At 60.8% G+C, this 55,715-nt stretch carries 53 protein-coding genes and 3 pseudogenes (2 of these 56 running past the window's edge); 23 read left to right on the top strand and 33 right to left on the bottom strand.

Annotation, left to right across the window (positions count from 1 at the left end):
* A protein-coding gene (locus JTY93_RS16740; RefSeq protein WP_205476682.1) for an AI-2E family transporter crosses the window boundary here: on the top strand, window positions 1-1,019 show its 3' portion. It extends 49 nt beyond the left edge of the window; the window shows 1,019 of its 1,068 coding nt (coding positions 50-1,068); the start codon falls outside the window, past its left edge; it ends in the stop codon at window positions 1,017-1,019.
* Here JTY93_RS16740 and JTY93_RS16735 read toward each other — a convergent pair.
* From JTY93_RS16735 to JTY93_RS16725, 3 genes are all read right to left on the bottom strand, one after another.
* Window positions 1,016-1,195, bottom strand: a complete 180-nt coding sequence (locus JTY93_RS16735) for a hypothetical protein (RefSeq protein WP_169956212.1) — start codon at window positions 1,193-1,195, stop codon at window positions 1,016-1,018. The genes JTY93_RS16740 and JTY93_RS16735 overlap by 4 nt on opposite strands.
* Before the next feature lie 109 nt (window positions 1,196-1,304).
* Complete coding sequence (locus JTY93_RS16730; protein ID WP_029296627.1) at window positions 1,305-1,499, bottom strand: hypothetical protein; 195 nt, start codon at window positions 1,497-1,499, stop codon at window positions 1,305-1,307.
* Window positions 1,500-1,729: 230 nt separating this feature from the next.
* Entirely contained in the window at window positions 1,730-2,098 is a 369-nt protein-coding gene (locus JTY93_RS16725; protein WP_205476681.1) for a hypothetical protein, read from the bottom strand.
* A gap of 164 nt (window positions 2,099-2,262) precedes the next feature.
* Here JTY93_RS16725 and JTY93_RS16720 point away from each other — a divergent pair, with 164 nt between their 5' ends.
* Window positions 2,263-3,081 carry a shikimate 5-dehydrogenase gene (locus JTY93_RS16720; RefSeq protein WP_205476680.1) on the top strand — a complete coding sequence of 273 codons (819 nt, stop codon included), beginning with the start codon at window positions 2,263-2,265 and terminating at the stop codon, window positions 3,079-3,081.
* Window positions 3,082-3,122: 41 nt separating this feature from the next.
* Here JTY93_RS16720 and JTY93_RS16715 read toward each other — a convergent pair whose 3' ends face one another.
* Entirely contained in the window at window positions 3,123-3,773 is a 651-nt protein-coding gene (locus JTY93_RS16715; protein WP_205476679.1) for a YceH family protein, read from the bottom strand.
* A 115-nt stretch (window positions 3,774-3,888) separates the two neighbouring features.
* On the opposite strand from JTY93_RS16715, the gene JTY93_RS16710 reads away from it, so the two are divergent.
* Window positions 3,889-4,398, top strand: a complete 510-nt coding sequence (locus JTY93_RS16710; protein WP_032857425.1) for a DUF1993 domain-containing protein — start codon at window positions 3,889-3,891, stop codon at window positions 4,396-4,398.
* A 374-nt stretch (window positions 4,399-4,772) separates the two neighbouring features.
* On the opposite strand, the gene sstT is transcribed toward JTY93_RS16710, so the two are convergent.
* Window positions 4,773-5,996, bottom strand: a complete 1,224-nt coding sequence (gene sstT / locus JTY93_RS16705; protein ID WP_205476678.1) for a serine/threonine transporter SstT — start codon at window positions 5,994-5,996, stop codon at window positions 4,773-4,775.
* Between the two features lie 208 nt (window positions 5,997-6,204).
* Here sstT and JTY93_RS16700 point away from each other — a divergent pair, with 208 nt between their 5' ends.
* A complete protein-coding gene (locus JTY93_RS16700) occupies window positions 6,205-7,359 on the top strand; it encodes an MFS transporter (RefSeq protein WP_205476677.1) in 1,155 nt (384 codons plus the stop codon).
* Here JTY93_RS16700 and nhaR read toward each other — a convergent pair.
* The gene (gene nhaR / locus JTY93_RS16695) at window positions 7,356-8,261 is read right to left on the bottom strand and encodes a transcriptional activator NhaR (protein WP_169994839.1); all 906 of its coding nucleotides are present in this window, start codon (window positions 8,259-8,261) and stop codon (window positions 7,356-7,358) included. The genes JTY93_RS16700 and nhaR overlap by 4 nt on opposite strands.
* Before the next feature lie 134 nt (window positions 8,262-8,395).
* On the opposite strand from nhaR, the gene JTY93_RS16690 reads away from it, so the two are divergent.
* The 4 genes from JTY93_RS16690 to mnmH all read left to right on the top strand — a co-directional run bounded on the left by JTY93_RS16690 (window position 8,396) and on the right by mnmH (window position 11,658).
* Window positions 8,396-8,647, top strand: coding sequence for a hypothetical protein (locus tag JTY93_RS16690; protein WP_029296611.1), 252 nt, complete (start codon window positions 8,396-8,398; stop codon window positions 8,645-8,647).
* Window positions 8,648-8,675: 28 nt separating this feature from the next.
* Window positions 8,676-9,425 (top strand): TerC family protein, encoded by a 750-nt coding sequence (locus JTY93_RS16685; protein WP_169994837.1) that lies wholly within the window; start codon window positions 8,676-8,678, stop codon window positions 9,423-9,425.
* Window positions 9,426-9,520: 95 nt separating this feature from the next.
* Window positions 9,521-10,555 carry a selenide, water dikinase SelD gene (gene selD, locus JTY93_RS16680; protein ID WP_205476676.1) on the top strand — a complete coding sequence of 345 codons (1,035 nt, stop codon included), beginning with the start codon at window positions 9,521-9,523 and terminating at the stop codon, window positions 10,553-10,555.
* A complete protein-coding gene (mnmH, locus tag JTY93_RS16675) occupies window positions 10,555-11,658 on the top strand; it encodes a tRNA 2-selenouridine(34) synthase MnmH (protein ID WP_205476675.1) in 1,104 nt (367 codons plus the stop codon). Before selD ends, mnmH begins: the two co-directional genes overlap by 1 nt.
* A 200-nt stretch (window positions 11,659-11,858) precedes the next feature.
* Here the strand turns inward: mnmH and JTY93_RS16670 are convergent, their stop codons facing one another.
* Window positions 11,859-12,914 carry a permease gene (locus JTY93_RS16670; RefSeq protein WP_205478696.1) on the bottom strand — a complete coding sequence of 352 codons (1,056 nt, stop codon included), beginning with the start codon at window positions 12,912-12,914 and terminating at the stop codon, window positions 11,859-11,861.
* Between the two features lie 114 nt (window positions 12,915-13,028).
* A complete protein-coding gene (locus tag JTY93_RS16665; RefSeq protein WP_029296600.1) occupies window positions 13,029-13,730 on the bottom strand; it encodes a hypothetical protein in 702 nt (233 codons plus the stop codon).
* 251 nt (window positions 13,731-13,981) lie between these two features.
* Between JTY93_RS16665 and JTY93_RS16660 the strand changes: the two genes are divergently transcribed.
* From JTY93_RS16660 to JTY93_RS16645, 4 genes are all read left to right on the top strand, one after another.
* Window positions 13,982-14,680 (top strand): glutathione S-transferase N-terminal domain-containing protein, encoded by a 699-nt coding sequence (locus tag JTY93_RS16660; protein ID WP_205478698.1) that lies wholly within the window; start codon window positions 13,982-13,984, stop codon window positions 14,678-14,680.
* 3 nt (window positions 14,681-14,683) lie between these two features.
* Window positions 14,684-15,526, top strand: a complete 843-nt coding sequence (locus JTY93_RS16655) for a PhzF family protein (RefSeq protein ID WP_205478699.1) — start codon at window positions 14,684-14,686, stop codon at window positions 15,524-15,526.
* Window positions 15,527-15,704: 178 nt separating this feature from the next.
* Complete coding sequence (gene hemB, locus JTY93_RS16650) at window positions 15,705-16,679, top strand: porphobilinogen synthase (RefSeq protein WP_169994823.1); 975 nt, start codon at window positions 15,705-15,707, stop codon at window positions 16,677-16,679.
* 73 nt (window positions 16,680-16,752) lie between these two features.
* Window positions 16,753-17,838 (top strand): DUF1615 domain-containing protein, encoded by a 1,086-nt coding sequence (locus JTY93_RS16645; RefSeq protein ID WP_205478701.1) that lies wholly within the window; start codon window positions 16,753-16,755, stop codon window positions 17,836-17,838.
* A gap of 2 nt (window positions 17,839-17,840) precedes the next feature.
* On the opposite strand, the gene JTY93_RS16640 is transcribed toward JTY93_RS16645, so the two are convergent.
* Window positions 17,841-18,620, bottom strand: a complete 780-nt coding sequence (locus JTY93_RS16640; protein ID WP_205478702.1) for a DUF4349 domain-containing protein — start codon at window positions 18,618-18,620, stop codon at window positions 17,841-17,843.
* Window positions 18,621-18,788: 168 nt separating this feature from the next.
* Here JTY93_RS16640 and JTY93_RS16635 point away from each other — a divergent pair, with 168 nt between their 5' ends.
* Complete coding sequence (locus JTY93_RS16635; RefSeq protein WP_205478703.1) at window positions 18,789-19,202, top strand: PaaI family thioesterase; 414 nt, start codon at window positions 18,789-18,791, stop codon at window positions 19,200-19,202.
* Window positions 19,203-19,380: 178 nt separating this feature from the next.
* Here JTY93_RS16635 and JTY93_RS16630 read toward each other — a convergent pair.
* The 3 genes and pseudogenes from JTY93_RS16630 to JTY93_RS16620 form a co-directional block, all read right to left on the bottom strand.
* Window positions 19,381-20,563: pseudogene (locus JTY93_RS16630) on the bottom strand (acetyl-CoA C-acetyltransferase).
* Between the two features lie 11 nt (window positions 20,564-20,574).
* On the bottom strand, window positions 20,575-21,234 hold the full coding sequence (locus JTY93_RS16625) for a CoA transferase subunit B (protein WP_027603173.1): 660 nt from the start codon (window positions 21,232-21,234) through the stop codon (window positions 20,575-20,577).
* A gap of 34 nt (window positions 21,235-21,268) precedes the next feature.
* Window positions 21,269-21,967 carry a CoA transferase subunit A gene (locus JTY93_RS16620; RefSeq protein ID WP_010211319.1) on the bottom strand — a complete coding sequence of 233 codons (699 nt, stop codon included), beginning with the start codon at window positions 21,965-21,967 and terminating at the stop codon, window positions 21,269-21,271.
* A gap of 132 nt (window positions 21,968-22,099) precedes the next feature.
* Between JTY93_RS16620 and JTY93_RS16615 the strand changes: the two genes are divergently transcribed.
* The gene (locus JTY93_RS16615; protein WP_169994813.1) at window positions 22,100-23,002 is read left to right on the top strand and encodes a LysR family transcriptional regulator; all 903 of its coding nucleotides are present in this window, start codon (window positions 22,100-22,102) and stop codon (window positions 23,000-23,002) included.
* 58 nt (window positions 23,003-23,060) lie between these two features.
* On the opposite strand, the pseudogene JTY93_RS16610 reads toward JTY93_RS16615, so the two are convergent.
* The 5 genes and pseudogenes from JTY93_RS16610 to JTY93_RS16590 form a co-directional block, all read right to left on the bottom strand.
* Window positions 23,061-23,391 (bottom strand): annotated as a pseudogene (locus JTY93_RS16610) (hypothetical protein).
* Between the two features lie 586 nt (window positions 23,392-23,977).
* Entirely contained in the window at window positions 23,978-24,418 is a 441-nt protein-coding gene (locus tag JTY93_RS16605) for a CBS domain-containing protein (protein WP_169994811.1), read from the bottom strand.
* Between the two features lie 123 nt (window positions 24,419-24,541).
* A complete protein-coding gene (locus JTY93_RS16600; RefSeq protein ID WP_205478707.1) occupies window positions 24,542-26,491 on the bottom strand; it encodes a DNA topoisomerase III in 1,950 nt (649 codons plus the stop codon).
* 149 nt (window positions 26,492-26,640) lie between these two features.
* Window positions 26,641-28,266: an MFS transporter gene (locus JTY93_RS16595; RefSeq protein ID WP_169994806.1), complete on the bottom strand. Its 1,626-nt coding sequence runs from the start codon at window positions 28,264-28,266 to the stop codon at window positions 26,641-26,643.
* A 172-nt stretch (window positions 28,267-28,438) separates the two neighbouring features.
* On the bottom strand, window positions 28,439-30,085 hold the full coding sequence (locus JTY93_RS16590) for a GMC family oxidoreductase (protein WP_205478710.1): 1,647 nt from the start codon (window positions 30,083-30,085) through the stop codon (window positions 28,439-28,441).
* A gap of 130 nt (window positions 30,086-30,215) precedes the next feature.
* Here JTY93_RS16590 and JTY93_RS16585 point away from each other — a divergent pair, with 130 nt between their 5' ends.
* Window positions 30,216-31,103, top strand: a complete 888-nt coding sequence (locus JTY93_RS16585) for a LysR family transcriptional regulator (protein ID WP_205478712.1) — start codon at window positions 30,216-30,218, stop codon at window positions 31,101-31,103.
* Between the two features lie 140 nt (window positions 31,104-31,243).
* Here the strand turns inward: JTY93_RS16585 and JTY93_RS16580 are convergent, their stop codons facing one another.
* From JTY93_RS16580 to JTY93_RS16560, 5 genes are all read right to left on the bottom strand, one after another.
* Complete coding sequence (locus JTY93_RS16580) at window positions 31,244-33,103, bottom strand: DUF3857 domain-containing transglutaminase family protein (protein WP_205478714.1); 1,860 nt, start codon at window positions 33,101-33,103, stop codon at window positions 31,244-31,246.
* Window positions 33,104-33,253: 150 nt separating this feature from the next.
* Window positions 33,254-34,351: a DNA alkylation repair protein gene (locus JTY93_RS16575; RefSeq protein ID WP_205478717.1), complete on the bottom strand. Its 1,098-nt coding sequence runs from the start codon at window positions 34,349-34,351 to the stop codon at window positions 33,254-33,256.
* Between the two features lie 300 nt (window positions 34,352-34,651).
* Window positions 34,652-35,998: a glutamine synthetase family protein gene (locus tag JTY93_RS16570; RefSeq protein WP_205480748.1), complete on the bottom strand. Its 1,347-nt coding sequence runs from the start codon at window positions 35,996-35,998 to the stop codon at window positions 34,652-34,654.
* A 22-nt stretch (window positions 35,999-36,020) separates the two neighbouring features.
* Window positions 36,021-36,578 (bottom strand): helix-turn-helix domain-containing protein, encoded by a 558-nt coding sequence (locus tag JTY93_RS16565; RefSeq protein WP_205480750.1) that lies wholly within the window; start codon window positions 36,576-36,578, stop codon window positions 36,021-36,023.
* Window positions 36,579-36,698: 120 nt separating this feature from the next.
* Entirely contained in the window at window positions 36,699-38,858 is a 2,160-nt protein-coding gene (locus JTY93_RS16560) for a WG repeat-containing protein (RefSeq protein ID WP_205480753.1), read from the bottom strand.
* A 130-nt stretch (window positions 38,859-38,988) separates the two neighbouring features.
* Here JTY93_RS16560 and JTY93_RS16555 point away from each other — a divergent pair, with 130 nt between their 5' ends.
* Together JTY93_RS16555 and JTY93_RS16550 are read left to right on the top strand one after the other, a co-directional pair.
* On the top strand, window positions 38,989-39,294 hold the full coding sequence (locus JTY93_RS16555) for an RcnB family protein (RefSeq protein ID WP_169994790.1): 306 nt from the start codon (window positions 38,989-38,991) through the stop codon (window positions 39,292-39,294).
* Window positions 39,295-39,467: 173 nt separating this feature from the next.
* On the top strand, window positions 39,468-40,673 hold the full coding sequence (locus JTY93_RS16550) for an MFS transporter (RefSeq protein ID WP_205480755.1): 1,206 nt from the start codon (window positions 39,468-39,470) through the stop codon (window positions 40,671-40,673).
* Between the two features lie 369 nt (window positions 40,674-41,042).
* Here JTY93_RS16550 and JTY93_RS16545 read toward each other — a convergent pair whose 3' ends face one another.
* The 3 genes from JTY93_RS16545 to JTY93_RS16535 all read right to left on the bottom strand — a co-directional run bounded on the left by JTY93_RS16545 (window position 41,043) and on the right by JTY93_RS16535 (window position 43,184).
* Entirely contained in the window at window positions 41,043-41,291 is a 249-nt protein-coding gene (locus JTY93_RS16545) for a DUF1652 domain-containing protein (protein WP_169994786.1), read from the bottom strand.
* Between the two features lie 12 nt (window positions 41,292-41,303).
* Window positions 41,304-41,555 (bottom strand): CsbD family protein, encoded by a 252-nt coding sequence (locus JTY93_RS16540; RefSeq protein WP_205480440.1) that lies wholly within the window; start codon window positions 41,553-41,555, stop codon window positions 41,304-41,306.
* Window positions 41,556-41,690: 135 nt separating this feature from the next.
* Window positions 41,691-43,184: a PAS domain S-box protein gene (locus JTY93_RS16535; RefSeq protein WP_205480438.1), complete on the bottom strand. Its 1,494-nt coding sequence runs from the start codon at window positions 43,182-43,184 to the stop codon at window positions 41,691-41,693.
* A 280-nt stretch (window positions 43,185-43,464) separates the two neighbouring features.
* Between JTY93_RS16535 and JTY93_RS16530 the strand changes: the two genes are divergently transcribed.
* Window positions 43,465-44,433, top strand: coding sequence for a hypothetical protein (locus JTY93_RS16530; protein WP_205480436.1), 969 nt, complete (start codon window positions 43,465-43,467; stop codon window positions 44,431-44,433).
* 86 nt (window positions 44,434-44,519) lie between these two features.
* Complete coding sequence (locus tag JTY93_RS16525; protein ID WP_236300948.1) at window positions 44,520-45,140, top strand: transglycosylase SLT domain-containing protein; 621 nt, start codon at window positions 44,520-44,522, stop codon at window positions 45,138-45,140.
* Window positions 45,141-45,180: 40 nt separating this feature from the next.
* Here the strand turns inward: JTY93_RS16525 and JTY93_RS16520 are convergent, their stop codons facing one another.
* A complete protein-coding gene (locus JTY93_RS16520) occupies window positions 45,181-46,350 on the bottom strand; it encodes a hypothetical protein (RefSeq protein WP_205480434.1) in 1,170 nt (389 codons plus the stop codon).
* Between the two features lie 14 nt (window positions 46,351-46,364).
* Window positions 46,365-47,252, bottom strand: coding sequence for a nitrilase family protein (locus JTY93_RS16515; protein WP_205480432.1), 888 nt, complete (start codon window positions 47,250-47,252; stop codon window positions 46,365-46,367).
* Window positions 47,253-47,435: 183 nt separating this feature from the next.
* Between JTY93_RS16515 and JTY93_RS16510 the strand changes: the two genes are divergently transcribed.
* The 4 genes and pseudogenes from JTY93_RS16510 to JTY93_RS16495 all read left to right on the top strand — a co-directional run bounded on the left by JTY93_RS16510 (window position 47,436) and on the right by JTY93_RS16495 (window position 51,254).
* Window positions 47,436-47,780 carry an FKBP-type peptidyl-prolyl cis-trans isomerase gene (locus JTY93_RS16510; RefSeq protein WP_205480430.1) on the top strand — a complete coding sequence of 115 codons (345 nt, stop codon included), beginning with the start codon at window positions 47,436-47,438 and terminating at the stop codon, window positions 47,778-47,780.
* 173 nt (window positions 47,781-47,953) lie between these two features.
* A complete protein-coding gene (locus JTY93_RS16505) occupies window positions 47,954-49,174 on the top strand; it encodes a putative DNA modification/repair radical SAM protein (protein WP_205480422.1) in 1,221 nt (406 codons plus the stop codon).
* Window positions 49,171-50,004 (top strand): TIGR03915 family putative DNA repair protein, encoded by an 834-nt coding sequence (locus JTY93_RS16500; RefSeq protein ID WP_205480419.1) that lies wholly within the window; start codon window positions 49,171-49,173, stop codon window positions 50,002-50,004. The genes JTY93_RS16505 and JTY93_RS16500 overlap by 4 nt, the downstream gene beginning before the upstream one ends.
* A gap of 286 nt (window positions 50,005-50,290) precedes the next feature.
* Window positions 50,291-51,254 (top strand): annotated as a pseudogene (locus JTY93_RS16495) (IS110 family transposase).
* Window positions 51,255-51,295: 41 nt separating this feature from the next.
* Here the strand turns inward: JTY93_RS16495 and JTY93_RS16490 are convergent.
* The 6 genes from JTY93_RS16490 to ocd all read right to left on the bottom strand — a co-directional run.
* Entirely contained in the window at window positions 51,296-51,793 is a 498-nt protein-coding gene (locus JTY93_RS16490) for an Lrp/AsnC family transcriptional regulator (RefSeq protein ID WP_029296543.1), read from the bottom strand.
* A gap of 14 nt (window positions 51,794-51,807) precedes the next feature.
* On the bottom strand, window positions 51,808-52,650 hold the full coding sequence (locus JTY93_RS16485; protein ID WP_240344518.1) for an ABC transporter ATP-binding protein: 843 nt from the start codon (window positions 52,648-52,650) through the stop codon (window positions 51,808-51,810).
* A 3-nt stretch (window positions 52,651-52,653) separates the two neighbouring features.
* Window positions 52,654-53,367, bottom strand: a complete 714-nt coding sequence (locus JTY93_RS16480) for an ABC transporter permease (RefSeq protein WP_029296541.1) — start codon at window positions 53,365-53,367, stop codon at window positions 52,654-52,656.
* Window positions 53,364-54,065 carry an ABC transporter permease gene (locus tag JTY93_RS16475; protein ID WP_029296540.1) on the bottom strand — a complete coding sequence of 234 codons (702 nt, stop codon included), beginning with the start codon at window positions 54,063-54,065 and terminating at the stop codon, window positions 53,364-53,366. Before JTY93_RS16475 ends, JTY93_RS16480 begins: the two co-directional genes overlap by 4 nt.
* A 156-nt stretch (window positions 54,066-54,221) precedes the next feature.
* A complete protein-coding gene (locus tag JTY93_RS16470; RefSeq protein ID WP_057439422.1) occupies window positions 54,222-55,001 on the bottom strand; it encodes an ABC transporter substrate-binding protein in 780 nt (259 codons plus the stop codon).
* A 257-nt stretch (window positions 55,002-55,258) separates the two neighbouring features.
* Window positions 55,259-55,715, bottom strand: the 3' portion of a protein-coding gene (gene ocd / locus JTY93_RS16465) for an ornithine cyclodeaminase (RefSeq protein ID WP_205478357.1). 590 nt of this gene lie beyond the right edge of the window; 457 of the gene's 1,047 nt are visible here — the last part of the coding sequence; its start codon lies off the right edge, out of view — the gene reads right to left on this strand; it ends in the stop codon at window positions 55,259-55,261.

The raw sequence follows: 55,715 nt of genomic DNA, 5'->3' as shown, positions 1-55,715 counted from the left end.
TGGTGACCCTCGCATTCTTCTGGATCCTGTTGCCGTTCTATGGCGCGGTGTTCTGGGCGATCATCCTCGGGATCATTTTTGCGCCCATGCAGCGGCGCCTGCAGCTCAAGTTTGGCTGGAACCGCAACCTGACGTCGTTGTGTACCTTGATGGTGTGCCTGGTGATCGCGATTTTACCGGTGATCATCACCAGCGCCTTGCTGGTGCAGGAGGGGGCGACGCTGTACAAGAACGTCGAGAGCGGCAAGCTGGATGTGGCGGGCTACATCGAACAATTCAAGAACTTCCTGCCGCCGTACTTCCAGCACCTGCTGGACCGCTTCGGCATGGGCAACCTGGAGGGTCTGCGCGAGAAAATCGTCAAGGGAGCGATGCAAGGCAGCCAGTTCTTCGCCAGTCAGGCGTTCAGCTTCGGCCAGGGCACCTTTGATTTCCTGGTGAGCTTTTTCATCATGCTGTACTTGCTGTTCTTCCTGCTGCGCGACGGTCCCGAACTGGTGCGCAAAGTGCGCACGGCGGTGCCGCTGGCCGAGCCACAGAAGCGTCGCCTGCAATTGAAGTTCAACCGCGTGGTGCGCGCGACCGTCAAAGGCAATGTGTTGGTGGCGGTGACTCAGGGCGCCTTGGGCGGCTTGATCTTCTGGTTCCTGGACATTCCCAGCGCGTTGCTCTGGGCGGTATTGATGGCATTTTTGTCGTTGCTGCCGGCAGTGGGGGCGGGGATTGTGTGGGGGCCGGTGGCTGCGTACTTCCTGCTCAGCGGTGCAATCTGGCAAGGGGTGGTGCTGGCCTTGTTCGGGGTGTTTGTGATCGGCCTGGTGGACAATGTGCTGCGTCCGATCCTCGTCGGCAAGGACACCAAGATGCCGGATTACCTGATCCTGATCTCGACCCTGGGCGGGCTGTCGGTGTTCGGCCTCAATGGCTTTGTCATCGGGCCGTTGATTGCCGCACTGTTTATCTCCAGCTGGGCGCTGTTTGTCGAAACCAAACCCCGGGTGCGGCTACCATTGCCCTAGGCTGAGAAGCAGTGGGCCATCTTGCGGGACAGGGCCTGGGCGTCGGGCAGCGAAGTCAGGGGGCCGCTGATGGCTTCACCGTCGCGTACCAGGTACCAACAGGCGAGCAAGCCCAGTTCGCGCAGGGGGCCGGGGACGGCACTGCCAATGACGGACATGATCTGGATAGTGGGCATATCTACCTCCATTGCTGATGGAGGTCACCTTACGGCGGCGGGCCGGTGAGGGAAAATCACCCTGCTCGATAGTCAACATCACTGCCATCGAGGCTGCGCCGAAAGGGGCTCAGTCCACCACCTGGTCCAGCATGTGCAGCACTTCCTGCTCATTGAGCAGGCCCTTGTGGACCAGGTTTTCTGCCAGCAGCGAGAGAAACTTGGCGCTGCGGTGGCCCTCAAGGTGCTTGAGTTCGGTCAAGGCGCTATAGACCTTGCTTGAAGTGCAAAGGCCAGCGGTACGGTGCGGGTTTTGTGTGGGCATGCTGGGGCGTCCTTGTTGTTATGACCTGTTATGGGGGACCGTTTCGATAGTGAGAGTGTCGCGTGACGCAAACATGACAGCGCGTGCCCCGGTTGGGCAAGTACACTTTGGCCTTAATAGTGTCGGATTTAACTGCCGGCGATGTCCCCATAACGACCTTGGCGAGATTTATTCAGACCCTGCGCCCACAAAAAAGCCCCGCCTGGAATGCGGGGCTTTTTATGCCGGCCTTACCAGCCGCGCCCGTAATAACCTCGGGGCGGGCCGTAGTGGCCGCGTGGTGGCCCGTAATACACCGGTGCCGGGCGGTAATATACCGGTGCCGGGCGGTAATAGACCGGCTGCTGCACGTATACCGGCGCCGGCTGGTAATAGACCGGTGGCGGGGCGGCATACACTGGCTGGGGCTGGTAGTACACCGGTTGCTGCTGCACATACACCGGCCGATCATGGCTGGCGATCACTGAGCCCACTACGGCTGCGCCGACAACCGCACCCAATACGGCCGGGCCACCCCAACCGCCGCCATGAGCGGAGGCTTGGCCGGCTACAGCGAGTGCACCGATCAGCAAGGCGATCCTGGGGATTTTACGAATCATGGTCTTTCCTCGGTTGGCCCCTGCGCTTGTGGTCTGCAATCAATAGACTCAAGGATTGTCGCGGGGATACTTTTAAGACAACGTATTTCAGGAAAACAGCACTGCCATTTGGTAAAGGTTGTGTAAGGTCTGTACCGATTTGCTTACTTGAAGAGGCGTTACCGATGCTGATGAACCCCAACAAGGATACCCAGTTGTGCATGTCGTTGTCGGCTCGCCCAGGCAATTTCGGCCTGCGGTTTCATAACCATTTGTATGAGCAGTTGGGGCTTAACTTCTACTACAAGGCCTTCAGCAGCCAGGACTTGAACGGCGCCGTCGCCGGGATCCGTGCCTTGGGCATTCGTGGCTGCGGGGTGTCAATGCCGTTCAAGGAAGCCTGTATCGAACTGGTGGATGAGCTCGACGACTCGGCCCGTGCCATCGCTTCGATCAACACCATCGTCAATACCGCCGGCCATCTCAAGGCCTACAACACTGATTACATCGCCATCGAACAACTGCTGCAAAAGCACGCGGTGCCCAAGGACTCGACCTTTGCCCTGCACGGCAGTGGCGGCATGGCCAAGGCAGTGGCCAGCGCCCTGCGTGATGGTGGCTATGCCAATGGCCTGATCGTTGCCCGTAACGAAGTGGCTGGCCGCGCCCTGGCGCACAACCTGGGGTATGAGTGGCAGGCGACATTGGGTAACGCACGGCCGCAGATGCTGGTCAATGTAACGCCTATCGGCATGACCGGCGGTGCCCAGGCCGAGGACCTGGCATTCGAGGCCGACGCCATTGATGCAGCAGACACTGTGTTCGATGTGGTGGCGATCCCCGCCGAAACGCCGCTGATCGTGCGTGGCCGGGCCCAGGGCAAGCGGGTGATTACCGGCCTGGAAGTGATTGCGATCCAGGCCCTGGAGCAGTTCGTGCTGTACACCGGCATCCGCCCGACGGACGAACAGTTCCAGAAAGCCGTAGCGTTTGCCCGGCAGTAACAAATCTCACAAACACGGGTGGCCCATGTGGGAGGGGCAGGTTATTCGAGACGCGACAGGCGCTCTTCCAGCGCCGCAATCCGCGCCTCCAGCTCCTCGACGCGCTCCAGAGAAACCCCGCTGCCAGCGCCGCTGCGCTCCACCGGGCTGCCACGGGCGGCCAGGATCGCCTCGATATCCGCCGGGTCACCCAGGGAGTGGGTGTAGCGGTCTTCGCGCTGGCCCGCCTGCTTGGGCACTAACACCGCCAGGTCGCGGGCGATCAAGCGTTCCAACTGATGCACCACCTGCTCGGCATCTTCAAAATCATGCATGCGCCCGCTGCGGGTCAGCAATTCATTGACCGTCTGCGGGCCACGCAGGAACAGTAGGCCGGTGAGAATCACTTGCGCCGGGACCAGCTCCAGGGCCTTGTCCACCCGGTGTTCCCAGCGGTCGGCGCGGCTACCCATCACCAGTTTGGTAAACCCCCGGCCTTCCAGGGCACGCAGGCTCTGGCCCACCTGGCCCTGGCTGAGGTTCATCACCGGTTCCCGGCTGGTTTTCTGGTTGCAGGCCAGGACCAGGGCATTGAGGGTCAGCGGGTAGGTTTCCGGGTTGGTGGCCTGCTTCTCGATCAGGCAGCCCAGAACACGGATTTCCGTGCTGTTGAGGCGCGGCTCGGAGGTGGTGGTGTCGTGCTCGGCGGTCATCGCGCTTTCCCTATGCAGTGAGCCCACTAGCCTAATCCCGAAAAAATAAAAGACAAGCAGCGCTCATGTCTATAATCGCGGCTGTTCAAACCCTGTCACCACTGTCGAGACTGTCATGACTATTTCCCTGTACGCCGCTTCCCTCCCAGTCTTCAAGCAAATGCTCAACGCTTTGAGCGATGTGCTGAACAAGGCCGAGGCCCACGCCACCGCCAAGAACATCGACCCCAATGCCTTGCTGCAAGCGCGCCTGTTCCCGGACATGTTCCCGCTGGTGCGCCAGGTGCAGATCGCCGTGGATTTTGCCAAGGGCGTTTCCGCGCGCCTCGCTGAGATCGAAGTGCCGAAATACGAAGACAGCGAAGTCACCTTCGCTGACCTGCAAGCGCTGATCGCCAAGGTCCTGGCTTTCATCGACACCATTACCCCGGCGCAGATCGATGGCAAAGAAGGCATCGAGATCGTCACCCGTCCGGGCACCCCTAAAGAGAAGCGCTTCAGCGGCCAGTCCTACCTGCTGACCTACGGTCTGCCGCAGTTCTTCTTCCACGTCACCACCGCCTACGCCTTGCTGCGTCACAACGGTGTGGAAGTGGGCAAGCGTGACTACATGGGCGCGTTCTAAGTACTGAGTAACACCGCAAAACAAATGTGGGGGCTGGCTTGCCTGCGATAGCCATCGGTATCTACACGACTTTTAGACACTGATAACCTCCCCTGTGGCGAGCGGGCTCGCCCCGCGCTGGGCTGCGAAGCAGCCCCAAAACCAGCCGCTACGGTTTAACTGATACACCGCATTCGGCTTACTGGGGCTGCTTCGCAGCCCAGCGCGGGGCAAGCCCGCTCGCCACAACAGCCCTCTCTGCCAGGATTTATGCGCGGCGGCAAAATTGTGTAGATACCTATGCTGCGATTGCATCACCTGGGTGTCACTGATGGAACGAGGCGATGCAATCGCAGGCAAGCCAGCTCCCACACAAGCCAGCTCACACTGTTGTGTCAGGCCGGGTTCTTGTCTTCTTGGCCCAGGCACGCTGCGGCGGTGAACAACACGTCGGTAGACGAGTTGAGCGCGGTTTCCGCCGAATCCTGCAACACCCCGATGATGAAGCCCACGGCCACCACTTGCATGGCGATTTCACTCGGAATACCGAACAGGCTGCACGCCAGCGGAATCAGCAACAACGAACCCCCGGCCACACCCGATGCGCCACAGGCACAGACTGCGGCAACCACGCTCAACAACACGGCCGTCGGCAGATCGACGGCGATGCCCAGGGTATGCACGGCGGCCAGGGTCAGCACGGTGATGGTGATGGCGGCGCCGGCCATGTTGATGGTCGCCCCCAGCGGGATCGAGACCGAATAGGTGTCTTCGTGCAGGCCCAGGCGCTCGCTCAACGCCAGGTTGACCGGGATATTGGCGGCCGAGCTGCGGGTAAAAAAGGCGGTGATCCCGCTCTCACGCAGGCACAGCAGCACCAGCGGGTAGGGGTTGCGGCGCAGTTTCCAGAACACGATCGCCGGGTTGATCACCAGCGCTACGAACAACATGCAGCCGATCAGCACCAGCAACAGGTGCGCATAGCCCAACAGCGCATCGAAACCCGAGGCGGCGAGGGTCGAGGCCACCAGGCCGAAAATACCCAGCGGCGCGAAACGAATCACCACGCGCACAATCAGCGTGACGCCGTTGGACAGGTCGCCCAGGACGGTGCGGGTGGTTTCGCCAGCATGGCGAATCGCGATGCCCATACCGATGGCCCAGGCGAGGATGCCGATAAAGTTGGCATTCATCAGGGCGCTGACGGGGTTGTCTACCACACTGAGCAGCAGGCTCTGCAGCACTTCGCCGATCCCGCCTGGGGCGCTGATGGCGACATCATGGGTGGCGAGGACCAGGTTTGAAGGGAACAGGGTGCTGGCAATCACCGCCACAACCGCCGCAGAAAAGGTCCCCAGCAGATACAGGAACAGGATCGGCCGGATATGGGTTTCCTGGCCATGCTTGTGGTTGGCAATCGAGGCCATCACCAGCACAAACACCAGGATCGGCGCCACGGCCTTGAGCGCCGAGACAAATACCTTGCCGATAAACGCGGTGGACAGGGCGGCACTGGGCCAAAGCAGGGCCAGCAGGATGCCAGCGACCAGGCCGATGACAATTTGGGTCACCAGGCTTAAGCGCAGCAGGCGTTGAAACAGCGAAGGGGCAGCAGTCATAAGAGTGTCTCTAGTTTTTTTAATGTGTACAGCGCTATACAGGGCGCGAAGTCTAACATGCTGTAGGAGGCATCCTGTTTGCTGCGGCATTCAGTCGCCAAGTCTGTGTGTGGCTCGGTCACATTCTGTTAAGATTCGCCATCCTTTTTTATCTCTCTGTCAGCGGGCCCTTGGGCCAACGCTGGCGTCGCCGTTTCTGGAGTTGTGCATGTTGTTGCCCATCCTGCTGCTGTCCGCAGCCGGTTTTACGGTGTTGACCACCGAATTTGTGATCGTCGGCCTGTTGCCCTCCATCGCCCGTGATCTGGAGGTGAGCGTGTCCCAGGCCGGTCTGCTGGTGACGCTGTTTGCCTTCACCGTGGCGGCGTTCGGGCCGTTCCTTACCGCGTATTTCGCGCGTTTTGAGCGCAAACGCCTGTTTATCAGCATTCTGTTGATGTTTGGCGCGGCCAATACCTTGGCGGCCCTGGCGCCGAATATCTGGGTGATGGCCTTGGCTCGGCTGATTCCGGCCCTCGGGTTGCCGGTGTTCTGGGCCCTGGCCAGTGAAACGGCAGTGGATATCGTCGGGCCGGACTACGCTGGCCGGGCGATTGCCAAGATCGGCTTTGGCATCGTCTGCGCTACGGTCTTCGGGATTCCGGTGGGCACCTTGATCTCTGACATGTTCGGCTGGCGCACGGCCTTTGGCATTCTCGCCGGGGTAGCGGTACTCAAGGCATTGCTGCTGTTGATTTACCTGCCGACGACCACCGTGAAGAAAGAAACCGTGACGTTGCGCTCGCAGTTCAAGATCCTGCGCAACCCCTTGATGCAGGGCCACGTGTTGCTGTCGATCCTGGTATTTAGCGGCATGTTCACTGCTTATACCTACCTGGCAGACATTCTTGAGCGTCTGGCCGGCTTCGATGGCACCTTGGTGGGCTGGTGCCTGATGGGCTTTGGCGCCGTCGGCCTGATCGGCAATTCGTTGGGCGGGCGCATGGTCGACAAGCACCCACTGATCGCCTCGATGGTGTTCTGCGGCTTTATGATCGCGGGCATGGTGGCGCTGGTGCCGGCGATCCACTCCACACTCGGCCTGGCAGCAGCCATGGGCATCTGGGGCGTGACCCAGGCGGCGCTGTTTTTGGTCAGCCATGTGCGGCTGATGAAGGCCGCGCCCCATGCGCCGGCATTCGCCGCGTCGCTGAATATTGCCGGGGCCAACCTGGGCATTGGCCTGGGGGCGATGGTCGGCGGGCATGTGATTGACACCCTCGGCCTGGGCAGCCTGGGGTTTGCGGCGTCCGGCTTTATCCTGTTGTCGATTCTCCTGGCCCTGTGGCTGATGACCGCCAAGACCCGGGCCGCCTGCGCCTAGGTTGGCAACGCGGTAAACAGTTCACGGCGGGCGCCTTCGGTAATCGCAACGATGCCGGGGTGCTTGACCTTGCGCTCCACCGAGATTGCATAGAACGACTCGGTGACGGCGTCCGTCTGACCAATCAGTGCCACGCCGTACTGGCGTAGCACTTCCTCGGCGATCACGCTGGGGGCGATGAAAATCCCGCTGCCGGATTGGCCAAAGGCCTGCATCAAGGCACTGTCGTCGAATTCGCCGATGATCTTCGGCCGGATCTGCTGCTCGGCGAACCAGCGTTGCAAACGGCTGCGCACTACGGTTTCCGCGCCGGGAATCAACAGCGGCGCACCGTGCAGGCACTGAGGGAAATCGCCGCCGTGCAGGTCCGCCAACGCCTGGGTGGCGAAGAAACTGATGCCACATTCCCCCAGTTTCTGGCTGTAGCCCTTGATGTCCAGGTGGCTGGGCATGGGGCTGTCGGAAATCACCAGGTCCAGGCGCTGGATCGCCAGGTCGGCCAACAGCCGCTCCAGTTTGTCTTCGCGGCAGGTAATGCGCAGCGGCTCGCTCAACTCCATGGTCGGCGCGATCAGCCGGTAGACGATGGACTTGGGCACCACATCCGCGACACCCACGCGAAACACAATCTGCTGTTCATTGGGCTGGGCGCGCAACATCGCTTCCAGTTCATTGCCGGTCTGGAACATCTGCTCGGCATAGGGCAGGGCCTGGCGCCCGGCCTCGGTCAGCTCCAACTGGCGCCCCACCCGTTGAAACAGGGCGATACCGAATGTCTGTTCGAGCAGGCTGATTTGCCCACTGATGGTTTGCGGGGTGAGGTTCAGTTGCTCACAGGCGCGCACGATGCTGCCTGTCTTGGCCACCACCCAGAAGTAATGCAGTTGTCGGTAATTGAGCATGGCGGCCGTTAGTTCGTGAAAATCGAAGTATACGCGAGAAAAATACGAATTTTACTGAAGTGTTCACCTGCATAGAATGCGTCGCTATCGCGGGGCCACTACTTGGACCCAATGGTTCTAACGAGGAATACATCATGAAACTCAATTCTCTCGGCGCGGCTTCGTTGCTTGCGCTTTCATTGGTAATGATCAGCGGCTGCGATCAGGTCGAGAAAAGTGCGCAACAGGTCCTGGGCAAAGCCACCGAATCGGCCAAGCAAGCGATCGACGACACCCACAAGGCCGCCGAGCAGGCATTGAGTGAGGCGACGCAAGGCCTGATCAGTCCAGAAAAAAAGGACGATCAGCCCGAGCAAGAGTCTGAATCGAACACCAAAGAAACCTAATTTCCCCGCACAACGTCAGGACTGACCTATGGAATACCTTTTACAACTGGCCGCCAGCCCCACCGCCTGGGTGGCCCTGGCGACCCTGATCGTCATGGAAATCGTGCTGGGCATCGACAACCTGATCTTCATCTCGATCCTCACCAACAAACTGCCGGAACAGCACCGGGCCAAGGCACGGCGCATCGGCATCAGCATGGCGCTGGTGCTGCGTCTGGGCCTGTTGAGCACCATCGCGTTTATCGTGCAACTGACGGCACCGGTGTTCGAAGTGTTCGGCCAGGCGTTTTCGTGGAAGGACATGATCCTGATCGCCGGTGGCCTGTTCCTGGTGTGGAAGGCGACGACCGAGATCCACCACAGCATGGACCCGGAGCCCGAAGAGAAGGCCAGCGTCGGCAACACCGTGGCTATCGGCTTCGCCGCGGCCATCGGGCAGATCCTGTTGCTCGACCTGGTGTTCTCCATCGACAGCATCATCACCGCCGTCGGCATGACCGAGCACTTGCCGATCATGATCATTGCCGTGGTGACCTCGGTGATCGTGATGTTGGTAGCGGCTGAACCCCTGGCCAAGTTCATCAACGACAACCCGACCGTGGTGATGCTGGCCCTGGGCTTCCTGATCATGATCGGCATGACCTTGATCGCCGAAGGCTTCGGTGCCCATGTGCCTAAAGGCTACGTGTACGCGGCCATGGCGTTCTCGGCTGCCATCGAGTGCTTGAACATCGCGCGACGCAACCGTCACAAGCGTTTGCTCGCTGCCCGCCAGTAACCGCTGAACCCCAAAAAGCCGGCTGTGCTCACAAGAGCCCAGTCGGCTTTTTGCTGTCTGTTAGACTCCGCGCACTTGATAGTGTGAGGTCCACCATGAACGAGCCGATTCGCCTGACCCAGTACAGCCACGGTGCCGGTTGCGGCTGCAAGATTTCGCCGCAGGTGCTGGAAGTGATCCTCGCCGGCAGCGGTGCGCAGAACCTCGACCCCAAGCTTTGGGTGGGCAATGCCTCGCGTGACGACGCGGCGGTGTACGCGATCGATGACGAGCGTGGCGTGGTTTCCACCACTGACTTTTTCATGCCTATCGTCGACGACCCCTTCGATTTCGGACGCATTGCCGCCACCAACGCCATCAGCGATATCTACGCCATGGGGGGCGACCCCTTGATGGCCATTGCCATTCTCGGCTGGCCGGTCAATGTACTGGCCCCGGAAATCGCCCGGGAAGTGATCCGCGGTGGCCGCTCGGTGTGCGACGCGGCCGGCATTCCCCTGGCAGGTGGCCACTCCATTGACGCACCGGAGCCCATTTTCGGCCTGGCCGTCACCGGGCTAGTGCACAAGCGCCATATGAAGCGCAACGACACCGCTACCGCAGGCTGCCGCTTGTACCTGACCAAGCCCCTGGGTATCGGCATCCTTACCACCGCCGAGAAGAAGGGCAAGCTGCGTGAAGCCGATATCGGTCTGGCGCGGGACTGGATGTGCACCCTCAACAAGCCCGGCAGCCGCTTTGGCAAACTGGCCGGGGTCAGCGCCATGACTGACGTGACTGGTTTCGGCCTGCTCGGGCATCTGGTGGAAATGGCCGACGGCAGCGGATTGACCGCCCTGATCGACTACGAAAAAGTCCCACGCCTGCCGGGGGTCGAGTACTACCTGGACCAAGGCTGTGTGCCCGGCGGTACGTTGCGCAACTTCGACAGCTATGCCAGCCAGTTGGGGCGCATCAATGAGTTGCACAAACGCGTGTTGTGCGACCCGCAGACCAGTGGCGGGCTGCTGGTGGCCGTCACGCCGGAGGGCGAAGCCGAGTTTCTTGCGACAGCGGCCGAACTGGGCTTGAACCTGGCGCCAATTGGTCAGTTGGTTGAGCGACAGAGCAACGCGGTAGAGGTGTCTTGATGCCCATCGATATCACCGATTACCGCGATATTTTTCTCAACGACCGACCGATGATGGATACCCGCGCGCCGGTCGAATTCGTCAAAGGCGCGTTCCCCGGCGTAGTCAATCTGCCATTGATGAACGATGACGAACGCCAGCGGGTGGGCACTTGCTATAAGCAGCAGGGGCAGCAGGCGGCGATTGTGCTGGGGCATCAGTTGGTGTCCGGGGCGACAAAGGCTGAACGAGTCGAGCAGTGGGCACAGTTCGCACGCGCCCACCCTGAGGGCTACCTGTATTGCTTTCGCGGCGGCCTGCGCTCGCAGATTGTCCAGCAGTGGCTACGCGAGGCGGGTGTCGACTATCCGCGGGTCGGCGGTGGCTACAAGGCCATGCGCACCTTTTTGCTCGAAACGCTCGAAGGCGCTACCCGCGAGTGCGACTTCGTCCTGCTGGGCGGCATGACCGGCACCGGAAAAACCGAAGTCCTCGGCCAGTTGCGCAATGCCCTGGATCTGGAAGGGCACGCCAATCACCGCGGTTCCAGCTTCGGCAAGCGCGCTACCGCACAGCCCTCCAACATCGATTTCGAGAATCGCCTGGGGGTTGATCTGCTGAAAAAGCGCGAACGGGGTATCGAGCAATTCGTGGTCGAGGATGAAAGCCGCATGATTGGCAGCTGTGCGCTGCCCCTGGCCTTGCACAAAGGCATGCAGGCATTCCCGATGGTGTGGTTGGAAGATAGCCTGGCGGGGCGGGTCGAGCGAATCCTGGGCGATTATGTGGTGGACCTGTGCGCCGAGTTTGTCAGGGTGTTTGGTGAGTCGGGCCAGGAGGTGTTTGCGCAGCGCTTGACCGAGAGCCTGGGCAATATCCACAAGCGCCTGGGGGGCGAGCGGTTCCAGCGGTTGCAGGGCATCCTGCAGCTGGCCCTGGAAGAACAGGCCCGCAGCGGTTCGGTGGATCTGCATCGTGAGTGGATCGAAGGGTTACTGCGCGAATATTACGACCCGATGTATGCCTTCCAGCGTGAGAAGAAGGGCGCCCGCATCGAGTTCGCAGGGGAGCAGGGGGCGGTGCTGGAGTATTTGCGCGAGCGCGATGCCCGGCGCGGGTGCTGACGACTGTCCCTGTGGCGAGCGGGCTTGTCGGAACGCCGCATCGCCCGCGTTGGGCTGCAACGCAGCCCCAGTCAGTCGAATGCGGTGTATCAGATACTCCGCAGCGGTTGGTTTTGGGGCTGCTTCGCAGCCCAACGCGGGCGATGCGGCGTTCCGACAAGCCCGCTCGCCACAGCATACTTATGCTGCGATGCCCAACCCTACAGCACGACCACCGCCACCAACCCACACACCACACCCATCAACATGGTCAGCCCGGCCACTGTCACCAGCACCCGTGTATCGAAATCCTTGCGCAGCATCAGCAGCGACGGCAGGCTCACGCTCGGCAGGGTCATCAACAGAGCCACCGCTGGCCCGGTCCCCAGCCCCAGGGCCATCATGGTCTGCACAATCGGGATTTCCGCTGCGGTCGGAATCACAAACAGGGTGCCGACAATGGCCAGTGGCACCAGCCATAGCAGGCTGTCGGCCATCGCCCCGTCCACATGGGGGAACAACCACACCCGCGCTGCGCCCAGCAGCAACACCGCCAGGATGTACACCGGGATGGTGCTCCAGAACAACTGCCACAAGGTGCGCAGCCAGCGCGTGAGGAAGGGCTGGCTGTCGGCGCCGCTGACGTTGGCCACGGCCTCCAGCGCCACTTCCGGCACCTGCTCCGGGCGTGCGATACGTTGGGCGATCAACGCCACACCGATCACCAACACGATCCCGGCCACCAGCCGCAGTGCGGCAAAGTCCCAGCCTAGGACAAAGCCCATGAACACCAGGGTCGCCGGGTTGAGTACCGGGTTGCCCATCCAGAACGCCAGGGCGGCGCCCACCGACACTTGCTGACGACGCATTCCCGCCGCCACGGGGGCGGCGCAGCAACTGCACATCATGCCCGGGAGGGCGAACAACCCGCCGCGTACCGTGGAACCAAGCCCGGCGCGCCCGAACAGGCGTAACAGCCAGTCCCGTGGAATCAACACTTGCAGCAATGAGCCGAGAATCACCGCCAGCACGGCGGCTTTCCAGATTGCCAGGAAATACACCTGGGCATAGGCCAGGGCCGCCGCCAATGGCGAGCCTTGTTGATCGTTGAGGATCGAGTTTCCGATGCTGTGGCTGTCTGCCGCAACGAACGCCTTGAAGTAGTAGGGCGACCATTTCACGTAATACAGGCCGACGCAGGCCACCAACAGGAACAGCGCCGGTTTCCACCAGAAGGACCAGCCGCGTACAGGGCTGGCAGAGGTGAGGTTAGACATGGTCAGGATCCGCAGATAAGTCGATAGCGACGCATCATACGCGGTCCCGCCCCCAGTAGGAGCCGGCTTGCCGGCGATAGTGGTGTGTCACGCGGGACGCAGTCGCCGGTAAGGTCAGCTGTCAGCGTTTACGTGCGTCGCATCCGGGCAGGTCTGCAAGCCGTTATCCAGCCCTTGCTTGTAGTTGCGGCTGAGCAGGCTGGCCTTGCCGTTCTGCCAGGTCAGGGTCAACACGTACAGGGTGTCGAAGTCGCCGCCGGACCAGTCTTCGGTGATGGTGTACTTCTCGCCGACCGCTTCGCTCGCCACCTTGTTGATCAGCTCCGGCAGGTAACCGTGGGACCAGGCGGTGTAGATGGTGGAGTTGTGGTACTTGTCCTCCATCAACTCGTCAGCGAGGTCGCTGGTGTCGTTGGCCGAAAACTCGATGTTCACTGGCAGCCCAAGTTTGATCGCGCTGGGGCTGATGGTCATCAATGGTCGGATGTAGCTGTAGGAGTTGTCGAATTCGCCTTCTTCGACATTGCGTGTTGGGTTGGCCGCGAACACAAAGTCGGCAGCGCCGAATTTTTCCGGCAATACCGTAGCCAGGTTCATCGCGCGGTTGAGGCCCTGGCAATTGAGTTGTCCCAGGCCGCCAGCGGGTTTTTCGCCGTGGCGCAGGAAGACCAGGGTCTGCACGCCGTTCTTCGGCTCGGCACTGCTTTCGCGGGCTTCGAAGGCCAGCATCAAGGCGCCGCCTACGAAGAACATCGGTAATACGTAATAAGCATATTGTTTAAAACGTTTGCCAAGGCACAAAGGCTTGATTTTCATTGGTTTTCGAGTCTTCAGTGCTTCGGATCAAGACCGCAAGGCCCAGCCACCGCGACGCTCCGAGCATCGTGCGGGTTTCCGTGAGTATGTCGGCATGCCTCCATTCAACCGTTCAAGCGTTTCTAAGAGTGCGCTATAGCGTTTTGGTTCGCAGGGACAAGAGATTAGCGAGCCGATGTTGCGGATTTAAGACCAATGCGGCCTGGCCGCTAGATGGCTATCATGGGTTTTTCTCAGCTTGGGGTATATCGATGATTTCACTCGCGGCGTTTCCGATTATTACCAAATGGCCAGCCCAGCATCCCGAACGCCTGCAGTTGTACTCGCTGCCCACCCCCAATGGCGTCAAGGTCTCGATCATGCTCGAAGAGGTGGGCCTGGCCTATGAGGCGCATAAAGTCAGCTTCGACACCCAGGACCAGTTCTCGCCCGAATTCCTGTCGTTGAACCCCAACAACAAAATCCCGGCGATCATCGACCCCAACGGCCCGGACGGTGAACCGCTGGCGTTGTTCGAGTCGGGGGCGATCCTGATCTACCTGGCAGAGAAAACCGCGCAACTGCTGCCCCAGGCGCCCGCCGCACGCTACGAAACCCTGCAATGGCTGATGTTTCAGATGGCCGGGATCGGGCCGATGTTCGGCCAGGTGGGCTTCTTCAATAAATTTGCCGGCAAGGCCTACGAAGACAAGCGCCCCCGCGACCGCTATGCGGCTGAAGCCCGGCGCCTGCTGGAGGTCCTGGAAAAGCGCCTGCTGGGCCGCAGCTGGATCATGGGCGATGAGTACACCATCGCCGATATCGCGACCTTCCCCTGGATCCGCAACCTGATCGGTTTTTATGAGTCGGGTGATCTGGTGGGCATCAGCGATTTCCCCAATGTACTGCGCGCGCTGGACGGCTTTGTTGCCCGACCGGCGGTGATTCGTGGCCTGAATATTCCGAGCTGACCCATGCCGACCTTTGACTTCAAGCAACTTGATGTATTCAGCAGCGTGGCCCTCAAGGGCAACCCACTGGCCGTGGTGCTGGGCGCCGATTGCCTGAGCGACCAGCAGATGGCGGACTTCGCCCAGTGGACCAACCTCAGCGAGACCACGTTCCTGCTGCAACCGCGCGACCCACGCGCTGACTACCGGGTGCGTATTTTCACGACCACCCAGGAGTTGCCCTTCGCCGGCCATCCGACCCTGGGCAGCTGCCATGCGTGGCTGCAAGCCGGCGGCGTGCCCCAGGGCAGCGAGATCATCCAGGAGTGCGAGATCGGCCTGGTGCGTATTCGCCGCCAGGGCCAGGAACTGGCGTTCATCGCACCACCCTTGTTGCGCTCAGGTCCGCTGGATGCGCAGTTGTTGGAGCGTGTGCGCGTGGCGCTCAACCTCGAACCCGAGGCGATTGTCCGCAGCCAATGGGTCGACAACGGTGCCGGCTGGCTGGCGCTGATGTTGACAGATCGGCAGACGGTGCTGGACTTGCAGCCGGACTATTCGAAGCTGCTCGGGTTGGCAGTGGGCGTGGTTGCCCCATGCGATCCGAGCCGCGACGATGTGGATGCGCAGTTTGAAGTGCGCGGGTTTATTGCCGGCGACGGGGCGCCTGAGGACCCGGCCACTGGCAGCCTGAATGCCGGCGTAGCCCAATGGCTGTTGGGTGAAGGCCTGGCCCCCAGCCAGTACGTGGTCAGCCAGGGCACGGCCATGGGCCGAGCCGGGCGTATTCGGGTGCAGCAACAAGGGGATGAGATCTGGATCGGCGGCGCCGTCTCGGTGTGTATCGAAGGCAGCCTGAGTCTTTAACGGTTATTGGCTGCCAACTTGATCCCAAAGCCGAAAACATATTGTTACGGGAGTGGCAAAACACCGTTATGGCCACGGTATTTGTGCTCTCGGTCAATCCAGGCATAAGCTTTCGCCCTTAAGCTAGCGGCCTTGCCACGTGCCATGGCCCTTTTTGTAGGAAATTGTAGGAAAACCCATGTCCAGCCAGTTCCCCGAAGCCCGTTCCCGTCGCCTGCGCCGTTCTCCCGAGTTGCGCAGCCTGTTCCAGGAAACCGAATTCACCCTCAACGACCTGGTATTGCCGATCTTCGTCGAAGAAGAAATCGACGACTTCGTGCCAATCACCAGCATGCCTGGCGTGATGCGTATCCCCGAATCGAAACTGGCCAGTGAAATCGAGCGCTTTGCCCGCGCCGGGATCAAGTCGGTGATGACGTTTGGCGTGTCCCATCACCTGGATGCCGACGGCAGCGACACCTGGAACGAGCGCGGTCTGGTGTCGCGCATGTCGGCGATCTGCAAGGATGCGGTGCCGGAGATGATCGTGATGTCCGACACCTGCTTTTGCGAATACACCGATCACGGCCATTGCGGCGTGATGCACGGCCATGAAGTGGACAACGACCGCACCTTGGCCAACCTGGGCAAGCAAGCGGTGGCGGCAGCCCGCGCTGGTGCCGATGTGATCGCGCCTTCGGCAGCGATGGACGGCCAGGTCCAGGCCATTCGCCGGGCTCTGGATGCGGCCGGCTTCACCCATATCCCGATCATGGCGTACTCCACCAAATTCGCTTCGGCCCTGTATGGCCCGTTCCGCGAGGCAGGCGGCAGCGCGCTGAAGGGCGACCGCAAAAGCTACCAGATGAACCCGATGAACCGCCGCGAAGCCGTGCGCGAATCCCTGCTCGATGAGCAGGAAGGCGCCGACTCGCTGATGGTCAAGCCGGCCGGTGCGTACCTGGACATCATCCGCGACATCCGCGAAGCATCGCGCTTGCCAGTGGCGGCGTACCAGGTCAGTGGCGAATACGCGATGATCAAGTTCGGCGCCCAGGCCGGTGCCATCGACGAAGCCCGCGTAGTGCGCGAAACCCTGGGTTCGATCAAGCGCGCCGGTGCGGACCTGATCTTCACCTACTTTGCGATGGACCTGGCGCTCGCGGGCATCTGATCCCGGGTCCTACATGGGGTGGGGAGGGGTGTGAGATAGTGGGCGCTTTCAGCGACTCACAGGACACCCCCGCATGCTTTCATCCCGGCTGACTCTCTGCCTGAGCGCCTTACTGGTGCTGGCTGGCTGTTCGACGCAACGCAGCCAGCAGCTTCCAGAGCGCAGTGAATCCGAGGTCAAGGCGCAGATCGTACGTTTGATGCCGGTCAAGGTGGCGGATCGCGCCGGCTGGGCCCAGGATATCTACACGGCGTTCGACAGCCAGAAGATCTACCCCAGCACCGAGAATATCTGTGCGGTACTGGCGGTGACTGAGCAAGAGTCCACCTATCAGGTCGACCCGCCAGTGCCGAACATGGGCAAGATCGCCCAGGATGAAATCCTCAAGCGTGCGGCCAAGGTGCATGTGCCGGCCGTGCTGGTGCGCACCGCGCTGCAACTGCGCTCGCCCACGGGCAAGTCCTACGCCGACCGCCTGAGTGCTGCGCGTACTGAGAAGGATCTGAGTGGGATCTTTGACGACTTTATCGGCACCGTGCCGTTGGGTCGCACCTTGTTTGGCAGTTTCAACCCGGTGCACACCGCAGGCCCGATGCAGGTGAGTATTGCCTTCGCCGAGAAGCAGGCTCGGGATTATCCCTACACCGTAGACGCAAGCATTCGCCGCGAAGTGTTCACCCGGCGTGGCGGCATGTATTTCGGTATCGCTCATTTGCTCGGTTATCCTGTGAGCTACCAGCAGCCGCTGTACCGCTTTGCCGACTTCAATGCCGGTTGGTACGCCAGCCGCAATGCCGCGTTCCAGGCGGCAGTCAGCCGCGCTTCCGGCACCCGCCTGGCGCTGGATGGCGATTTGATCCGCTACGGCTCGATCATGCCCGGCACTACGGAACTGGCGGTGCGCTCACTGGGCAAGAAACTGGACATGCGCAACCCGAGCATCCGCAGCCAGTTGGAGCAGGGCGATCGCCTGGACTTTGAAGAGACCACCCTGTACCAGCGGGTCTTTGCCCTGGCCGAGAAAGCCGAAGGCAAGCCGTTGCCGCGGGCGATCCTGCCGGGAATTGTGCTCAAGAGCCCGAAGATCACCCGCAACCTCACCACGGCCTGGTTCGCCCAGCGCGTGGATGAGCGTTACCAGCGTTGCATGAAGCGCTGAGGTCAGGGGCGGCGCTTGACCAGCTTGCGCCACAGCCAGACCCACAGCCACAGCACCGGGAACGCGAGGATCACAAACGGCAGCACATAGCTGGAACGTTCCAGGGCGTCGGCGGTGCCGTCGACCAGGTTGTCGCCCAGGTTGCCGAACATGCGCGCGAAACGTGATTGCTGATGCTCGCCGTCGGATGGGCGGAAGTTCAGGGTCACGCGGTTGGTGTCCAGGCGCCGCTGCTGGCCGGCGGCGATCTGCGCCAGTTCTTGCAGCTCGTTTTCGATGGCGGCTTGTTCCTTGGTGAGGGTGATCAGGTCGCCCACGGTGATGTCCTTGCGCGCGGCCAGCTCATCCAGGCGCTTTTGCTGGGCCTGCAAACGTTCCTGGCGGTGACGTACATCGGCCACCGCGTCGGCCAGGTCTTCAGCGCTGGTGATGCGCTGGCCCAGTTGCCCGCCCTCTGCCGCCATGCTCACCAACGGCTCGACTCCGCTGGGGGCGATGCGCAATACAATCATGCCGCCGTCGCTGTTTTCTTCGATACGCAGGATGTTGCAGGCACCGAACTGCGCCGACTCACAGGCTTGGCGCGTGGCCTGCATGCGCGGTGCCAGCAGGGCAACCGGCATCGCCAGACTCAACTCGTGCTCATAGGCCAACTGCGCGCCAGCCCGGCCCTGTTCGCCATTGATCTGTGTGGCTTCGGAATATTCCTTGGGCGAACAGCCGCCGAGCAGCAGGGCGGCCAAAAACATCAACGCAGTAGATCTGCCTTCCAGATGGCGCATTACGTCTCCTTCAGTGTGCGGGATAAAGTGCGCGGCGATTAAAGCCGGTTTGCCCGGCGAACGCAAAGTGGGTGTGGGCTTATCGGCACAGATTTACCCGGTTGATCATGCTGGTTGCATGGACCGATGCGGGTTAAACCTCATGCCTGCTCACAAGGAAGATCCATCATGACGGATACCCCTGAAGGTTTTGCCCCCTTATCTCGCAGCAGCCCGCTCCTGGACTTGCTCGGCCCGGTGTATTGCCGCGGCGAGGGCCTGCAGTTGCAACTGGGCCTGCGCGCCGACAACCGCCATGCCAACGGGCGCGGTACGGTGCATGGTGGCGTATTGGCGACCCTGGCGGATGTGGGCATGGGTTATGCCATGGCGTTTTCCAGCGACCCGCCGTTGCCATTGATTACCGCGAGCATGACCCTCGATTATCTGGGGGCGGTGCAGGTGGGTGATTGGATCGAAGTGCGGCTGGAGCATCACAAGCGCGGGCGGCAGATGGCGTTTGCCACGGTCAGCCTGCAGGTGGGGGAGAAGGTCGTAGTGCGAGCCAATGCGGTATTCGCCGTGCCCCAGGCCGCTGCGTAGCTACCCGCAAAGCTGTTACAGCGCTGTTTTATGTACATTGTCGAGTCGTGCGCGTCCCCCTTGTGGCAAGCCCGCTCGCCACAAGTGGGCCAGGTGGCTGCGCGACAGTACCAATCAGATAGGCAAAAAAAGGCCCGGCTTTTCGTGGAGCCGGGCCTTTTCCATGTTGCTCGTTGAATCAGTCGCGCTCAAGGGCCAGTGCCACGCCCTGGCCGCCGCCGATGCACAAGGTGGCCAGGCCTTTCTTGGCATCGCGCTTGATCATTTCATGCAGCAAGGTCACCAGTACGCGGCAGCCTGATGCGCCAATCGGGTGGCCGATGGCAATCGCGCCACCGTTGACGTTGACCTTGGCCGCGTCCCACTCCAGTTCCTTGCCCACTGCCAGCGCCTGTGCGGCGAAGGCTTCGTTGGCTTCGATCAGGTCCAGTTCGGCCAACTGCCAGCCGGCCTTGTCCAGGCAGCGCCGGGTCGCGGACACCGGGCCAATGCCCATGATCGCCGGATCGACGCCCGCGTTGGCGTAGCTGGCGATCCGTGCCAGGACTGGCAGGCCCAGTTCCTTGGCTTTATCGGCGCTCATCAGCAGTACCGCGGCGGCGCCGTCGTTGAGGCTCGACGCGTTGCCGGCGGTGACGCTGCCGTCCTTCTTGAAGGCTGGCTTGAGCTTGCCCAGGGATTGGGCGGTGGTGCCGGCGCGAGGTTGCTCGTCCACGGCAAAGGCAATCGGGTCGCCTTTGCGCTGGGGGGATCAGGATCGGCGTGATTTCGTCGGCAAAGCGCCCGGCCTCAATCGCGGCAGCCGCTTTCTGCTGGGAAGCGGCGGCGAAGGTGTCCTGGTCTTCACGGCTGATGCCGTACTTGTCCACCAGGTTCTCGGCGGTGATGCCCATGTGGTAGTCGTTGAACGCGTCCCACAGGCCGTCGCTGATCATGCTGTCGACCATCGTCGCATGGCCCATGCGCAGGCCGGTGCGGGCGGCAGGCAGTACATAGGGCGCCAGGCTCATGTTTTCCATGCCACCTGCGATGATCACCTCGGCGTCACCGCAGCGGATGGCCTGTGCGCCCAGGTGCAAGGCCTTGAGGCCCGAGCCACAGACTTTGTTCAAGGTCAGGCTCGGCACCGCGTGCGGCAGGCCGGCGAGGATCGATGCCTGGCGCGCCGGGTTCTGGCCGGAGCCTGCGGTCAGCACCTGGCCAAGGATCACTTCATCTACAAGCGCTGGGTCCAGGCCAGTCTGCTCCAGTAGGCGGCGGATCACGGCGGCCCCCAGTTCCGGTGCCGGGATGGTGGCCAGGACCCCTTGAAAACTGCCCACGGCGGTGCGGGTGGCAGCAACAATCACGACGTCTTGCATGGAATCTGTCCTCACTGGAAGTGCATTTCTGGAACGTGGTCCGGGACGATCAGTTTACCGGCGGTCTTGCTCACAATCTCTTCAACGCTGACGCCAGGTGCGCGTTCCTTGAGGACAAAAGCGCCATTTTCGATTTCCAGGTAGGCCAGGTCCGTCAGCACGCGTTTGATGCAGTTGGCACCGGTCAGCGGCAGGCTGCACTGGCTGAGCAACTTGGACTCACCGTCCTTGGAGGCGTGGGTCATGATCACGATGATGTTTTCTGCGCCGGCCACCAGGTCCATGGCGCCACCCATGCCCTTGACCAGCTTGCCGGGGATCATCCACGAGGCGATATTGCCGTGCACATCCACTTCAAAGGCGCCAAGCACCGTGAGGTCTACGTGGCCGCCGCGAATCATCGCGAAGGATTCGGCCGAGGAGAAGATCGACGCGCCGATGCGTGCGGTGACGGTCTGCTTGCCGGCGTTGATCATGTCGGCATCGATGGTGTCTTCGGTCGGAAACGGGCCCATGCCCAGCAGGCCGTTTTCCGACTGCAGCATCACTTCCATGCCTTCGGGAATGTAGTTGGCCACCAGGGTCGGGATGCCGATGCCGAGGTTGACGTAGAAGCCGTCCTGCATTTCGCGGGCGACGCGTTGAGCCATTTGTTCGCGGGTAAGAGCCATTTTATGAGTCCTTATTGTTCGGGCTGGAGGCAGATTATTTGCGGACAGTGCGCTGTTCGATGCGCTTTTCGAAGGTGCCGCAGATGATCCGGTCGACGTAGATGCCAGGGGTGTGGATCTGCGCCGGGTCCAGCTCGCCCGGTTCAACGATTTCCTCGACTTCGACCACCGTGATCTTGCCGGCGGTGGCGGCCAGCGGGTTGAAGTTCTGGGCGGTGTGGCGGTAGATCACGTTGCCGAAATGGTCGGCTTTCCAGCCTTTGACGATGGCGAAATCGCCGGTGATGGACTCTTCCATCAGGTAGGGGCGCCCGTTGAACTCACGGGTTTCCTTGCCTTCGGCGACGGGGGTGCCAACGCCGGTGGCGGTAAAGAACGCTGGAATGCCGGCGCCGCCTGCGCGCATTTTTTCCGCGAGGGTGCCTTGGGGGGTCAGCACTACTTCGATTTCACCGCTGAGCAGTTGCTTCTCGAACAGGGCGTTTTCACCGACGTAGGAGGCGATGACCTTGCTGATCTGCTTTTCTTCGAGCAATACACCCAGGCCGAAGCCATCCACGCCGCAGTTGTTGGAGACGACCGTCAGGTCGCGGGTGCCTTTGCGCTTGATTTCGGCGATGAGGTTTTCCGGGATGCCGCACAGGCCAAAGCCGCCGGAGAGTACGGTCATGCCGTCTTCCAGGCCTGCCAGCGCTTCTTCATAGGACGCCACGCGTTTATCGAAACCTGCCATATGCACCTCTTTTATTGTTTGTGGTCCAGCCAGTGACCCGAGTGTTGCGCCGGTGGATTGATTTGTTAAGTTGTTTTTTAAGGTTGATTGATTTAAAAAACAGGACAATTGGTTGGGTATTGGAGCAGAGCCATGACAGTTAAACAGATGCGGGCCTTTCTGGCCGTGGCCCAGACCCTGAGTTTTGCCGCCGCTTGTGAGCGCCTGCATTTGTCCCAGTCGGCCCTGAGCCTGACGATCAAAGGCCTGGAGGAGGGCCTGGGCGGGCGGCTGTTCAGCCGTAATACGCGCAACGTCGCACTGACCCCGGAAGGCGAATCCCTGTTGCCCCTGGCCCGCCGGTTGATTGCTGACTGGGACAATGCCGAGGACGAATTGCGCCAGCGTTTCACTTTGCAGCGCGGGCGTGTGACGGTGGCGGCGATGCCGTCGTTTGCCGGCAATCTGTTGCCGCCGATCCTGAAGATCTTTCGCGCGCGGTTTCCCCAGGTCAATGTCACGGTGCACGACCTGATCAATGAACAGGTGCTGGAGATGGTCCGCGATCGCCAGGTCGAACTGGGTGTGGCATTCGAGCCCTCGCCGGGGTCGTCGCTGGCCTTTACCCCGCTGTATCTGGACCGCTTTGTTGCGGTCGTACCCGGTGATTCAGCGTTGGCGCACATGAGCGAAATCGACTGGAAAACCCTGCTGGCGCAACCTTTCATCACCTTGCAGCGGCCTTCTACGGTCCGGGTGATGCTTGAAGAGCACCTGGGTGTATTGCAGATGAAGCTGCCGGTGGCATTGGAGAGCCATCAATTGGCAACGGTGGGCAAGATGGTTGCCAGTGGCCTGGGCGTCAGCGCCGTACCCGCGTTGTGCGCCCCGCAGATGGAAGAGGCGGGCGCCCATTGCATCACTTTGTGTGACCCGGTGATCGAGCGACCGATTGGCGTGCTGACCAAGCCAGGGCATGAACTGTCGGCGGCGGCGCAGGCACTGTTTGATATCTTCCGGGACGAAGCGGGGAAGGGGCGGTTTCCGGGGATTTAAGTCGACATAAACAAATGTGGGAGCTGGCAAGCCAGCTCCCACAAAGTTGAAGTTATTCTTAGTAGTAGCGGTCAATCACTTTAACTTGCGAGTTGTCCTTGAAGGACTCCCAGGCATTGTTAAGTGTGTCGAACACTTGCTCGATAAAGTTGCGATCGGCAGCAGCTTTTTTGCCGACATAACCCCTGGCCACGGCGGTACATCTTCAGGCGCGCTGCCAGTTCACGGTTATTGCGGTCGAACTCGGCTTCTTCGGTATGGGGCGCCAGGCAGTCAATTTGCACTTCGCCCGATTTGCCAATCCACAGGATATGGTCGTCGAGTGTGTCTTTCTGCGCTGCGAACATCTCAGCCAATTCATCGATAGTTGGTTGGTTGTTCAGATTCATGTGTAAGCCCCTTGACCAGTTGGCGATCTTCAGTTGATTCGTTAATCCACGTTAGTTGTCTCCGGTTGCGAAAACCGGGCGTCAGAAACGGTCTGCCAAATACGGGCAGGGTCTTGAACCTGATGCATGTAGTGTTTCTGATGAACTGCTACGCAATGGTTTCATAACGAAGACAAGTAGCATTTGAGCGTCTTGTACCGGTCCTTTCGGGTCGGTCAGCTTCATCAATCTGCCTTGTGGGCAGTGCACATCCGGAAAAACAGCTCGGCGGTCAGACGAGCTTGTTCAAAACGCTTGTTACCAACGCTCCCGATCCGGGAGACGTCTGAATCATGCAAGGTCAAAATGGTTACGTCAACGGTTATGTAGTGATTATTTTCGCTCACTACATAAATATTTTTGCGGGGGGAGGGATGCGGGGAAAGGTGACTCTTGCGTCATTTTTTGTGCTGATAGGTCGGGTGTTTGCCCTGCAGTAGGATTTGGTCTGCCTGCGATGGCATCACCTCGGCGTGTCAGTAAAACCGAGGTGATGCCATCGCAGGCAAGCCAGCACCTACATTGGATTTTTGGTGCTTGGGGAGTGTCATTCGCCGCGGATGTACTGTTCCAATTGCCGGATCAGTGCCGCTTGTTCGGCGATAGCTTCCTTGACCAGGTCGCCGATGGACAGCAGGCCCAGGAGTTTTCCGTCTTCCACCACCGGGAGGTGGCGCAGGTGGCCGTCAGTCATGATGCCCATGCAGTCTTCGACGCTTTTGTGGGTGTCCACGGTGATTGCCGGTGAGCTCATCACCTGGCGTACCTGGGTACTCGTCGAGGACAGTCCATGGAGAATCAGTTTACGTGCATAGTCGCGCTCACTGATGATGCCGACGACCTTGTCATCCTTGACTACCGGCAAAGCGCCGACGTTCTTCGCTGCCATCACCACCAGCGCCTCAAACACGGTGTGATCCCACTGGATGGTATGCACTTCCTGATTCTTCTGGTCCTTGGACTTGAGCAACTGTGCGACGGTTTTCATGGTGTCCACCCGGTTTTGTTATTAGGCCGTGCCTACAGAATCCTAGACCACTGACCCCAGAGCAAGACCCAAAGCGGCGTATATCCCGTCAAAAAGCGTCATTTTCCGGATTTTTCCTTCCATTCAGCCCTTGCTGGCCGGTTTTGCCGCCCGTTTCGGGCTGGCGCCGGTCTTGCGCTTGGCCGGCTTACGTTTATTTTTCCAGGGTGTGGCACCACGGCCTGCGGGGCTGGCCGGGCCGCTGATGGTCATTTGCATGCCATTGCAGCGGGCCACTTGTTTGCTCATCCACGCCGCCTGTTTGGCGACAAACTCTTCCAGGCTCATCTCACCGCTTTGCACCATGTCCAGGGCCTGCTCCCAAATTGCAGTGGTGCCGGGATCGGCAATCGCCCTGGGCACCGCGTCGATCAGGCTGAAGGCTGCCGGTGTGGCGGACAACGCCTTGCCATTCTTTACCAGGTAACCACGGTCCAGCAGGCCCTGGATAATCCCGGCCCGTGTCGCCTCGGTGCCGATGCCGGTGGTGTCCTTGAGCTTTTGCTTGAGCAGCGGGTCTTGCACCAGTTTGGCGACGTTCTTCATCGCCTTGATCAGGTCGCCTTCGGTAAAGGGCTTGGGCGGCTGGGTCCACAGGTCCTTGAGGTTGACCTGCGCCACCCCGTAATCCTCACCCTGTACCAGGGTTGGCAAAGTCTGTGGCGCAGGGGCTTCGCGGCCTTTGCTCGGAGCCAGGGCTTCGGGCAAGGCGCGTTTCCAACCGGCTTCTACCACCACTTTGCCTACCGCGCGCAGGGCTTCGCCGGCACAGTCGAAATCCGCCTGGGTGCGATCGTATTCGTGGTTGGGCAGGAACTGCGCCAGGTACCGGGCGCGGATCAAGGTGAAGACGGCGCGGTGCTTGCCGGTCAACTGCGCCAGATCCTTGCCGGCGCCGGTGGGGATGATGCCGTGGTGGGCGCTGACCTTGGCGTCGTTCCAGGCCCGGGAGCGGCGTTGCGCATCGAGGTGCGGCAGCAGCGCGCTCACCGCCGGATCGGCGCGCCCCAATGCCGCGAGAATAGTGGCCGCGTCGCCATGCTGGCTTACGGGCAGGTAGCCGCAGTCGCTGCGTGGGTAGGTGATGACCTTGTGGGTTTCGTAGAGGGACTGGGCGATATCCAGGGTTTCCTGGGCGCCGAGGCCGAGTTTCTTCGAGCAGATTTCCTGCAGGGTACCCAGGTCAAAGGGCAGGGGCGCCACTTCGCGCAGGCGTTCGGTGCGCAGCTTCACCAGGCGCGCGCTGGCGGCGTTACTCATGGCTGTCGCCGCCTGCCGGGCGCGCTCATGGTTGAGGCAACGGCCCTGGTCGTCACAGATATCGTCGGCGGCGCGCCATTGCGCGATAAAGCTCATCTGCGCATGCAGCAATTGCACATCGATTGCCCAGTACGCCACCGGGACGAAGTCGGCAATGCTGCGGTCACGGTCCACTACCAGCCGCAGGGTCGGGGTTTGCACCCGGCCCACGGGCAACACGCCCTGATAGCCGGACTGGCGGCCGAGCAACGTAAACAGGCGGCTCATGTTCATGCCGATCAGCCAGTCGGCGCGGGAACGGCCCAGGGCCGAATGATAGAGGCTGAAGGTGTCTGCACCGGGCTTCAACGAGGCCAGGGCCTTGCGGATCGAGGCATCGTCCAGTGCCGACAGCCACAGGCGCTGGATCGGCCCGCGATAGCGGCAATGCTCCACCAGCTCCCGGGCAATCATTTCGCCCTCGCGGTCGGCATCGGTGGCTATCACCAGCTCCCGGGCTTCCCCCAGCAGGCGCTTGACCGCCTTGAACTGGCTGGCCGTCTTGGGCTTGACCGTCATCTTCCATTTTTCCGGGACGATGGGCAGGTCGGCCAGCACCCAGCGTTTGTACTTGGCGTCGTAGGCATCGGGCGGGGCGGTTTCCAGCAGGTGGCCGATGCACCAGGTGACTGTGACGTCGGTTCCCAGCCAGCATCCGTCGCCCCGACGCCGGGCGCCGAGCACGGCCGCGATATCCTTGGCCTGGGAGGGTTTTTCACAGAGGAACAGCCGCATGGTCAGCCCATTCGTTACACAATTGAATGGGCGAAGGATGGGCAAAAGAAGGGAATTGAGCAACCTTTATCTGGATGGATATACAGCAATTTGTGTGGGCGCCGGGAAACCAATGTGGGAGCGGGCTTGCCCGCTCCCACAAGGGGATATCAGTTGTTATCCAGATCCACGTTCTTGGTTTCCTTCAGGCACAGCAGCCCGACAATCAGGCTCACCCCGGTAATCACCACCGGGTACCACAGCCCGTAGAAGATATCGCCGGTATACACCACCAACGCAAACGACACGGTGGGCAGGAACCCGCCAAACCAGCCGTTGCCGATGTGGTAGGGCAGGGACATGGAGGTGTAGCGGATGCGCGTCGGGAACAGTTCCACCATCAGCGCGGCCAGCGGGCCGTAGCACATCGCGGCGATCAGGATCAGGGTGACGATCAACACCACCACCATGGTTTTGTTGACCTGGGCCACGTCCGCCGATTTCGGGTAGCCGGCCAGGGTCACGGCGCCGCGCAGGGCGTCTTCGTCGTAGCCGTCGATGCGCACATCGCCGATGCTCACTTGTACCGCGCTGCCTGCCGGTGCGGCTTCGCTGCTATAGGGCAGGCCCTGTTTGACCAGGAAGGTCTTGACCTTGTCGCAGGGGCTGTCAAACCGCGCCTTGCCCACCGGGTCGAACTGGAAGGTGCAGGTGGCCGGGTCCGCCAGTACGGTGATCGGAGCCTGGCGGCTGGCCTGGTCCATCGCCGGGTTGGTGTAGTGGGCCAGGCCCTTGAAGATCGGGAAGTACAGCGCGGTGGCCAGTAGCAGGCCGACCATCAGCACCGGCTTGCGCCCCCATTTGTCCGAGAGCCAGCCGAAGAAGATAAAGAACGGCGCGCCAATCACCACGCTGATGATCAGCAGCATATTGGCCAGGGCCGGGTCCATCTTCAGGAACTGGGTCAGGAAGAACAGCACGTAGAACTGCGCCGCATAAAAGGTCACGGCCTGGCCGGCGTTGATGCTGAACAGCGCGATCAACACCACCTTGAGGTTTTCCCAGTTGCCGAACGACTCGCGGATCGGCGCCTTGCTGGCCTTGCCTTCCTCTTTCATTTTCAGGAACGCGGGTGATTCGTGCAGGCTCAAGCGGATCCAGGTGGAAATCCCCAGCAGCACGATGGACAGCAGGAACGGCAGGCGCCAGCCCCAGACTTCAAACTGATCGCCGGTGAAATAACGGCAGGCCAGCACCACCAGCAACGACAGCAGCAGGCCGAGGGTGGCGGTGGATTGAATCCAGCTGGTATGGAAGCCGCGCTTGCCGGCCGGGGCGTGTTCGGCGACATAGGTCGCGGCACCCCCGTATTCACCGCCCAGGGCCAGGCCCTGGAGCATGCGCAGCACCACCAGGATGATCGGCGCGGCGATGCCGATGCTGGCGTAGGTGGGCAACAGGCCCACGCAGAAGGTCGCCACGCCCATCAGGACGATGGTGGCCAAGAAGGTGTACTTGCGCCCGATCATGTCGCCCAGGCGCCCGAATACCAGCGCGCCGAACGGCCGCACCACAAAGCCGGCGGCAAAGGCCATCAAGGCGAAGATAAAGGCCGTGGTGTCGTTGACCCCGGCAAAGAATTGCTTACTGATCACCGCCGCGAGGGCGCCATAGAGGAAAAAGTCATACCACTCGAACACCGTCCCCAGGGACGAGGCGAAGATGACCTTTTGCGACTCCTTGCTGGTAACAGTGGCGCCCGGTGTGGCGTCCAGGGGTTGAGCACGTTCTGACATGGGGTAGTCCTCACAGTGATTATTTATTGTTGTTCCACTGTCGGCGCTAACTTCAGCGCCGCTCTTACCCTGTAGGAGCGAGCTTGCTCGCGAAAAGCCTGAGAGCAACGCGGTGATCCAGAATGCCCGCGTTATCGTTGGCGATTCTCGCGAGCAAGCTCGCTCCGACAGGTCATGCCGGTGTTGTCTGTTCTCGTTGGGGGGTGAGGTTCCTCGTTGAAGGGGACAGGATCAGTTGCGCGGCTTTTTCCGCGATCATCAGCGTGGGTGAGCAGGTGTTGCCGGAGGTGATGCGCGGCATGATCGAGGCGTCGGCGATGCGCAGGCCGGGCACCCCATGCACGCGCAATTGGGCATCGACCACGGCATCTTTATCCTGGCCCATGCGGCAGGTGCCCACTGGGTGAAAGATCGTGGTGCCAATCCGTGCCGCAGCTTCCTGCAATTGTTCATCGCTCTGCAACGCTTCGCCAGGCAGGTACTCCACCGGGTTGAACGGGCGCAGGGCCTGGGCGCCGACAATCCGCCGGGTCAAGCGGATGGCATCGGCGGCCACGCGTAAATCTTCTGGATGGCTCAGGTAGTTGGGCTGGATCAGCGGCGCCGCCGCAGGATCGGCCGAGCGGATATCGATGCGCCCGCGACTCTGCGGGCGCAAGTCACAGACCGATGCGGTAAAGGCCGGGAACCCGTGCAGCGGCTCGCCAAAGCGCTCCAGCGATAGCGGCTGCACGTGGTATTCGAGGTTGGCCGAGGTCTGTTCCGGCCCCGAGCGGGCGAAGGCGCCGAGTTGGCTGGGCGCCATGGACAGCGGGCCGCTGCGGTCATACAGATACTGCAGGCCCATGCCCATCTTGCCCCACACGGAGCCGGCGATCTGGTTCAGGGTGCGGGCGTTTTCCAGCTTGTAGATCAGCCGCAGTTGCAGGTGATCCTGCAGGTTGCCACCCACCCCCGGCAGTTCATGCAGGACCTCGATACCCAACGGTTTGAGCACGCTGGAGGGGCCGATGCCGGAGCGTTGCAGGATGCCGGGCGAACCCACGGCGCCGGCGCACAGGATGATTTCCTTGTGCGCTTGCCAGGTCACCGCTTGCCCTTGCTGGCGGCCAACTACCGCACTGGCACGGCCGTTTTCCAGGAGGACGCGGTCGACTTCGACACCGGTCAACACCGTGAGGTTGGCACGCTGGCGAATTGGCTTGAGAAACGCCTTGGCCGCATTCCAGCGCACACCGCTTTTCTGGTTGACCTGGAAGTAGCCACACCCTTCGTTATCGCCCTGGTTGAAGTCGTCGATGCTGGCGATGCCACTTTGCTTGGCGGCTTCGCGGAACGCGTCGAGGATCGGCCAGTGCAGACGCTGTTGTTCCACGCGCCACTCGCCGCTGTCGCCATGCAGGGGCGAGGCGCCGGCAAAATGGTTTTCGCTTTGCTTGAACAGTGGCAGTACATCGTCCCAGGCCCAGCCCGGGTTGCCTTCGGCGGCCCAGCCATCGTAGTCGTTGGCCTGGCCGCGCATGTAGATCATGCCGTTGATCGATGAGCAGCCGCCCAGCACCTTGCCCCTTGGATAGCTCAAGGCACGGCCTTGCAGGCCTTCCTGGGCTTCGGTCTTGAAGCACCAGTCGGTGCGAGGGTTGCCGATGCAGAACAGGTAGCCGACGGGGATATGGATCCAGGGGTAATTGTCGCGGCCGCCCGCTTCAAGCAGCAATACGCGATGGGCCGGGTTGGCGGACAGTCGATTGGCCAGCAGGCAGCCCGCAGGGCCGGCGCCTACCACCACGTAATCGTATTGCGCAGGTGCAATAGTCATTTGGGGTCTCGCTTGTTTTTCTTATTGGCTCCATCCTAGTTGTTAGTTTTCGTCTTAAAAATGTTAGTTTTTGCCCAGCTGCTGTGCGTTTTTAAACAGCGCTGTTCTCAAGGCCGAGAGGGGAGGCGACATGTTCGACTGGAATGACCTGCGGTACTTCCTTGAATTGCAACGTAGCGGGCGCCTGCTCACCGCTGCCCAGCGCCTGAAGACCACGCATGCGACCGTGGCCCGACATATCGAGGCCATCGAGAAAAGCCTCGGCACCGCGTTGTTTGTGCAGCATGCCCAAGGCTACGAACTGACGCCGTCGGGCGAAGCGCTGCTCAAGCATGCCGAAGCCATGGAGAACGTTGCGCTGTTGGCCGAAGAAGAACTGACCCACTCCGCCGCGCCCCTGGGCAAGATCCGCCTGGGGGTGGCCGAAGGCCTGGGGGTGATGTTCCTCGCCGGGCGCATGGGCGGCCTGTTCGAGCGTTATCCCGGGCTGGAAGTGGAACTGGTGGCGGTGCCGCGCTTTGTCAGCATCCTCAACCGCGAGGCCGAGATCAGCATCCACCTGGAGCGGCCCAGCGTCGATCAACTGGTCACGCGCAAACTCACCGACTATCGCCTGGCCCTGTATGCCAGCCGCAGCTACCTGGCGCGCACGCCCGCCATCGAGAAGCGCGAAGACCTGGCTGCCCATGCCTGGATCGATTACGTCGACGACCTGCTGTTCAGCCAGGAGTTGAAGCTGCTCAGCAGCTTTTGTCGCAACCCCAGGGTGGTGTTCCACAGTACCAGCGTGATCGCCCAACACCAGGCTGCGCGCTCGGGGCTGGGGATTGCGGTGTTGCCGTGCTTCATGGCCGCAGGCGATCCGGACCTGGTGCCGCTATTGCCGCAGGAAGGCATCCAGCGCAGCTACTGGATCAGCTCCCGGCGCGAGTTGCACAAGTCGGTGCGGTTGCGGGTGTTGTGGGATTACGTGGTGGAGTTGTGCGCCAAGGAGCAGGGGTTGCTGTTGGGCGAGTAAATCAGCGGATGTACAAAGATCAAAATGTGGGAGCTGACGAGCCCCTGCGAGGCTGCGATGACGGCTTCACAGGCGCAATAGTTGTCGCCTGACACACCGCCATCGCAGCCTCGCTGGGGCTCGACAACTCCCACATGGGTTTAGAGTTTTACTGTCTGGTGTACCTGTTCACCACATGCACGAGCATCGTTGATCATCTTTTCAAACGGTGCACTGACGATTTCGTCATGGCTCAACCAGCGCACTTTCTGGGTCAACCGGTAGTGGTAGCGCAGGCCATCCTTGAGCTGTTCGCCATCGAGTTCCAGGTCATACCAGGGCGAGCTGATCTTGCAGCCCTGGACCGGCTTGTCCATCTTCCCGCCGGTCAAGGTAAAGGTGTAGTCGACCGTGTCCGGGTTGCCCAGGTACAGGTCACCCCGTTGCCCGTTGCGGCGGTAGTTGAGCAGGCCGTCCCATTTCTCCTTGAGCGACTGGTCGGTGTAGACGTAGCCTTCATCGAGTTTTTCCAGGGCGCGCAGGTCGGTCATGCTGGCCTTGACCGTGTAGCTATCGGGCTGCACGAACCCAGTGGGTTGGCGGGTCACCTGGCAATCGCTGATCTCGCGGCCGAAGTTGTCGCAGATGTTCTGGTCAGTGGCGGTGGCCCCCTGTTCACGGTCAGCCATGCTCAATTGCATCAGCGTCAGGCGGCTGAAGGTGACGCTGGCGCGGGTCGCGCCGTTGCCCTGTTTGTCGTAATGCACCTGCTTGTCCAGGCGGATGCTGGTGTCAGGGCGCGCCAGGGGGATATGTTCCTCCCGTACCTGGCCCTGGGAGTTGTTGACGAGTACCCAGCGATCCTGGATATCGGGCATGGTCTGGCCCGGGGCGAACACCGGGTTGGTCGGGTCCAGCCACCACACCTGGCCGGCCACCTCGGCACGCACGATGGCATGGTTGGGCGCGCCAGTGCCTGGAACCAGCAGTGAATCCACCACATCACCACGGCTGACCCACGCGGTCTCGGCCTTGATCCCGCTGGCCTTGAGCATGGCGGTCAGGAGGATCGCCAGGTCCTTGCAGTCGCCATAACCATGCTGCTCGATCTCCGCCAGGTTAAACGGTACATAGCCGCGATCCGTGGCACGCCAGTCACCCAGGTAACGGTAGTGATCGTTGATGTGCTGCATCAGCCCGGCGACTTGCTGCGCCGGTGCCAGGCCCTGCACTGCAGCCACGGCAGCGGCACTGCCCGCCGGCAGCTTGGCTGCGAGAATCTGGTTGTAGCGCTGGGCAAAACCGCCGAAGTGCTTTTGCACATCCAGGCTGCTGCCCACTTCGATACGTGGGATCACGCGGATATAGGCGTGGCCCGATTCGTTGATGTAGTTGAGATAGGTCGGCGCTTTTTGCTCGATATCCAGGGTCTTGCGATTGACCGAGGGGGTGATGGTGAAACCGTCCATCGACTCAGCGCGCCACTCGATTGGCCGTTCAGCGGTAAAGCGCGCCTTGAGTCGATCGCGACGGGCGTTGCTGGGGCCAAACTGCAGGGCGTAGTGGAACTCGGTCATCAGCGGCTTGGCCGGGTGATGTTCGCGCACGGTATAGCGGATCTGTGTGCCGACCCGCAGGTTGGGGAAGGCCAGGGATGTCTGCTTCAGGCGGGAAAACCCCTGGTCGGGGTTGGGCGCGGTGCGCGTATCGATCTGCGATTCGGCCAGCGCCTGGGGCTTGCCGCCCGGCTGGATGGACTCGGCGTGCAGCACTTCAAAACCATCGCCTTCGGCGTAGTTGAAGTCGATGCGCGACAATATTTCCCGACCGCTGGGTTGGAGGATGGTGTAGCGGTAGGTGGTTGTGCAATCGGTGCTGGCGTCACGGTTGAAGTGGCAGTGCAGCTCGGATTCATTGGCAAGTGCAGCTTCGGCCATGGGTTGCAACGCGGCATGAGCAGTGTGCGAAACAAGCCCCAGACTGGCGCAAATCAAAGGGCGGTAAAACGAGAAACGGTGCATGGGCGCCTCAGGTGGAACGTTGACACAGATACCCGTGCGGGTACCAAGAGGTGCCAGATGATAATGGATCGCAACACCAAAGGCCAGCATTGTAGGACAATAAATATCGCTGAAAGGCCCGAGATAGAGCCTTTTGTTCAGTAGGAGGGGTTAGCCGATCAACTCAAATCCGCTGCTTGCCAGGCGCTCGCCGTTCACCAGTACGTGCACCGTATGCTGGCCGGGGTAATGCTTGCGCGTGGTCATGTCGCGGATGTGTTGGCCGCGCTGCACGGTATGCCGTTCACCGGCGCCGAGGGTAAATGCCTTGAGCTTGAACACCTTGGCGGCGTTATGGCCGGCGCTTTTTACATACTCGATGGCGTAGTCCACCACCAGCTTTTGTGGGGCATTGGTCGTGGATTCGAGGGTAAACGACAGATTGATCCGCTCGCCCAGGCGAATCGCCGCCGGCTCGACCTGGAACTGATGGATCTTCACCTCGGCACGGGCGCCTGCGCCCATGAGCGTCAGTGCGCGGATATTGCCTTGCTTGATCAGGCTGCGCAGGGCGTGGCGGGCGATCCAGGCGGTATGGGGGTTGTCCAGGGACCAGCTCTCGATCACATCCAGCACCCACTCGGGATGGTCCTTGGTGATGTCGTTGAGGTGGTTGGCCACGGACTTGCGCACATACAGGCTGCTGTCGGCCTTGAGGTTCTCCAGGATTGATGCGCACAGGCGTGGGTCGGCCTGCACCTGCGCCAGGCGAAACGACCACGGCAACCTGGGCCGCGAGCCTTCGCTGGCGAGGCGGCGCACGTGTTCATTGGCATCCAGCGACCACTGCTGCATCACCTCCAGCGTGCGCTGCAAATCCTTGAGCAGAAAAGCCCGCACGGCAAACTCGGCAGAGCCAAAGGTGGTGAAGTACTTGAGCGCCGCCATCGAGCGCTTGAAATCATCCAGGCCGTAGCTGGCCACATAGTGCCCGAGGAACAAGCTGACAAAACCACTGTTCAGGCGCGGGGCCAAGGCATACAGAAGTTTGAGGGTCTGTGCATAGTCCAGCGGGATCACCGCGTGCAGGCTCTCACTGACACGGGCCATGCGCTGCATCACCGACAACCCGGCAAGGTCCTGGCTGGCGTGCTGGACAAACCCCTTGGCATCGAATGGCGGGTACACCGCGCTCATCTCATTAGCGATGTGCTGCAGGCGCTGGAGGTTGAAGATTTCCTTGAGGGCTGGGGGGCTTTGGTCGGTCATGGGGAGTCCGCAGCAGAGGTTGGTCGTAAGACCTTTGCAGGTTAACACCTTTGCAGGAGCTGGCTTGCCAGCGATAGAACTTCCCTGTGGCGAGCGGGCTTGCTCCCGCGCTGGGCTGCGAAGCAGCCCCAAAACCATCCGCCTCGGTGATTCTGAATAAACTCGGTGCTCCTATTGGGGCTGCTTCGCAGCCCAGCGCGGGGCAAGCCCGCTCGCCACAGGGGAGTTCGTCAGTTTCTGAAAGTTGTGTAGATACCTATGGCCATCGCTGGCAAGCCGGCTCCCACACGGGGACGGTCGCTAGAGATACCAGCGATACTCCCGCGCATTGATCTCCTGCTGGAAAGCCAGATGATCCTGGCGTTTGTTTTCGCAATAGACGTCGACAAACTCCGCGCCCAAGCCTTCGCGCAGGGCCGGTTGTTGCTGCATGGCGCGCACGGCTTCGAGCATTTCCAGGGGGAAGTCGTGGCCGCTGTCGCGATCTTCGTTCAGCGGTGCGATGGGTTCACGCGCTGCATCCAGGCCATGTTCAAGCCCGACCAAGATCGCCGCCAGGACCAGGTACGGGTTGGCATCGGCACTGGCCAGACGGTGTTCTATCCGCAGGTTGCGCGGGTCGGACTCGGGAATGCGTACGCAGGCATCCCGGTCTTCATAGCCCCAGCAGGCCTTGGTGGCCGCATTGACCGTACCGCCCAGGCGGCGGAAGGCGTTGTGGTTGGGCGAGAAAATCGGCATGCAATGGGGCAGCAGTTCCAGGCAACCCGCCACTGCGTGACGCAGCGGTTGCTGCTGGTGCGCTGCCAGTAGGTTGTTGCCGGCGGCATCGTACAGGCTGACATGCACATGCATGCCACTGCCGGGATGTTGCAGGTAGGGCTTGGCCATGAAACTGGCGCGATAGCCATGCTTGAGCGCCACGCCACGGGTGCTGCGGCAGAACAGGGCGGCCCAGTCTGCGGCGCGCAGGCCGTCATCGAGGTGACCGAAATTGATTTCAAACTGGCCAGGGCCCAACTCGGCAGTGATCACCGTAATGTCGATCCCCTGAGCCTGGGCGGTCTGCACCATGTCATCGAGTACCGGGGCGAAACGCGACAGCCGCTCGATATGCAGGGTCGGTTGGTCGTCGGGGTCGTCGCTCAATGGGTCGCGGGCAAATTGCGGCAGGCCCTCGGCGAGTTTTCTGTCGAACAGGTAGAACTCCAGCTCAAACGCCACCACCGGGTGAATGCCCTTGCGGTGCAGGCGTTCCAGGACCTTGGCCAGTACTTCCCGTGGCTCGAATTCGATGGGCGCCTCGGTGCCGTCGGAGGTGATCAGCATCTGCCCCAGGGGCTGCGCCTCCCAGCTCACGGGCTTGAGCGTGCCGGGTACCAGGCGGCGGTTGGCATCGGGGTCGCCGTCATGGAAGCAATAGTCGCCGATCTTGAACAAACCGCCCTGGGCGCCCAGCAGCACGGCGTTCTGTGGCAGCTTCAGGGGGCTGCCGGCGGCGACTTTTTCCAACATTTCAACCGGGTAGCGCTTGCCGTAGAAACGCCCGGGGATGTCCAGGCAAATCAGGTCGACGTAACGTACATCCGGATGGTTCTGGCGAAAGGTCCGCACTTCGGCCAGTAACGTGGAGGAATGGCTTTTCACGGGTGACGCTCCTTGGTGTGCCTCAGTTATAGACCCACAGCACGCGGGCCGGCAGGTCGGTCAGGTTGGCGTAGCGGCAGTGGGCAAAACTGGCGAGGTGAAAGCTGTCGCCGGGGCCGAGAGTGACCGCATCGGCTTCGCCCTCGACCCACAGGGTCAGGTGGCCTTCAAGCACGAAACCTGCCTGTTCGGCGCGGTCGCTCATGGTCTGCTCGCCACTGTTGGCGCCGGGTTCGAGCAGGCTGTCGAGGATCGAAAACGCCCCTTGCATGCTGGGCGAGACAAGGATGTCGGTGATGCCGTTGGCGTAATACACCGTGCGCCGCTCGTTGGGCCGCGTGACCCAGGCCACGGCCTTGGGTTTGGGCACGCTGTAGAAATAAGTGGTGGGCACATCCAGCGCATGGCTGATGGCCGTCAGGTCCGCCACGGTGGGGCGCGACAACCCGCGCTCGACCTGGGACAGGAAACCCACGGAACGCCCGATCTTCTGTGCCAGTTGGGCCAGGGTGAGCTTCTTGTATTTGCGCAGGTCGTGAACCAGGATCGCCAGGGCGTCGAGTTCTTCTTGTTTGTCCATGGGGCTTTCGTGAAATTCTTATCTAAAAATTTCATGAAAAATTACAGGATTAATTTCACGGGTGCAATAGCGGTCCTGTTGTAAGAGCCGGCAAACCGGCTCCTACCACGATGCCATCATTCACTCGCGCTCGAAGCTATCGGTCTGGTTGCCATCGGCGTCGAACACATTCACGCGGTTTGGCACCTGCGCATCCCAGATGCTGTAGGTCGCGTCGTTGCTGTTGTACGGGTAGCTGTAGCTGGTATATGACCCGAGTTTTTTCACCACGCGGTTGTTTTTGTCGATCAATACCAGCCCTTCAAAACTATCCATTTCTGCCGAGGCCAGGTTTTTCTGGAAGGGGTTGAGTTTGCTGTAGGTCATGGGCACGCGCAGTTTGCCCTGTACGTCAATGGCGCCATAGCGGCTGCCCTTTTGCACCACTGCCATGCCGTTGGAAAACGGGTTGACGTCATCAAAGGGCAGGCTAAAAGGCAGCACCTTGCCCTGCTCGTCGATAAAGCTGTATTTGCGGCTGTTACGGTCCTGGATCAGCAGCGGCTGGCCCTGGACAAACTGGCCGAAGACGGTCGCGCCGGGCGGGTTGAGTTTCTTCATCTGCAGGTTGTAGACGTCAGTCTGTTTCTGGTCGGCGGAGGTGGCGTAGATAAACTCGCCACTGCCGTTGATCCCCGAGTAGCGCGGCGCCAACAGTTCCTTGCCGGTCAGGCTCCAGGTACCGTACAGCGAGTTCGAACCATAGGTGGTCTCGCCGGGCCGGCCAATGAACACGTTGCCGATCACACTGGGGTTGACGTACTTCATCGGCACCACGACCTGCAGTTTCTTGACGTCGTAGACCCCATACGGGCCATTGGTTTCACGCTCGACAATCACCAAGTTGTCGTTGATTGCGCTTTCGATGATCTCGAAGGGCAGCTCTTTCAATGTCTGCGTACCCGGTACAAAGGCGAAGTACTTGAACAGCAGTTCGCTCCAGCCTTCGCCGGACGACTTCTGGCCGACCATGATGTGGTACACGCCGGGCATCTCGGTGGGATCGATGCGCTTGAACCGTGGCTTGACCACCCATTGCCCCTTGCTGTCGATAAAACCGCTGCTGTCGCTGGCGCTGTCGTAGGCGATGTAGCGCTCTTGGGGCGCGCTGCTGTTGTGCATTTCCCAATCAAGGGTCTGGGGTTGGGCCGGCTCCAGCACGTAAATCACGATGCTGGCGGGGGTATCTTCGAATTGATAAGTGGCCTGCACGTTACTCAGCTCGCTGGCGGAGCTGGGCAGGTTGCTGGCGAACTGTTCCAGGTGATCCTGCACCGCAGCGGCCGTCTTGAAGTCGGTGAAGTTGTTTTCCATGCGCAGCAGTTCGTTGTAATAGGCCCGCAGGTTGGCTTTTTGTTCGGCGGTGGGCGAAGTGTTGGAGCTGTTGCCAGCGCTGTACAGCGTCTTGCCATCGGCGGTCAGGCCCTGGATTACATAGGATTTATTCTTCGGCGTTGCCAATTGCAAGGAGGCACTGGCGTCGCCCAGGTGGGTCAACTGGTACACCTCGCCACCTTCGGCGGTGGCTTTCGGGTGGGCCCGGTCCAGGACGATTTTATTGAAGCCGGGGTAGGCCTGATAAGTCAGGGTCAGGCCGATACGTTCCAGGGGCTTGTTGAGCTTGAGTTCGGCCTGGGTGGTGTCCTGATCTTGTTCTTCGCTGTCCTCATCCTTGACCGCCACATCGGCGAACGGCTGTTGCGAGCCGTCGCGAAAGTACAGGGTCTGGATGCGGTAGCTGGCTTCGGTCTGCTGATCGGGCAGGGCGCCACGCTTGAGCACCTCGCGAATCGCCTCGACCTCCAGCTTCAGCCCGGACGCATTGTCGTAGAACAATTGCTGGAACTGCCCCGGTGTGCGCTGGAGGTCCGTCAATGCCGCCTTCAGTTCTGCTGCGGTGAAGGGCACGAACGGCTCCTCGTAGTTCAGCTCTTTGTGTTCGCCAGGCGTGGTAGTGGCGGGGCCGATTTCCAGGCGCATGCTTTCGAGCATGGCGATGCGGTTGATGCTGTCGCGCATGTCGAGGATCAGGTAATTCAGGCGTTTTTTCGCTTCCGGCAGAGGCAGGTCGCGGATGCCATCCACACCCCCTTCATTAAGTTGCGCTTCGCTGTATTCGGGACCGTCAAGCAGGCCGTTGGTGGCGCGGCGGTCCAGCAAGTAATAGGTGGCACCGCCAATCACGGCGATCACGATCAGGGCGCTGGCCAGCAGTTTGGTTCGGGTCAGGGCTGTTTTCATTGTTCTCGGACTCGTTGGAAGGCTGGCGCAAGATTAGCAGGCGCGGATATCGGTGCCTGCATTGCGGGTGAATGATTGCCTGGGCCTGCTGTCGGAAACTGGGTACGCATCATTTACTGAAGGAATGCCCATGAAAGCAACATCCCTGATTGCCAGCCTGTTGGTTGCCGCCAGCCTGTCCGCCGCCAGTCTCACCGTGCAGGCCGAGGACAATCCGCAGAAAACCGTGGAGCCTTCGAACATCAGCGCTCGAGACTTGAAAGTCGGGGACCGTGCGCCGGATATCCTGGTGCGCAAGGAATCGGCCCTTGCTGACTGGAAAAAGCGCGGTCTCAAAGCGCCCCACGACGACAGCCAATGGGCGCGGGTCAATGACCGTTATGTGCTGGTGAAAATCACCAATGGCACCATCCTCGATATCACCCCGGCCAAGTAACGGTTTGGGGGAGCGGGCCAATGCCTTTGCTTCCCCTGCGACCGATGTATTTAAAAATTCCATGCACGATTGCATAAAAACGGCATTTTTTGCCGCTCATCCTGAGTTAAGGTAGTTGCGCTTTTCGCCTGTCATGGCGAGCGTAACGACTACTTTCAGGAAACGAGAGCAGGATGCTGAAAACAATAAAAAACTACCCCCGCAGCGTAAACCTGCTGCTGTCGGCCACGCTGGTACTGACCCTGGCCAAGGCGATCACCTTTCCGTACATGGTGATCTACCTGTCCAGCCACTTCGCCCTGGGTATCAGCCAAGTGGGCCTGGTGATCGGCAGTTCGCTGATCGTCGGTTCCCTGTTGAGCGTGTACGGCGGTTTCCTCGTGGACCGGGTCAATAGCTACCGGCTGTTGCTGGGCCTGAGCCTGCTGTTCGTCCTGGGGTTTGTCGGCACGTTGCTGGCCCGCGAGCTGTGGCTTTTCTACAGTTGCCTGATCCTGATCAACCTGGCGTATGCGGTGATCGATGTCGCGGTCAAGGCCGGTTTTGCCAGCCTGTTACCCCTGGAAGCGCGCAGCGAAGTGTTTTCCATCAAGTACACCCTGACCAATATCGGCTACGCGGTAGGGCCGTTTCTCGGGGCGATGGTGGCCAAGGTCGACATGAGCCTGCCGTTTGTCTTGTCGGTACTGCTGGGGATGGGTTTCTTCCTGCTCTACTGGCGCTGGGGCGACCGCAGCCTGGCCACGATCGACGCCGCGCAAAAACCGGTGCCCTTTCTCGCGGTGGGCCGGGTATTGCTGCGCGATCATCGCCTGGTGTGCTTTACCCTCGGTGGCCTGCTCAGTGCGGTGGTGTTCGGGCAGTTTACCGCCTACCTGTCGCAGTACCTGGTGACCACTTCGGACGCCGAATACACCTACACCGTGATCAGCGCCATCCTGACCACCAACGCACTGCTGGTGATCGCCCTGCAATACGTGATTGGCCGGCAGATCAGCCACCGTCACCTGAGCCGCTGGCTGCTCCTGGGGCTGGGTATGTTCATGGTGGGGGTGATTGGCTTTGCGCTGTCCACCAGCGTGTGGTGGTGGGTGGTGTCGATGGCGGTCTTTACCGTGGGGGAAATCATCGTGTTTCCCGCCGAGTACATGTTTATCGACCGCATCGCCCCGGACCACCTGCGCGGGATGTACTACGGCGCGCAAAACCTCTCCAACCTCGGCGCCGCACTGGGCCCGGTGCTGTGCGGACTGGTGCTGGCCAGCCTGCCGGCGCACTACATGTTCTACATGCTGGCCGGGTTTATCGTGGCCGGGGGGCTGTTCTACTTTATCGGCGCGTCGTTGAAGCCGCGCCCTGACATCCCACAACCTTTGTAGAAGTCTGCGCCCCTGTGGGAGCGGGCTTGCTCGCGATAGCCATAGGTATCTACACAACTTTGCCGCAACGCCTAAATCCAGGCAGATAGCGCAGTTGTGGCGAGCGGGCTTGCCCCGCGCTGGGCTGCGAAGCAGCCCCAATAAGCCGAATGCGTTGTACCAGATACACCGCAGCGGCTGGTTTTGGGGCTGCTTCGCAGCCCAGCGCGGGGCAAGCCCGCTCGCCACAGGAGAGTTCGTCAGTTTCTGAAAGTTGTGTAGATACCTATGCCGCGATAGCGGCGGCTCAGTCAAAGATGCATTTACTGACAGGCCGCCATCGCGGGCAAGCCCGCTCCCACAGGGGATAGTGCCTACAAAGGGGCGGGATCAGATGGAGAGGGCAGCGCCCACGGTGTTGCTGTGCAATTCGTAGCGCAATTCTTCGACCATCGTCGCGACGTCCTGCGGGGTCTTGAGCTTGTTCACGCTGATCCCGGTGACCACCAGGTCCACGCGCCCACTCTCGGCATCAAACACCTTCAAGGTCAGTGACGAGTCGCGGCACAGGGTGAATTCGCAGGTCAGTGGCAACAAGGCTTCTTCGATGCAATTACGCAGTTGGGACAAGGTAAACATGCCAGCCCCTCTTTAACGACGACGCAGCAACAGGCCCAGAACCAGACCCACGCCAGCAACGATTGCCACGGTGGCAAGCGGTTTGCGTTGGGCAAAGTCACCGACATTGTCCAGCACATCGCCATAGGTCTGTTGCAGTTGACCGGCCGCCTGGCGTGCTACGCCCTGGGCCTGGAGTTGTTCGTCGTCGGTCATTTCGCCGAGAAAACCCTCAGCCTTACCGAGGGCTTTTTCCACGCGGCCTTTGACTTGTTCACTTTTCATGTTGCCTCCTTCAAGGGCAAAAAATCGCCAGGACACAGGGCGTCAGACCCTGTGCCTACCCTTCAAGGTTAAGCAGCCCATCGCCCTGCAATAAGGCGAATTTGCACTGGTAGTGCTAGTGCATTTGCACTGGAGTCATGGTTTTTTGACCCGCCGCTCCCCGGCGAACAACCCCCGTTCCCGCGCCCATACAATTGCGGCGCTACGGCTGTGCACATTGAGTTTGGAGTAGACCGTGGCCACGTGATTGCGCACGGTATTGAGCGCCAACTTCAGGCGCGAGGCGATTTCCTTGTCGGCCAGGCCTTCACAGATCAACCCCAGTACATCCCGCTCACGGGCGGTCAGGTCTGTGAAGGCGATGGTCGGCTGGTTGGAGCTGTTGACGTTCTTGGCGTTGGCCAGTTTTTCGATCAGGGTCTGGCTGAACCAGGACGCATCCTTCATCACTTCCTCGATGGCCGACACCAACTCCAGTTCCGAGCGTTTGCGCTCGGTGATGTTCATCATCACCAGCAGGTAACAGGCGGTGTCCTGGATGGTCACGGTGTCGGCCGACACCACGCAGTCAATCACCTCATGGCCTTTCTTGCGGATCTTCAGGTCCTGGCCGTCGAGGCTGCCGGCTTTTTCCAGGGTGGCGAACAACTGCGCGCAGGCCTCGCTGCTGTCGATAAAGTTGATATCGCTGATGGATTTGCCGATCAACTCTTCGCTGGTGTAGCCAGTGATGGTCATGAACGCATCGTTGCCGTCCACCACCTGCTGATTGCCCGCGTCGCACACCAGGGTCGGCACCGGTGTCAGGCGGAAGGACTTGGCAAACCGCTCCTCGCTTTGGCGCAGGGCGGTTTCGGCCTTGCGCCGGGGTTCCAGGTCGGTGAAGGAAAACAGCATGCATTCCTCATCGTTCATATCCAGCGGTTGGCCGGCGACAATCACCAGCTTGCTGCCGCCTTCGGGCAGCTTCAGCTCGGCTTGCATCTGCGGGATGGTCGCGCCTTCGCCCAGGCGCTGGATCGCCAACTCCTTGCGCTCGGCCTGCTCCAGTACGTCCAGTTCGTACACCGAACGGCCGATCACCTGGTCGCGGTTGTAGCCGGTCATTTCGAGGAAGCCCTGGTTGACTTTGATATAGCGCAAATCACTCAAGCGGCAGATCACTGCCGGCGCCGGGTTGGCGTTGAAGGTCTTTTCAAAGCGCTGCTCGGCGCTGGCCCATTCGGTGGCATCGCTCAAGATCAGCACCAGCAATTCCGGCTTGCCGGCGCTGTCGGTGAGCACCAGGCTGCGCAGGCGATGGACCCAGGTGCGGTCGGTGTCGGCGGTGGGCGTGACTTCGATCACCACGTCACTGAATTCTTCGCCGTTGGCCACCCGGCTCAGCGGGTAAGCCTCCAAGGCCAGCGGGTGATTGTTGCGATAGCGCAGGGCAAAGCGCTCGGCGTATTCGGCAGTGTTGGCGCCGAGCCCGGCAATATCGTCCAGGCCATGCATGGTCAGCGCCGCATCGTTGGCCCACAGAATACTCTGGTCGACCTCGGCGAGAATCACCCCATCGGACAGGCCGGAAATGATCTGCTGCAATTGGCGGCGATTGGTTTCTTGGGCGAGGACGGCCTGGCTCATGCTTTCTCCAAAATGGGTAGATAAGGGCAACTGTGTCTTCTGTAGGAGCGAGCTTGCTCGCGAAGATCCCCAACACAACGCGCGTGCCCTGGAAGAGCGCGGCATCCAGAACAGGGCATGTCTGGCACATAGGGAGTACGACAACAGAGCCTGAGCATAGTGCAGAGCCAGTCACCCTGGCGGGGTGCGAATGCACCAGTTGTCCTAGTGCAATTGTGCCGAGACCGTCGCTGTCGGCCTGGGCACACTGAAGGCCTACTCATTTGTCCAAGGAACGATTATGACCACTCTTTATGAAACCAACCGTTCGCCGTTTCGCGTGTCCTGGGGTTCGGTACTGGCCGGTAGCGCAATTGCCCTGGTGACTTACTTGGTGCTGAGCGTACTGGGCACTGCCATCGGCGCCAGTGCGGTCGACCCAATGGCGGCCGGCAACCCGCTGAGCGGTTTTGGCACCGGCGCCGGGATCTGGCTGTTTGTCTCCACCTTGCTGGCGATTGGCGTAGGCGCCTTTGTCGCCGGCCGTACAGCTCCTGATCGTGGAGGCCTGCATGGTGTCCTGAGCTGGACCATCACCACCTTGCTCACCACCTGGCTGCTGGCGGCATTGGCCACCAGCGTGGTGGGCGCCGCAGGCAACGTAGTGGGCAAAGGCCTGTCGGCAGCCGGCAGCGCGGTTGCTGCGGTGGCCCCGGGCGTCAGCGACAGCGTCAAGCAGCAGTTGAACGAGAAGGGCATCAGCCTGGATTGGGACAGCCTGCAGGGCGAGCTCGACACCTTGCTCAAGCAAAGCGGCAAGGCAGAACTGGATCCGGCCAATGTCGAGCAAAAAGCCGACCAGGCAGCGGCAGACGGCCAGCAAGCAGCCACTGATGCAGCCACCCATCCAGCCCAGGCGGCGGCTGAACTCAAGCAGTGGTTCGAACGTGTCAAAGCCTCCGGTGAGCCGGCGTTGAACGCGGCAGACAAAGAGGCGCTGGTCAACATCGTCGCAGCCCGAACCGGCAAGAGCCAGGCCGAGGCCAGCCAGATTGTCGAGAACTATGCCCAGGCGTATCAGCAGGCCGTGCAGAAAGTCGAAGAGCTGAAGGCCCAAGCAGAACAACAGGCCCGCGAAGCTGGCGAAGTGGCAGCCAAGCAACTGTCCCGCGCGGCGTGGAGCACCTTGTTGATGCTGGTACTGGGCGCGGCATTGAGCTTTGGCATCGGTCGCCTGGCCATCACGACCCGCAAAGTGCCCTTGGCTTGATCAAGGCCATTTGATGTCATGACCCCAACACCTTGCGTGAGCGCGTAAACTGTCGGCTTTTTTCGCGCTCACGCAAAGGTATGCTTTTGACCCCGGTAAAAACCACAGCCCTCCTGCTGCTCACCACCTTATTGGCGGCGTGCGGTACCTCACCGCCGCGCTCCCCCGATGACCTCTGCGCCATCTTCCGCGAGAAGGACGACTGGTACGACGCGGCCAAAGTCACCCAGAAACGCTGGGGCGTGCCGATCCAGATACCGTTCGCCATCATGTACCAGGAATCGGGCTTCCGGCAGAACGCCAAGACCCCACGCAAGTACCTGTTGTGGATCATCCCCTGGGGCCGCGTCAGCACCGCCGCCGGCTATGCCCAGGCCAAGGATGAAGTGTGGGGCGACTACCAGAAAAGCACCGGCCGCAACTGGGCCAGCCGCCAGGACTTCGACGATGCCATCGACTTTGTCGGCTGGTACATGGACAAGACCGCCACCATCAACGGCGTGTACAAATACGACGCCTACGGCCAGTACCTGAACTACCACGAAGGCTGGGGCGGCTACCGCAACCGCACCTATGCCAGCAAGGCCTGGCTGTTGCCGGTAGCCGGCAAGGTCAAGGCCCGTTCCGATCTGTATGCGCGCCAGTATGCGGGGTGCAAGGCGGACCTGGAACGGGGGTTCTGGGGGCGGTTTTGGCGGTGGTTGTGATGGCTGGAGTGGGTAGGGCCCGTGAGCCTTACCCGCTCGTTTACGCGACCAACCTTCCAACCAGGGGCACGATCAACAAGGTACTCAGCGCCATCGATAGCACATTGCCGATGTACGGATGAAAGTGTGCCGGCAGCCGGCCCGCAATGGCACAGGCCAGTGGAGGCGCAATCAATGCGCCAAGCAACGCGCTCGAACCGACCACCATCCAGCTCCCGCCATGGGTCAACACCGCCGCCGGCACGACCGACACCAACGGCACATAGGTGGGATACCAACCGCGCTTGATCCACTGGCTGCGCCAGATCAGTACACCCAGCGCGGATGTCAGCGCCTGGGCACCGATCAGTTGCAGCACCAGCCCCGAGCCATACGCAGCGCTCACGGGATTCAAGGCATACGCCAGCAGGACTCCCGCCAGCAGGCCAAGGCTGGCCCACTCATTGCCGAAGAACGGCGCTTCGGAAAAGTCGGCCAAGACCCGTCGCAAGCTCCAGCCCAGGCCATAGGACGGCGCTTTGGGCGGTAGCGGTTTGTCTGGGGCGATAGAGTCGGAACGCACCAGAATCGGTACGCGCCGACAGACGACAAAGGCAATCACGCTGCCCGCCGCCATACCCAGCACGTTACCAATCACCGCCGGCAAGCCCAGCGGTACGCAGACAAAATTGACGATCAGCAAGCACATCGGCGTGACCAGCAGCGCACCCAACAACGCACCGTTGAGGGTGACCTTCCAACCGCCACCGAACATCAGCACCATCGCCGCGGGCAGTGAAACAAACGCGGCGAAGGTGGGCTGCCAGGTGTCAGCAGTGACCGTCCACCCCCATAACAGGTTGCTCAGCAGCAGACCCAGCAGGGAACTGGTCACCAACCACGGCCACAGCCCACTGCCGTAGCAAATCGCAAAGCCTTGCCAGCGCTTGCCGCTGCGGCTGGCCCACCAGGCGAGGTACGCGCCCGCCAGCAACCCGAGGGAGGCCAGTTCATGCTTGTAGAAGGCCACCTCGCTGATGTCCCCCAATACCCAGCGCAGCCAGGCGATGGGCTCGGGAAAACTTGCCACCATATCGCCGTAACTCGGCCAGGTGTCTTGATGGGTGAGTGCCGTCCAGAGGATCAACAACGCGCTGATGAGTCCCAATGCGATGATCGTCTTATCGACCCGCGAACGTTCGGTCCCGGGCTTGATGAGTAGATTTTCCATGACCTGCCCTCCCTTCAGCGCGGCAGGGCGGGATGCTGGGAATAGCCGAGCATCTGATCGTAAAGATCGTTGCGTCGGTCACGATGCAAGTCGTTGAGACTGTTCCAGATCGGCGCACTGCGGGCGCTGGTCAGGTCGATATCGGCGAACAGGATTTCCTGGCCGTTGGCCGACGCCACTTTGCCGATAGGCCAGCCATTGGTCCCGGCGATCAGCGAACACCCCAGGTAACGCGCATCGCGCTCCTCACCGATACGGCTGGCGGCGGCGATAAACACGTTATTGACGTGGGCGGCGGTCATGGTCAGGTATGACGCCATGCATTTGCCGGCCTCGTCGAACAGCGGCGGCGGCGTCCATACCCAGTTGTTGAGGCTGCAAATAATATCGGCGCCTTGCTGGCTGAGGATACGTGGTACTTCCGGGAACCAGATGTCCCAGCAGATCAACAGGCCAATGCGCCCGATAGGCGTTTCAAACACCGGAAAACCGAGGTTGCCCGGGGTGAACCAGAGCTTTTCCAGGTTCCATAAATGGGCCTTGCGGTATTTACCGATCAACCCATCCGGCCCCAGCAATACGGCGGTATTGAACAACTGCCGGCCATCGATCTCATTCAGGCCCGCCACCAGATACACCTGGTGCGTGGCGGCAAACGTCATCCAGGCTTGCACACTGGTCCCACCGGGAATGACCTCGGCATGCTCGAATGCATCCTGGCGGCTGTTGAAGAAGTAGCCGCAGTTCGACAACTCGGGCAGTACGATCAGGTTAGCCCCTCCGTTGACCGCCTCGGCGGCCAACGCCAGGCTGCGACACAGATTGCTTTCACGGTTATCCAGGCCGACCTGGGGATCGAACTGCACGACAGCGACGCGGACAGGGCTTGTTGGTTCGCTCATTGGGGGGTGACCTCTTATTGTTATGCAACCGGGGTGGTTGGTTTTTTATAAGAGGGGAAAAAACGTACGGGGTTAAGTCAGGTGCTTCTGGCTGTGGCGTAGTCCGGATCCTTTAGAGGGCACTTGCCAAAGACCCTGGATTCTGGGAAAAAAGCCGGCCAGTGTGAACCTTATGAGGCCCCCATGAGCAACGAAGAACTGCAAATCACCGACATTCGCCAAGGCGACGGCAAAACCGTGGTCAAGGGTGCGCTCATTACCACCCAGTACACCGGCACGCTGGAAGACGGCACGGTGTTTGATTCGTCCTGGGAGAGGGGCAAGCCGTTCCAGTGTGTGATTGGCACCGGGCGGGTGATCAAGGGGTGGGACCAGGGCTTGATGGGGATGCAGGTCGGTGGGGTGCGCAAGCTGTATGTGCCGGCGCATCTGGCCTATGGCGAGCGGACGATGGGCGCGCATATAAAGCCCCATAGCCCTCTGCATTTCGAGATTGAACTGTTGGAAGTGCTGACACGCGACGATTGAAGGGGCAGGGTCGGTCAACTGTCCTCGATATATTTAAAAAAAATGTCGCCAGGCGGATGAGGGCCTGACTGGCAAGCTCCCACAATTATTTGTTTGACCGTTGGCCTGTATCTTCTTGAATAGCAGGCAATGCTGCTGATACTGTACAAAAATACAGTATCCGGTAGCTCGCCATGCAGTTGATCGAAAAACTCAGCATCCTTGCCGATGCGGCCAAGTACGACGCGTCCTGCGCCAGCAGCGGGGCGCCCAAGCGCAGCTCCGAGGGCAAGGCCGGGCTGGGGTCGAGCGACGGCATGGGGATTTGCCACAGCTACACGCCCGATGGGCGCTGTGTGTCGTTGCTCAAGGTGTTGCTGACCAATTTCTGCCTCTACGACTGCCAATACTGCGTCAACCGCCGCTCCAGCGATGTGCCCCGTGCGCGGTTCAACCCGGAGGAGGTGGTGAGCCTGACCCTGGATTTTTACCGGCGCAATTGCGTCAGTGGCTTGTTTCTCAGCTCGGGGATCATCCGTTCGGCGGACTACACCATGGAGCAACTGGTACGGGTCGCCAAGCTGTTGCGCGAGGAGCATGACTTTCGCGGTTACATCCACCTCAAGACCATTCCCGAAGCCGACCCCGCATTGATCGCCGAGGCCGGGCGTTATGCCGATCGCTTGAGTGTGAACATTGAGTTGCCCACCGATAAGAGCCTGCAGATCCTCGCGCCAGAGAAACAGATCGGCTCGATCAAGCAGGCGATGCAGACGATTTTTACCGGCGAGCAAACCGTGCTCAACGAACCCCGTGCACCGCGTTTTGCCCCGGCGGGGCAGAGCACGCAGATGATTGTCGGTGCCGACGACACGGATGACAGCACTATCCTGCACGGTGCCGAAGCGTTGTATGGCAACTTTAAGTTGCGCCGGGTCTATTACTCGGCGTTCAGCCCGATCCCCAATAGCCCGAAAAGCGTGCCCCTGGCGGCGCCGCCATTGATGCGCGAGCACCGTTTGTACCAGGCCGATTTCCTGCTGCGCAGTTATGGCTTTCGCGCCAATGAACTGTTCGCGGGGCCGGGGGATCTGGCACTGGATATCGATCCAAAACTGGCCTGGGCCCTGGAGCATCGTGAGGTGTTCCCGCTGGACCTGAACCGTGCCGAGGCGACATTGATCGCACGGATCCCGGGGATTGGCCTGCGCACCACCGAGCGCCTGGTGGAGCTGCGCCGGCAACGCAAGATCCGCTTTGAAGACCTGGCGCGCATGCGCTGCGTGTTGACCAAGGCCAAGCCATTTTTCATCACCAGCGACTACCATCCCCAGCAGGCGGAAAGCACCAGCGTCCTGCTGCGCGAGCAACTGCGCGACCGACCGCAACCGCAACAGATGGGGTTGTGGGGATGATCAGCCTGGAATGCGACAACCTGTTCAGTACCTGGCGCGAGCAGGCGCGTTGGTTGCTCAGTCATCAGATCGACCCCAGCCATGTCAGTTGGGGCGAAGTGGAAGTGGCGGACCTGTTCGCCACCGATGAGCATTACCCCGCGCACAATGGTCCGTTCCAGGCGCGTATTCCCAAGGCCCTGCTGGAGCTGCTGGAAAGTGCCGCCTGTTACCACGGCGAGCAACGCTGGAGCCTGCTGTATGAAGTGCTGTGGCGTGTCAGCCATGGTGATCGCACGGCAATGATGGCGGGGGATCAATTGGGCAGCGAACTGCAGCGACGGATCAAGCAGGTACGGCGCGAAGTCCATCATCTGCACGCGTTTGTGCGTTTTATCGCCCTGCCGGCAGCGGCGGGCCCGCAGATGCCGGAGTACGTGGCGTGGCACGAGCCGGCCCACGATATTCTGCACAGTGCCAGCCAGCACTTTGTCGGGCGCATGGGCCGCCATCGCTGGATGATCGCCACGCCCCTGGATGGGGTGTATTACGACGGTGAGCAGTTGATCCATCAACGCCAGTGCCCGGAGCAATGGCAGCAGTTGGCGCAGAATGTTGAGGATCCCCACAGTGCCATGTGGCTGACCTATTACAGCCATATCTTCAACCCGGCGCGGTTGAATCCCAAGGTCATGGAAGGGCACCTGCCGAGCCGGTTCTGGAAGAATCTGCCGGAGGGCAAGTTGATACCGGGGTTGATCAGCGAGGCGCGGACGGGGAAGCAGCGGGATGGGCAGGCGAGCCTCGTAGCGGCTCGGCGAGGTAAGAGAATATCAAGCGGGCACGGTTAAATGTGGGAGCGGGCTTGCTCGCGAATGCGGCGTATCAGTCAACCTATCCATCACTGACCCACCGCATTCGCGAGCAAGCCCGCTTGTATGTTTAGACTTGAAGGGGTGGGCGGCGACTAAAAGCCCGATTCCGACTCTAGCCAGTACGGACCGTGGGAGACTTCTCGTCCCGCCCTTTCTACCCTAAGCGCCGATAAGGAATTCATCGGGAAAACCGACAATAGAGGCAAGCCAGCGCTGGGATAGACCCCGACAAGCCCTTAAACCCTAGCTCCGAGGATTAGTTATGACAATCCTTACTTCACCAACGGTTGTGGGTATCGATGTGGCCAAGGCCGAAATCGTTGCCTACCGCGAAGACCTCAACGCCACTCAAGCCATTGCCAACGACCGCGATGCTCTTGGTCGCTGGCTCAACACATTACCTGCCAACAGCTCAATTGCCCTGGAAGCCACCAGCACTTACCACTTGGACACAGCTGAACTCGCCCATGAAATAGGACATCGGGTTTACGTTGTAGACGCTTATCGGTTGAGCCATTACCGCGAAAGCATTGGCCAGCGGGCGAAAAACCGACCCTTGTGATGCACGTTTATTAGCGCGCTACCTGAGCAGCGAGCAGAAACGGCTACGGCTCTGGAGTCCACCTCCGCAGGCTTACAAGTTATTGAAAAGCTTGCTGCACCGACGTGCAGAGCTTATCAACTTGCGTGTAAGCCTTACACTGAGCTGGTCAGGCGAACCGCTTTTGAAAGACGAGTTGGCCCAGCAGTTAAAGTCCTTCAAACAAGCTGAGCAGGTCATTCAGAAGTTGCTGCACAAGGTCAGTAAAGAGGCGGGCATCACCGAAAATATCAAGCGCTGCAAAGCCATTGAGGGAGTGGGTGATCTTACGGCTACTGGTCTAGCGACAGCCTTCATGCGCGGTCAGTTCGCCAATGGCGATGCATTCATCGCTTTCTTGGGGATGGATCTGAGACCAAAAGATTCCGGAAAAAAGGCCGGCCCTCGGCACTTGAGTAAAAAGGGCGATTCAGAGTTGCGGCGCCTTGCTCACAACGCAGCGATGGCCGCTAGCCGATCTGCGACCTGGAAACCGTACTACGAGTCCTACCTAGCCCGGGGACTGGCAAAGACCCAAGCCCTGGTGATCCTCGCCCGCAAGCTCTGCCGAGTGGCATTCGCGCTGATGAAAAACCAGAGCGAATACCAGCCGAACTTAAGGTTGCAGGGTTTACCTGCAACATAGAATCTCCCACATTTGATCTTCTGTGTATCTGGCAGTGCGTTTCAGGCCAACTCAGTCGCAGTGTTTTTCACCACCGCCAACTCCGGATGGGCCACCAGTTTGTCGATGTGCAGCTCGTCATTGTTCAACCAGGTTTCCGTCAGCACGCGGTAGTGCTCCATGTCCCGGCAGCGCATGCGCAGGCTGTAGTCGAAGGGGCCGCTGATCAGTTGGCATTCGAACACCTGCGGGCAAGCCTTGACGCAGGCTTCGAAGGCCTTTTGCGCCGAGCGCCCGCTCTGGTTGGACAGGGCCACCAGCACCAGCAACGACAACCCCGGCGAGACCATCTGCACATCGATGATCGCGCCATAGCCGCGTATCACCCCGCGCCGCTCCAGCTTGCGCACCCGTTCCAGGCAGGGCCTGGGGGTCAGGTGCACCAGCGAAGACAGCTTCTCGTAGGTGATGCGCCCCTGATGGCGCAATACATCGATGATGGCTTCATCAATGCGATCCAGCGCAGGGGAGGAATGGGGTCCGTTGGCCTTGGTATCCATGGTCGATTCTGTATTCACTTCAAGCGGTTGGAGAGAAATTGCTGCAGGCGTTCGCTGTTGGGATGGTCGAGGATCTCGGCGCTGCCTTGTTCTTCGACACGGCCCTGGTGCAGGAACAACACCTGGCTGGACACTTGCCGGGCAAAGCCCATTTCGTGGGTGACCATGAGCATGGTACGACCTTCCTCGGCCAACGTCTGTATGACTTTGAGGACTTCTCCTACAAGCTCCGGATCCAGTGCCGAGGTCGGTTCATCGAACAGGATAATCTCTGGCTCCATGGCCAGGGCCCGGGCGATGGCCACCCGTTGTTGCTGGCCACCGGAGAGAAACGCCGGGTATTGATCGGCGACCCGGCTTGGCAGGCCAACTTTATCCAGGTACATCCGCGCGCGTTTTTCCGCTTCGGCGGCGCTCACGCCCAACACCCGGCGCGGTGCCATGCAGATGTTCTCCAGCACCGTCATATGGCTCCACAGGTTGAAGTGCTGGAACACCATGGCCAGGCGCGTGCGCAGGTTCTGCAGTTGCGCCTGGTGCGGCGCCTGCACGCCGGCGCGGCCCGGGCGCATTTCAATGCTGATGCCGTCCAGGGTGATCACCCCAGCGTCGGGTTGTTCGAGGAAGTTGATGCAGCGCAGCATGGTGCTCTTGCCGGAGCCGCTGGCGCCGATCAGGCTGATCACATCGCCCTTGCTGGCGTTAAGGGAAACGCCCTTGAGCACTTCATGCTCGCCGTAGCTTTTGTGCAGGTCTTCGACCTTGAGCTTGACGCTGGCACTGGCAGCAACAGCAGTCGGGCGGGAGGTGGCAAGATCAGCAGGATGGGCAGCCAGGGCCTGTGCGGACTGGTTCATGGGTTAGCCTCGGGTCGGGACAAGAAAGCGCATCCAGCGTCGTTCGGCCAGTCGGAACAGGCCCACCAGTGCAAAGGACAGCAGCATGTACAGCAGCGCGGCAATGCCGAAGGCCTGGAACGTAAGGAACGTTTCGGCGTTGGCGTCGCGGGCCACCTTGAGGATGTCGGCGATGGTTGCGGTAAACGCCAGGGACGTGGCGTGCAGCATCAGGATCATTTCGTTGCTGTAGGCCGGCAACGCGCGGCGCAGCGCGGCGGGGATCACCACGAACAGGTTCATCCGCCAGCCGTGCAAGCCATAGGCCCGCGCTGCTTCAATCTCCCCGTGGGGAATATTGCGAATGGCCCCGGCGAAGATTTCCACGGTGTAGGCACAGGTGTTGAGCACAAAGGCCAGCAGGGTGCAGTTCAACGCATCGCGGAAAAACTGATTGAGCAGGGCGGTGTCTTGCACCACTTGCAGGCTGTACAGGCCGGTGTAGCAAATCAGCAACTGGATATACAGCGGCGTGCCACGAAACAGGTAGGTGTACACCTCCACCGGCCAGCGTAGCCAGAAGTGCTCGCTGACGCGGGCAATTGCCAGCGGGATCGACAGGACAAACCCGAGGATCACCGACACGATAAACAGCCACAAGGTCATGGCCACTCCGGAAAAGCCCGAGCCATCGGTCCACAGGTACGCCAGGCCATATTGCTGGATCAGTTCAATCATCGTGCGACCCCCTTGATGCCGACGTTGTAGCGCCGTTCCAGGCGTTTGAAGATGCGGTTGGAGAGGGTGGTGATCAACAGGTACACCAGGCCCGCGAGGATCAGGAAGTACAGCGGGTCGTTGGTGGTCTTGCCGGCGTTCTGCGCGGCCTTGACCAGGTCCGCCAGGCCGATGATCGACACCAGCGCCGTGGACTTGAGCAGCACCAGCCAATTATTGCCCAACCCCGGCAGTGCAAAGCGCATCAACTGCGGGAACATCACCAACACAAAGCGCTGCCAGCGACTCAAGCCGTAGGCGGTCGCCGCTTCCAGTTGGCCCACGGGCACACTGAGCATCGCGCCGCGAAAGTTTTCGGTGAAATACGCGCCGTAGATAAAGCCCAGGGTGATCACGCCAGCGGTGAATGGATCGATTTCGAAGTAATTCCAGCCGAGCATCTCGGTCAGGTCGTTGAGCCACAGTTGCAGGCTGTAGAAGATCAGTAGGATCAGCACCAGGTCCGGCACACTGCGGATCAAAGTGGTGTAGAGCGTGGCCGGGATGCGCAACAGCTTATGGCTGGACAGCTTGGCACCGGCGGCGACCAGGCCCAGGGTCAGGCTCAGGACCAGCGCGAGGAACGCCAGCTTGATGGTCATCCAGGCACCCTGGGCCAACAGCGGGCCGAAGCCTTGCAGGTTGAGGAGTTCATTCATGGGGGGAGATCTCGATGGGCACGGTTTCCCTTTTGTAGGAGCGAGCTTGCTCGCGAAGAACTCAAGAGCACCGCGTTCAATCTGGCTTTACGCGTTATCGTTGAGGTTTTTCGCGAGCAAGCTCGCTCCTACAGGGGGAGAGGCTATCTGCTGACGTTATTCGTGGTAGATGTCTTCGTCACCGAAGTACTTCTTCTGGATCAGCGCGTAGGTGCCATCGGCCTGGATGGCCGCAATACCCTTGTTGATCAGCGCCAGCAACTCCTGGTCGTTCTTGCGCAGGCCCATGGCAATGTCCAGGGGCAAGGTCGGGTCCTTGAAGGCCGGGCCGGACTGGTAGTCGGCGCCTTCAGGCTTGGACAGGAAGTTGAGTTGGGCTTCGAGCTTATCGGTCAGCGTCGCGTCGAGGCGGCCGTTTTGCAGGTCGGCGTAGTTCTGGTCCTGGGACTGATACGCCTTGACCTGGGCGCCGAGCTTGGCCAGGTGCGCGCGGGCATAGGCTTCCTGCAGCGAGCCCTGGAGCACACCGACCTGTTTGCCCTTGAGCGATTCCGGGGTGTCGCCGAAGCCGGCGCCCTTGCGGGTGATCACCGAGGTGGGGCTGAGGAACAGGCGGTCGCTGAAGTCGATCTGTTTTTGCCGGGCCGGCGTCACGGCCATGGAGGACATAATGGCGTCGAACTTGCGCGCACGTAGCGCCGGGATCATGCCGTCGAACTCGTTGTGAACCCAGGTGCATTTGACTTCAAGCTTGGCGCAAATGGCGTTGCCCAACTCAATGTCGAAACCTTGCAGGCTGCCATCGGCGGCCACGGACTCAAAGGGTGGGTACTCGGGGAACACGCCGAAACGGATTTCTTTCCATTCCTGGGCCTGTACGGCGGTGGCGCACAAAGGCAGGAGCAGCGCGGCGACGAGTGATCGGAGCGGAGTCATGGTGTTTTCCCTATATTTTGTAATTGATGTCAGGGCAGTAGAAAGGGTGCGGCATGCATTCATTTGCTGACTCTTTGGTCGCGCTCAGAATGCTTCATGATGGTGCGTTTTTTGTGTCGTTTACCTAGGCCTTGGCACGCGGAATACGCTGTTAAAACGTGAGTTGCAGCAGAATCGGCTGCAATACCCTGTATATCGGCTTTTAAAACCAGAATTTACGGCCCGCTGCTCGCGCAAAGCAGCAGGCCAGAGCGGTTTCAGGCGCGCTTTTTGTGCTGTGCGGCCGGTTGTTGGGCCAGGCGGGCGAACAGGTCCTTGGGGTCGGCCAGGTCCGGTACCAGCTCCAGCTCGCTGCCCACGTCCAGGGCCTTGGCCACATCCAGCACATAACGCAGGGCCGAGTAGTCTTCGAGGGCAAAACCCACGGAGTCGAACAGGGTGACCTGGCGTGGGTTTTCCCGGCCCGGCTTCTGGCCGTTGATCACTTGCCACAGCTCGGTGACCGGCGAATCCTCGGGCATATGCTGGATTTCACCTTCGATACGGCTTTGTGGTTCGTACTCGACGATTACCCGGGCGCGCTCGACGATACGGCGGTCCAGTTCAGTCTTGCCAGGGCAGTCGCCGCCGACGGCATTGAGGTGCATGCCGGGCTCGATCATCTCGGCGGTAAGGATGGTGGCGTAGGCTTTGTCGGCGGTGACGGTGGTGACG

It is taken from the genome of Pseudomonas hygromyciniae (assembly GCF_016925675.1).
GTDB classification, from domain to species: Bacteria; Pseudomonadota; Gammaproteobacteria; order Pseudomonadales; family Pseudomonadaceae; genus Aquipseudomonas; species Aquipseudomonas hygromyciniae.
The sequence above is the reverse complement of the archived record's forward strand: the minus strand, read 5'-3'. Positions and strand labels throughout refer to the sequence as shown.

Coding starts and splice junctions, on each gene's coding strand:
- sstT (WP_205476678.1), bottom strand. CDS start 5,996: ATGACTGCTGCCCCTTCGCTGTTTCAACGCCTGCTGCGCTTAAGCCTG.
- JTY93_RS16685 (WP_169994837.1), top strand. CDS start 8,676: ATGGAATACCTTTTACAACTGGCCGCCAGCCCCACCGCCTGGGTGGCC.
- JTY93_RS16580 (WP_205478714.1), bottom strand. CDS start 33,103: ATGCACCGTTTCTCGTTTTACCGCCCTTTGATTTGCGCCAGTCTGGGG.
- JTY93_RS16730 (WP_029296627.1), bottom strand. CDS start 1,499: ATGCCCACACAAAACCCGCACCGTACCGCTGGCCTTTGCACTTCAAGC.
- JTY93_RS16715 (WP_205476679.1), bottom strand. CDS start 3,773: ATGACCGCCGAGCACGACACCACCACCTCCGAGCCGCGCCTCAACAGC.
- JTY93_RS16660 (WP_205478698.1), top strand. CDS start 13,982: ATGATTTCACTCGCGGCGTTTCCGATTATTACCAAATGGCCAGCCCAG.
- JTY93_RS16615 (WP_169994813.1), top strand. CDS start 22,100: ATGACAGTTAAACAGATGCGGGCCTTTCTGGCCGTGGCCCAGACCCTG.
- JTY93_RS16690 (WP_029296611.1), top strand. CDS start 8,396: ATGAAACTCAATTCTCTCGGCGCGGCTTCGTTGCTTGCGCTTTCATTG.
- JTY93_RS16665 (WP_029296600.1), bottom strand. CDS start 13,730: ATGAAAATCAAGCCTTTGTGCCTTGGCAAACGTTTTAAACAATATGCT.
- JTY93_RS16700 (WP_205476677.1), top strand. CDS start 6,205: ATGTTGTTGCCCATCCTGCTGCTGTCCGCAGCCGGTTTTACGGTGTTG.
- JTY93_RS16515 (WP_205480432.1), bottom strand. CDS start 47,252: ATGAGCGAACCAACAAGCCCTGTCCGCGTCGCTGTCGTGCAGTTCGAT.
- JTY93_RS16540 (WP_205480440.1), bottom strand. CDS start 41,555: ATGAAAAGTGAACAAGTCAAAGGCCGCGTGGAAAAAGCCCTCGGTAAG.
- JTY93_RS16520 (WP_205480434.1), bottom strand. CDS start 46,350: ATGGAAAATCTACTCATCAAGCCCGGGACCGAACGTTCGCGGGTCGAT.
- nhaR (WP_169994839.1), bottom strand. CDS start 8,261: ATGCTCAATTACCGACAACTGCATTACTTCTGGGTGGTGGCCAAGACA.
- JTY93_RS16560 (WP_205480753.1), bottom strand. CDS start 38,858: ATGAAAACAGCCCTGACCCGAACCAAACTGCTGGCCAGCGCCCTGATC.
- JTY93_RS16640 (WP_205478702.1), bottom strand. CDS start 18,620: ATGCGCCATCTGGAAGGCAGATCTACTGCGTTGATGTTTTTGGCCGCC.
- selD (WP_205476676.1), top strand. CDS start 9,521: ATGAACGAGCCGATTCGCCTGACCCAGTACAGCCACGGTGCCGGTTGC.
- JTY93_RS16485 (WP_240344518.1), bottom strand. CDS start 52,650: ATGAACCAGTCCGCACAGGCCCTGGCTGCCCATCCTGCTGATCTTGCC.
- mnmH (WP_205476675.1), top strand. CDS start 10,555: ATGCCCATCGATATCACCGATTACCGCGATATTTTTCTCAACGACCGA.
- JTY93_RS16720 (WP_205476680.1), top strand. CDS start 2,263: ATGCTGATGAACCCCAACAAGGATACCCAGTTGTGCATGTCGTTGTCG.
- JTY93_RS16535 (WP_205480438.1), bottom strand. CDS start 43,184: ATGAGCCAGGCCGTCCTCGCCCAAGAAACCAATCGCCGCCAATTGCAG.
- JTY93_RS16490 (WP_029296543.1), bottom strand. CDS start 51,793: ATGGATACCAAGGCCAACGGACCCCATTCCTCCCCTGCGCTGGATCGC.
- JTY93_RS16595 (WP_169994806.1), bottom strand. CDS start 28,266: ATGTCAGAACGTGCTCAACCCCTGGACGCCACACCGGGCGCCACTGTT.
- JTY93_RS16585 (WP_205478712.1), top strand. CDS start 30,216: ATGTTCGACTGGAATGACCTGCGGTACTTCCTTGAATTGCAACGTAGC.
- JTY93_RS16725 (WP_205476681.1), bottom strand. CDS start 2,098: ATGATTCGTAAAATCCCCAGGATCGCCTTGCTGATCGGTGCACTCGCT.
- JTY93_RS16500 (WP_205480419.1), top strand. CDS start 49,171: ATGATCAGCCTGGAATGCGACAACCTGTTCAGTACCTGGCGCGAGCAG.
- JTY93_RS16670 (WP_205478696.1), bottom strand. CDS start 12,914: ATGTCTAACCTCACCTCTGCCAGCCCTGTACGCGGCTGGTCCTTCTGG.
- JTY93_RS16735 (WP_169956212.1), bottom strand. CDS start 1,195: ATGCCCACTATCCAGATCATGTCCGTCATTGGCAGTGCCGTCCCCGGC.
- JTY93_RS16480 (WP_029296541.1), bottom strand. CDS start 53,367: ATGATTGAACTGATCCAGCAATATGGCCTGGCGTACCTGTGGACCGAT.
- JTY93_RS16590 (WP_205478710.1), bottom strand. CDS start 30,085: ATGACTATTGCACCTGCGCAATACGATTACGTGGTGGTAGGCGCCGGC.
- JTY93_RS16575 (WP_205478717.1), bottom strand. CDS start 34,351: ATGACCGACCAAAGCCCCCCAGCCCTCAAGGAAATCTTCAACCTCCAG.
- JTY93_RS16620 (WP_010211319.1), bottom strand. CDS start 21,967: ATGGCAGGTTTCGATAAACGCGTGGCGTCCTATGAAGAAGCGCTGGCA.
- JTY93_RS16625 (WP_027603173.1), bottom strand. CDS start 21,234: ATGGCTCTTACCCGCGAACAAATGGCTCAACGCGTCGCCCGCGAAATG.
- JTY93_RS16555 (WP_169994790.1), top strand. CDS start 38,989: ATGAAAGCAACATCCCTGATTGCCAGCCTGTTGGTTGCCGCCAGCCTG.
- JTY93_RS16510 (WP_205480430.1), top strand. CDS start 47,436: ATGAGCAACGAAGAACTGCAAATCACCGACATTCGCCAAGGCGACGGC.
- JTY93_RS16505 (WP_205480422.1), top strand. CDS start 47,954: ATGCAGTTGATCGAAAAACTCAGCATCCTTGCCGATGCGGCCAAGTAC.
- JTY93_RS16550 (WP_205480755.1), top strand. CDS start 39,468: ATGCTGAAAACAATAAAAAACTACCCCCGCAGCGTAAACCTGCTGCTG.
- JTY93_RS16635 (WP_205478703.1), top strand. CDS start 18,789: ATGACGGATACCCCTGAAGGTTTTGCCCCCTTATCTCGCAGCAGCCCG.
- JTY93_RS16545 (WP_169994786.1), bottom strand. CDS start 41,291: ATGTTTACCTTGTCCCAACTGCGTAATTGCATCGAAGAAGCCTTGTTG.
- JTY93_RS16655 (WP_205478699.1), top strand. CDS start 14,684: ATGCCGACCTTTGACTTCAAGCAACTTGATGTATTCAGCAGCGTGGCC.
- JTY93_RS16710 (WP_032857425.1), top strand. CDS start 3,889: ATGACTATTTCCCTGTACGCCGCTTCCCTCCCAGTCTTCAAGCAAATG.
- JTY93_RS16475 (WP_029296540.1), bottom strand. CDS start 54,065: ATGAATGAACTCCTCAACCTGCAAGGCTTCGGCCCGCTGTTGGCCCAG.
- JTY93_RS16565 (WP_205480750.1), bottom strand. CDS start 36,578: ATGGACAAACAAGAAGAACTCGACGCCCTGGCGATCCTGGTTCACGAC.
- JTY93_RS16600 (WP_205478707.1), bottom strand. CDS start 26,491: ATGCGGCTGTTCCTCTGTGAAAAACCCTCCCAGGCCAAGGATATCGCG.
- JTY93_RS16645 (WP_205478701.1), top strand. CDS start 16,753: ATGCTTTCATCCCGGCTGACTCTCTGCCTGAGCGCCTTACTGGTGCTG.
- hemB (WP_169994823.1), top strand. CDS start 15,705: ATGTCCAGCCAGTTCCCCGAAGCCCGTTCCCGTCGCCTGCGCCGTTCT.
- JTY93_RS16530 (WP_205480436.1), top strand. CDS start 43,465: ATGACCACTCTTTATGAAACCAACCGTTCGCCGTTTCGCGTGTCCTGG.
- JTY93_RS16470 (WP_057439422.1), bottom strand. CDS start 55,001: ATGACTCCGCTCCGATCACTCGTCGCCGCGCTGCTCCTGCCTTTGTGC.
- JTY93_RS16605 (WP_169994811.1), bottom strand. CDS start 24,418: ATGAAAACCGTCGCACAGTTGCTCAAGTCCAAGGACCAGAAGAATCAG.